At 59.6% G+C, this 55,503-nt stretch carries 58 protein-coding genes and 1 pseudogene (2 of these 59 cut by a window edge); 23 read left to right on the plus strand and 36 right to left on the minus strand.

What is annotated here, in order from left to right; translation table 11 throughout:
- Positions 1-190, minus strand: the 5' portion of a protein-coding gene (locus tag AC1965_RS10385) for a response regulator transcription factor (RefSeq protein ID WP_483883799.1). It extends 179 nt beyond the left edge of the window; 190 of the gene's 369 nt are visible here — the first part of the coding sequence; its start codon is at positions 188-190; its stop codon lies off the left edge, out of view.
- A 103-nt stretch (positions 191-293) separates the two neighbouring features.
- The gene (locus AC1965_RS10390) at positions 294-1,589 is read right to left on the minus strand and encodes a helix-turn-helix domain-containing protein (protein WP_483883800.1); all 1,296 of its coding nucleotides are present in this window, start codon (positions 1,587-1,589) and stop codon (positions 294-296) included.
- Between the two features lie 232 nt (positions 1,590-1,821).
- Between AC1965_RS10390 and AC1965_RS10395 the strand changes: the two genes are divergently transcribed.
- The 5 genes from AC1965_RS10395 (at position 1,822) to AC1965_RS10415 (ending at position 7,098) form a co-directional block, all read left to right on the plus strand.
- Positions 1,822-3,168: a substrate-binding protein gene (locus tag AC1965_RS10395; protein ID WP_483883801.1), complete on the plus strand. Its 1,347-nt coding sequence runs from the start codon at positions 1,822-1,824 to the stop codon at positions 3,166-3,168.
- 107 nt (positions 3,169-3,275) lie between these two features.
- Positions 3,276-4,304: a branched-chain amino acid ABC transporter permease gene (locus tag AC1965_RS10400; protein WP_483883802.1), complete on the plus strand. Its 1,029-nt coding sequence runs from the start codon at positions 3,276-3,278 to the stop codon at positions 4,302-4,304.
- A 3-nt stretch (positions 4,305-4,307) separates the two neighbouring features.
- Positions 4,308-5,507 carry a branched-chain amino acid ABC transporter permease gene (locus AC1965_RS10405; RefSeq protein WP_483883803.1) on the plus strand — a complete coding sequence of 400 codons (1,200 nt, stop codon included), beginning with the start codon at positions 4,308-4,310 and terminating at the stop codon, positions 5,505-5,507.
- Positions 5,508-5,518: 11 nt separating this feature from the next.
- Positions 5,519-6,283, plus strand: coding sequence for an ABC transporter ATP-binding protein (locus tag AC1965_RS10410; RefSeq protein ID WP_483883804.1), 765 nt, complete (start codon positions 5,519-5,521; stop codon positions 6,281-6,283).
- A 62-nt stretch (positions 6,284-6,345) separates the two neighbouring features.
- Entirely contained in the window at positions 6,346-7,098 is a 753-nt protein-coding gene (locus AC1965_RS10415) for an ABC transporter ATP-binding protein (protein ID WP_483887027.1), read from the plus strand.
- Between the two features lie 52 nt (positions 7,099-7,150).
- Here AC1965_RS10415 and AC1965_RS10420 read toward each other — a convergent pair whose 3' ends face one another.
- Together AC1965_RS10420 and AC1965_RS10425 are read right to left on the minus strand one after the other, a co-directional pair.
- Positions 7,151-8,101 (minus strand): LysR family transcriptional regulator, encoded by a 951-nt coding sequence (locus AC1965_RS10420; protein WP_483883805.1) that lies wholly within the window; start codon positions 8,099-8,101, stop codon positions 7,151-7,153.
- Positions 8,102-8,432: 331 nt separating this feature from the next.
- Positions 8,433-9,941, minus strand: a complete 1,509-nt coding sequence (locus AC1965_RS10425; RefSeq protein ID WP_483883806.1) for an AMP-binding protein — start codon at positions 9,939-9,941, stop codon at positions 8,433-8,435.
- Between the two features lie 148 nt (positions 9,942-10,089).
- On the opposite strand from AC1965_RS10425, the gene accB reads away from it, so the two are divergent.
- From accB to aat, 3 genes are read left to right on the plus strand one after another with little or no spacing between them, the layout of a single operon-like run.
- On the plus strand, positions 10,090-10,587 hold the full coding sequence (accB, locus tag AC1965_RS10430) for an acetyl-CoA carboxylase biotin carboxyl carrier protein (RefSeq protein ID WP_483883807.1): 498 nt from the start codon (positions 10,090-10,092) through the stop codon (positions 10,585-10,587).
- Positions 10,588-10,597: 10 nt separating this feature from the next.
- On the plus strand, positions 10,598-11,950 hold the full coding sequence (gene accC, locus AC1965_RS10435; protein WP_483883808.1) for an acetyl-CoA carboxylase biotin carboxylase subunit: 1,353 nt from the start codon (positions 10,598-10,600) through the stop codon (positions 11,948-11,950).
- 9 nt (positions 11,951-11,959) lie between these two features.
- Positions 11,960-12,595 carry a leucyl/phenylalanyl-tRNA--protein transferase gene (aat, locus tag AC1965_RS10440; protein WP_483883809.1) on the plus strand — a complete coding sequence of 212 codons (636 nt, stop codon included), beginning with the start codon at positions 11,960-11,962 and terminating at the stop codon, positions 12,593-12,595.
- Here the strand turns inward: aat and AC1965_RS10445 are convergent.
- Together AC1965_RS10445 and AC1965_RS10450 are read right to left on the minus strand one after the other, a co-directional pair.
- Positions 12,559-12,912, minus strand: coding sequence for a DUF2155 domain-containing protein (locus AC1965_RS10445; RefSeq protein WP_483883810.1), 354 nt, complete (start codon positions 12,910-12,912; stop codon positions 12,559-12,561). The two genes, aat and AC1965_RS10445, sit on opposite strands and share 37 nt — an antisense overlap.
- A 61-nt stretch (positions 12,913-12,973) precedes the next feature.
- Entirely contained in the window at positions 12,974-13,357 is a 384-nt protein-coding gene (locus tag AC1965_RS10450) for an NADH:ubiquinone oxidoreductase subunit NDUFA12 (protein WP_483883811.1), read from the minus strand.
- A 163-nt stretch (positions 13,358-13,520) separates the two neighbouring features.
- On the opposite strand from AC1965_RS10450, the gene AC1965_RS10455 reads away from it, so the two are divergent.
- Positions 13,521-15,290, plus strand: coding sequence for an FkbM family methyltransferase (locus AC1965_RS10455; RefSeq protein ID WP_483883812.1), 1,770 nt, complete (start codon positions 13,521-13,523; stop codon positions 15,288-15,290).
- 11 nt (positions 15,291-15,301) lie between these two features.
- On the opposite strand, the gene AC1965_RS10460 is transcribed toward AC1965_RS10455, so the two are convergent.
- The 12 genes from AC1965_RS10460 to AC1965_RS10515 form a co-directional block, all read right to left on the minus strand.
- Positions 15,302-15,676, minus strand: a complete 375-nt coding sequence (locus tag AC1965_RS10460) for a Rid family hydrolase (protein WP_483883813.1) — start codon at positions 15,674-15,676, stop codon at positions 15,302-15,304.
- Between the two features lie 78 nt (positions 15,677-15,754).
- The gene (gene clpX / locus AC1965_RS10465; RefSeq protein WP_483883814.1) at positions 15,755-17,023 is read right to left on the minus strand and encodes an ATP-dependent Clp protease ATP-binding subunit ClpX; all 1,269 of its coding nucleotides are present in this window, start codon (positions 17,021-17,023) and stop codon (positions 15,755-15,757) included.
- A gap of 123 nt (positions 17,024-17,146) precedes the next feature.
- Positions 17,147-17,803, minus strand: a complete 657-nt coding sequence (locus AC1965_RS10470) for an ATP-dependent Clp protease proteolytic subunit (protein WP_483883815.1) — start codon at positions 17,801-17,803, stop codon at positions 17,147-17,149.
- A gap of 122 nt (positions 17,804-17,925) precedes the next feature.
- A complete protein-coding gene (locus tag AC1965_RS10475) occupies positions 17,926-18,984 on the minus strand; it encodes a c-type cytochrome (protein ID WP_483883816.1) in 1,059 nt (352 codons plus the stop codon).
- Entirely contained in the window at positions 18,968-20,221 is a 1,254-nt protein-coding gene (soxC, locus tag AC1965_RS10480; protein WP_483883817.1) for a sulfite dehydrogenase, read from the minus strand. Before soxC ends, AC1965_RS10475 begins: the two co-directional genes overlap by 17 nt.
- Before the next feature lie 73 nt (positions 20,222-20,294).
- Positions 20,295-21,995: a thiosulfohydrolase SoxB gene (gene soxB / locus AC1965_RS10485; RefSeq protein WP_483883818.1), complete on the minus strand. Its 1,701-nt coding sequence runs from the start codon at positions 21,993-21,995 to the stop codon at positions 20,295-20,297.
- An 84-nt stretch (positions 21,996-22,079) separates the two neighbouring features.
- Complete coding sequence (soxA, locus tag AC1965_RS10490) at positions 22,080-22,931, minus strand: sulfur oxidation c-type cytochrome SoxA (RefSeq protein WP_483883819.1); 852 nt, start codon at positions 22,929-22,931, stop codon at positions 22,080-22,082.
- A 45-nt stretch (positions 22,932-22,976) separates the two neighbouring features.
- Positions 22,977-23,306 carry a thiosulfate oxidation carrier complex protein SoxZ gene (soxZ, locus tag AC1965_RS10495; protein ID WP_483883820.1) on the minus strand — a complete coding sequence of 110 codons (330 nt, stop codon included), beginning with the start codon at positions 23,304-23,306 and terminating at the stop codon, positions 22,977-22,979.
- A gap of 33 nt (positions 23,307-23,339) precedes the next feature.
- Positions 23,340-23,759, minus strand: coding sequence for a thiosulfate oxidation carrier protein SoxY (soxY, locus tag AC1965_RS10500; protein WP_483883821.1), 420 nt, complete (start codon positions 23,757-23,759; stop codon positions 23,340-23,342).
- 66 nt (positions 23,760-23,825) lie between these two features.
- On the minus strand, positions 23,826-24,296 hold the full coding sequence (gene soxX, locus AC1965_RS10505; protein WP_483887028.1) for a sulfur oxidation c-type cytochrome SoxX: 471 nt from the start codon (positions 24,294-24,296) through the stop codon (positions 23,826-23,828).
- Between the two features lie 139 nt (positions 24,297-24,435).
- Positions 24,436-25,023 carry a thioredoxin family protein gene (locus AC1965_RS10510; protein ID WP_483883822.1) on the minus strand — a complete coding sequence of 196 codons (588 nt, stop codon included), beginning with the start codon at positions 25,021-25,023 and terminating at the stop codon, positions 24,436-24,438.
- Between the two features lie 17 nt (positions 25,024-25,040).
- A complete protein-coding gene (locus tag AC1965_RS10515) occupies positions 25,041-25,778 on the minus strand; it encodes a cytochrome c biogenesis CcdA family protein (RefSeq protein ID WP_483883823.1) in 738 nt (245 codons plus the stop codon).
- A 92-nt stretch (positions 25,779-25,870) separates the two neighbouring features.
- On the opposite strand from AC1965_RS10515, the gene AC1965_RS10520 reads away from it, so the two are divergent.
- From AC1965_RS10520 to AC1965_RS10540, 5 genes are all read left to right on the plus strand, one after another.
- On the plus strand, positions 25,871-26,233 hold the full coding sequence (locus tag AC1965_RS10520) for a thioredoxin fold domain-containing protein (RefSeq protein ID WP_483883824.1): 363 nt from the start codon (positions 25,871-25,873) through the stop codon (positions 26,231-26,233).
- Positions 26,230-26,724, plus strand: coding sequence for a GlcG/HbpS family heme-binding protein (locus AC1965_RS10525; RefSeq protein WP_483883825.1), 495 nt, complete (start codon positions 26,230-26,232; stop codon positions 26,722-26,724). Before AC1965_RS10520 ends, AC1965_RS10525 begins: the two co-directional genes overlap by 4 nt.
- A gap of 13 nt (positions 26,725-26,737) precedes the next feature.
- A complete protein-coding gene (locus tag AC1965_RS10530) occupies positions 26,738-27,076 on the plus strand; it encodes an ArsR/SmtB family transcription factor (RefSeq protein WP_483883826.1) in 339 nt (112 codons plus the stop codon).
- Positions 27,069-28,127, plus strand: coding sequence for a YeeE/YedE family protein (locus AC1965_RS10535; RefSeq protein ID WP_483883827.1), 1,059 nt, complete (start codon positions 27,069-27,071; stop codon positions 28,125-28,127). Before AC1965_RS10530 ends, AC1965_RS10535 begins: the two co-directional genes overlap by 8 nt.
- Positions 28,128-28,197: 70 nt before the next feature.
- Positions 28,198-30,225 carry a PhoX family protein gene (locus tag AC1965_RS10540; RefSeq protein WP_483883828.1) on the plus strand — a complete coding sequence of 676 codons (2,028 nt, stop codon included), beginning with the start codon at positions 28,198-28,200 and terminating at the stop codon, positions 30,223-30,225.
- A gap of 74 nt (positions 30,226-30,299) precedes the next feature.
- On the opposite strand, the gene AC1965_RS10545 is transcribed toward AC1965_RS10540, so the two are convergent.
- Positions 30,300-31,331: a zinc ABC transporter substrate-binding protein gene (locus AC1965_RS10545; RefSeq protein WP_483883829.1), complete on the minus strand. Its 1,032-nt coding sequence runs from the start codon at positions 31,329-31,331 to the stop codon at positions 30,300-30,302.
- 86 nt (positions 31,332-31,417) lie between these two features.
- Here AC1965_RS10545 and AC1965_RS10550 point away from each other — a divergent pair, with 86 nt between their 5' ends.
- The 6 genes from AC1965_RS10550 (at position 31,418) to pcaG (ending at position 36,125) form a co-directional block, all read left to right on the plus strand.
- A complete protein-coding gene (locus tag AC1965_RS10550; RefSeq protein ID WP_483883830.1) occupies positions 31,418-31,906 on the plus strand; it encodes a Fur family transcriptional regulator in 489 nt (162 codons plus the stop codon).
- On the plus strand, positions 31,903-32,682 hold the full coding sequence (locus AC1965_RS10555) for a metal ABC transporter ATP-binding protein (protein WP_483883831.1): 780 nt from the start codon (positions 31,903-31,905) through the stop codon (positions 32,680-32,682). The genes AC1965_RS10550 and AC1965_RS10555 overlap by 4 nt, the downstream gene beginning before the upstream one ends.
- Positions 32,672-33,466, plus strand: coding sequence for a metal ABC transporter permease (locus tag AC1965_RS10560; protein WP_483887029.1), 795 nt, complete (start codon positions 32,672-32,674; stop codon positions 33,464-33,466). The genes AC1965_RS10555 and AC1965_RS10560 overlap by 11 nt, the downstream gene beginning before the upstream one ends.
- Before the next feature lie 66 nt (positions 33,467-33,532).
- The gene (gene pobA, locus AC1965_RS10565; RefSeq protein WP_483883832.1) at positions 33,533-34,702 is read left to right on the plus strand and encodes a 4-hydroxybenzoate 3-monooxygenase; all 1,170 of its coding nucleotides are present in this window, start codon (positions 33,533-33,535) and stop codon (positions 34,700-34,702) included.
- 89 nt (positions 34,703-34,791) lie between these two features.
- Positions 34,792-35,532: a protocatechuate 3,4-dioxygenase subunit beta gene (gene pcaH / locus AC1965_RS10570; RefSeq protein WP_483887030.1), complete on the plus strand. Its 741-nt coding sequence runs from the start codon at positions 34,792-34,794 to the stop codon at positions 35,530-35,532.
- Entirely contained in the window at positions 35,529-36,125 is a 597-nt protein-coding gene (pcaG, locus tag AC1965_RS10575) for a protocatechuate 3,4-dioxygenase subunit alpha (RefSeq protein ID WP_483883833.1), read from the plus strand. The genes pcaH and pcaG overlap by 4 nt, the downstream gene beginning before the upstream one ends.
- Here pcaG and AC1965_RS10580 read toward each other — a convergent pair.
- From AC1965_RS10580 to AC1965_RS10645, 14 genes and pseudogenes are all read right to left on the minus strand, one after another.
- Positions 36,122-36,526 carry a RidA family protein gene (locus tag AC1965_RS10580; protein WP_483883834.1) on the minus strand — a complete coding sequence of 135 codons (405 nt, stop codon included), beginning with the start codon at positions 36,524-36,526 and terminating at the stop codon, positions 36,122-36,124. The two genes, pcaG and AC1965_RS10580, sit on opposite strands and share 4 nt — an antisense overlap.
- Before the next feature lie 25 nt (positions 36,527-36,551).
- Positions 36,552-37,241, minus strand: a complete 690-nt coding sequence (locus tag AC1965_RS10585; protein ID WP_483883835.1) for an ABC transporter ATP-binding protein — start codon at positions 37,239-37,241, stop codon at positions 36,552-36,554.
- Complete coding sequence (locus AC1965_RS10590) at positions 37,238-37,996, minus strand: ABC transporter ATP-binding protein (protein WP_483883836.1); 759 nt, start codon at positions 37,994-37,996, stop codon at positions 37,238-37,240. Before AC1965_RS10590 ends, AC1965_RS10585 begins: the two co-directional genes overlap by 4 nt.
- Positions 37,989-38,972 (minus strand): branched-chain amino acid ABC transporter permease, encoded by a 984-nt coding sequence (locus tag AC1965_RS10595; protein ID WP_483883837.1) that lies wholly within the window; start codon positions 38,970-38,972, stop codon positions 37,989-37,991. The genes AC1965_RS10590 and AC1965_RS10595 overlap by 8 nt, the downstream gene beginning before the upstream one ends.
- Before the next feature lie 3 nt (positions 38,973-38,975).
- Complete coding sequence (locus AC1965_RS10600; RefSeq protein ID WP_483883838.1) at positions 38,976-39,893, minus strand: branched-chain amino acid ABC transporter permease; 918 nt, start codon at positions 39,891-39,893, stop codon at positions 38,976-38,978.
- Positions 39,894-39,980: 87 nt separating this feature from the next.
- On the minus strand, positions 39,981-41,126 hold the full coding sequence (locus AC1965_RS10605; protein ID WP_483883839.1) for an ABC transporter substrate-binding protein: 1,146 nt from the start codon (positions 41,124-41,126) through the stop codon (positions 39,981-39,983).
- An 89-nt stretch (positions 41,127-41,215) separates the two neighbouring features.
- Positions 41,216-42,405 (minus strand): annotated as a pseudogene (kynU, locus tag AC1965_RS10610) (kynureninase).
- A complete protein-coding gene (locus AC1965_RS10615; RefSeq protein WP_483883840.1) occupies positions 42,406-43,233 on the minus strand; it encodes a tryptophan 2,3-dioxygenase in 828 nt (275 codons plus the stop codon).
- On the minus strand, positions 43,230-44,849 hold the full coding sequence (locus AC1965_RS10620; RefSeq protein WP_483883841.1) for an AMP-binding protein: 1,620 nt from the start codon (positions 44,847-44,849) through the stop codon (positions 43,230-43,232). Before AC1965_RS10620 ends, AC1965_RS10615 begins: the two co-directional genes overlap by 4 nt.
- Positions 44,849-46,000, minus strand: a complete 1,152-nt coding sequence (locus AC1965_RS10625) for an acyl-CoA dehydrogenase family protein (protein ID WP_483883842.1) — start codon at positions 45,998-46,000, stop codon at positions 44,849-44,851. Before AC1965_RS10625 ends, AC1965_RS10620 begins: the two co-directional genes overlap by 1 nt.
- Before the next feature lie 67 nt (positions 46,001-46,067).
- On the minus strand, positions 46,068-46,868 hold the full coding sequence (locus AC1965_RS10630) for an enoyl-CoA hydratase family protein (protein WP_483883843.1): 801 nt from the start codon (positions 46,866-46,868) through the stop codon (positions 46,068-46,070).
- Complete coding sequence (locus AC1965_RS10635; protein WP_483883844.1) at positions 46,858-47,316, minus strand: MarR family winged helix-turn-helix transcriptional regulator; 459 nt, start codon at positions 47,314-47,316, stop codon at positions 46,858-46,860. The genes AC1965_RS10630 and AC1965_RS10635 overlap by 11 nt, the downstream gene beginning before the upstream one ends.
- The gene (locus AC1965_RS10640) at positions 47,313-48,047 is read right to left on the minus strand and encodes an SDR family NAD(P)-dependent oxidoreductase (protein ID WP_483883845.1); all 735 of its coding nucleotides are present in this window, start codon (positions 48,045-48,047) and stop codon (positions 47,313-47,315) included. Before AC1965_RS10640 ends, AC1965_RS10635 begins: the two co-directional genes overlap by 4 nt.
- Complete coding sequence (locus AC1965_RS10645) at positions 48,044-50,335, minus strand: bifunctional salicylyl-CoA 5-hydroxylase/oxidoreductase (protein ID WP_483883846.1); 2,292 nt, start codon at positions 50,333-50,335, stop codon at positions 48,044-48,046. The genes AC1965_RS10640 and AC1965_RS10645 overlap by 4 nt, the downstream gene beginning before the upstream one ends.
- Positions 50,336-50,488: 153 nt before the next feature.
- Here AC1965_RS10645 and AC1965_RS10650 point away from each other — a divergent pair, with 153 nt between their 5' ends.
- Positions 50,489-50,629 carry a hypothetical protein gene (locus AC1965_RS10650; protein WP_483883847.1) on the plus strand — a complete coding sequence of 47 codons (141 nt, stop codon included), beginning with the start codon at positions 50,489-50,491 and terminating at the stop codon, positions 50,627-50,629.
- A complete protein-coding gene (locus AC1965_RS10655) occupies positions 50,622-51,524 on the plus strand; it encodes a 2-dehydro-3-deoxygalactonokinase (RefSeq protein WP_483883848.1) in 903 nt (300 codons plus the stop codon). Before AC1965_RS10650 ends, AC1965_RS10655 begins: the two co-directional genes overlap by 8 nt.
- Before the next feature lie 48 nt (positions 51,525-51,572).
- On the opposite strand, the gene AC1965_RS10660 is transcribed toward AC1965_RS10655, so the two are convergent.
- On the minus strand, positions 51,573-53,030 hold the full coding sequence (locus AC1965_RS10660) for a glutamine synthetase family protein (protein ID WP_483883849.1): 1,458 nt from the start codon (positions 53,028-53,030) through the stop codon (positions 51,573-51,575).
- Positions 53,027-54,361, minus strand: a complete 1,335-nt coding sequence (locus AC1965_RS10665; RefSeq protein ID WP_483883850.1) for a Rieske 2Fe-2S domain-containing protein — start codon at positions 54,359-54,361, stop codon at positions 53,027-53,029. The genes AC1965_RS10660 and AC1965_RS10665 overlap by 4 nt, the downstream gene beginning before the upstream one ends.
- A 166-nt stretch (positions 54,362-54,527) precedes the next feature.
- On the opposite strand from AC1965_RS10665, the gene AC1965_RS10670 reads away from it, so the two are divergent.
- Positions 54,528-55,226: an IclR family transcriptional regulator gene (locus tag AC1965_RS10670; RefSeq protein WP_483883851.1), complete on the plus strand. Its 699-nt coding sequence runs from the start codon at positions 54,528-54,530 to the stop codon at positions 55,224-55,226.
- 88 nt (positions 55,227-55,314) lie between these two features.
- Here the strand turns inward: AC1965_RS10670 and hpaR are convergent, their stop codons facing one another.
- Positions 55,315-55,503 carry the 3' portion of a homoprotocatechuate degradation operon regulator HpaR gene (hpaR, locus tag AC1965_RS10675; protein WP_483883852.1) on the minus strand. 252 nt of this gene lie beyond the right edge of the window, so only the last 189 of its 441 coding nucleotides appear in the window; its start codon lies off the right edge, out of view; it ends in the stop codon at positions 55,315-55,317.

The raw sequence follows: 55,503 nt of genomic DNA on the forward strand, positions 1-55,503 counted from the left end.
TCTCAAACCCACTGCGTCCGGGCAGCATCACGTCTAGCATCACCAGATCGGGTGCTGCCTTGCGGATCAGCTCGACCGCGGTGGCGCCATTGGCCAGTGTTTCCACCCGCCAGCCTTCTTGTGACAATAGAAACCGTATGGCCTCGGCGATGTTCACCTCATCCTCGACCAGCACAACATGTTTGCCCATCGGCAATCGTCCTCCCCCTCAGGGTGCGCACCGCCCTGTCTTGGTGCAGGGTCGTACGTACCGCCGTGCAGGATGCATCGGATTGGGGCGTCTGTCAAAAGGCTCAGATTCCTTCGCTGACGATGGAGGGTTCGCGCCGCGCCCGGCAGTTGGTCTGCGGGCAAATGCGGCAGGTCGAGCCGACAGGCTCCGCCGGTCCCTGCCCGGCAGGGGCGGGCAGCAACAGCATCACGGCCTGGCTGAGCGGTGGGGTGTTATAGGCAGGTGCCGCTTGAACCTCGCAGATGGCGAAACTGTCAAACTGCGCCTGCCCCCGCCCCAGTTGCCCCAGACGCTGTGCCACGACAAGACCGGGCTGGCCCAGCACGGCAAACAGCGGCCACAGCGGGCAACAGGCGCCAAAGCGCGGCACCGTAAAACCGTCGACGGATTTGCGAAAGGTGACAGTGCCCGACCGGTCGCAAACGACCAGCCCCGCCCCGAGGTCAGGCATCGCCGCCAACCGCCGCAGCACGCGGCCCATCGGTTGCTCAAGAACCCGTGCCAGCCGGGCGGGGTCAACACCTTCGCCCTCGATCGCCTTTGCCAGCCGCACCAGCGGCAGCATGGCCGCGTCGCGTGCCATCTGTTGCAGCACCCCGGTGGCGATGTGGCGCGCCGAGGGGGATTTTAGCGTCTCCGCCCCGGCCACCAGGGCCGCGATCTCTGTCGCCGTGTCGGCTTTGCGCTCAAAGGTCTCAAAATGATAGTCGTGCTCGGTCAAAAAGGCTTCGACCTCGTCTTGTGGCGAGCTGACGGCCTGTGGGGTTTCCGCGTCCGCGTCGAGATAGGCCACCAGGGCCTGCGCACTGTCGGACAAGCGGCGACTGTCCTGATGGATATTGGCGTGGAACCGGTCGCGCCATTCGGGTTGTAGCGTTTCGGTTTCCGCGAGAATCGCAGCGGTGGAGCGGATGGCAGCGGCGGTGCTGAGCAGTTCATGCATCGAGGCCGCGAGATGCGGATCATGCGCCAGCCGATCGGTCAGCGCCTCGACCGTTTGCTCCAACATGGCGATGCGGCGCTGGGTGCCTGCCAGAACGTCGGCCCATCCCGGAAAGCGACCGGCAAATTCGTCGGCGCGGTCCGCCTCCGGCCCCGCAAGACCCGCGTGAACGGCGGCCTCGCGAAGTGACGCGATCAGCGCCGCTTCGGCGCCTTCGGTAAGGGCCTGAGGTTCGACCCCGAGGGCGGCGGCGATATTAAGCAGCAGTTTGCCGCCGATTCTGCGGCGGTTATGCTCGATCAGATTAAGGTAACTGGCCGATATGCCGATTTGCTGCGCCAGATCGGCCTGCTTTAGCCCTGCCATCACCCGCCGCTCGCGGATGCGACTGCCTGTCAATGCCTCACGTGCCATCGGCAACTCCTTTGGGTTTGTCGTGTATTTTCAACGCGTTTCTGCGCTGCAATATCATGTTCTTTACAATCCAGCTAACTAATTTGCGAAGATATTTACAAATTAATCGTTTTTAACAAGGGACTTATTGCTTGGTTTTCAGTTACCGCGCGATAACTAATTTGCACAATTGTGCGTTGTCCAGCCGGGGAGGAGAAGCCCGCTGTACAATTTCAAAAATTGGGAGGAATTCATGTCATTTACAAAACTGACACGTCGTGGGCTGATCCAAACCGGCGCTATCGCCGGGGCTGGTCTGGCGCTGCCGACGTATCTGCGCGCCGATGCGCATGCAGGCTATCGCAACGCCCCGACGGGTGCCACGGTCACGCTCGGCTTTAACGTGCCCCAAACTGGCCCCTACGCTGATGAAGGTCTCGACGAGCTGCGCGCGCAGGAACTGGCAGTTGCGCACCTTAACGGTGAGGGCGATGGCGGCATGATGAACACCTTCAGCTCCAAAGCGCTGAAAGGGAACGGTATTCTGGGCAAAAAGGTCACTTTTGTGACGGGCGACACCCAGACGAAATCAGACGCCGCACGGGCGTCAGCGAAGTCGATGATCGAAAAAGACGGCGCCATCATGATCAACGGCGGATCGTCCTCGGGTGTCGCCGTGGCGGTTCAGGGCCTGTGCCAGGATGAGGGTATCATCTTTATGGCCGGTCTGACCCATTCCAACGACACCACCGGCAAAGACAAAAAAGCCAATGGTTTCCGCCACTTCTTTAATGCCTATATGTCAGCGGCGGCCCTGGCACCCGTGCTCAAGAACGCCTATGGCGCCGATCGCCGCGCCTATCACCTGACGGCGGATTACACTTGGGGTTGGACGCAGCAGGAATCTATTGCTGCGGCGACCGAAGCGATGGGCTGGGAAACTGTCAACAACGTGCTGACGCCGCTGGCGTCGACAGATTTCAGTTCTTACATCGCGCCGGTGCTGAACTCGGGTGCTGATGTGCTGGTGCTGAACCACTACGGCGGGAACATGGTCAACTCGCTGACCAACGCGGTGCAGTTTGGCCTGCTCGACAAGGAAGTAAACGGCAAGAAGTTCGAGATCGTTGTGCCGCTTTACTCCGAGCTGATGGCGGCGGGTGCCGGTGCCAACGTGCAGGGCGTTATCGGGTCGATGAACTGGAACTGGCAGCTTCAGGATGAGGGCTCCAAGGCGTTTACTAAATCCTTTGGTGAAAAATACGGTCGTCCGCCGTCCAACTCCGCGCACACCTGTTATGTGCAGACCCTGCTCTATGCGGATGCCTGCGAACGTGCGGGTACGTTCAACCCCTGCGGTGTCGGCGAGGCACTGGAAGGGTTCGAGTTTGACGGTATGGGCAACGGTCCCACGCTGTACCGTGCCGAAGATCACCAGTGTTTCAAGGACGTGTTGGTCATGAAGGGGTCGGAAAACCCGACCAACGAATATGACACGCTTGAGATCGTCGAGCAAACGCCACGGGCGCAGGTGGAGTACGCACCGGATCATCCGATGTTTGCCGGCGGCGAGCTGGGTGAATGCAATCCCGGCGCCTGATCACAGGTAAACAACGGGTGCGCGGTGGCATTAACCTGCCGCGCGCCCGACCCACAAGCACGCGCGGATTACTGGCTGCGTGAACACTTTCCTTAACGGTGGGGTCCATGGACGCAATCCTTCTTCAAATTCTCAACGGCCTCGACAAGGGATCGGCCTATGCGCTGATCGCGCTGGGTCTGACGCTGATTTTCGGCACCCTTGGTGTGGTCAATTTCGCCCATGGGGCGCTGTTCATGATTGGGGCGTTCTGCTCTGTCACCCTGCAACGGCTGCTATCGCTCAGTGTTGAGACGCTTAGCGACACGCAGAAGGATTTTCTGGGCAACCCGCTGAAGGTCAAGACACCCTATGTCGAGAACTGGTTTGGCCCTGAGATCGGCAACGCGATCATCGATTGGTCTGTGCCGCTGGCGATCCTGTTTGCCATACCCGTGATGCTGCTGATCGGTTTTGTGATGGAACGCGGGCTGATCAAGCATTTCTACAAACGCCCCCACGCAGACCAGATTCTCGTGACCTTTGGCCTGGCCATCGTGTTGCAGGAAGTGATCAAATACTTCTACGGGGCCAACCCGATCCCCACCCCCGCGCCCGAAGTGTTCAAAGGCAGCTTTGATTTCGCGCCGCTGCTGGGGCTTGATACGTCGCTTGCCTATCCGTACTGGCGACTGGTTTATTTCGGCTTTTCGACCATCATCATCGGCGCCGTCTTTGCCTTTCTGCAATTCACGACCTTTGGCATGGTGGTGCGCGCCGGTATGGCGGACCGCGAGACCGTGGGCCTGCTGGGCATCGACATCGACAAACGCTTTACCATCATGTTCGGCATTGCCGCTGCCGTGGCAGGTCTGGCAGGTGTGATGTACGCGCCAATCAATTCGCCCAATTACCACATGGGCATGGACTTTCTGGTGCTGAGTTTCGTGGTCGTCGTGGTCGGGGGCATGGGGTCACTCCCCGGTGCGGTGCTGGCCGGGTACCTGCTTGGTATCCTCGAAAGCCTCGCTTCGATGAACGAAATAAAAGACATCATCTACGGTATCGACCAGATCATCATTTACGTCGTTGCCATTGTCGTGCTGCTGACCCGCCCGCGCGGGCTGCTGGGCCGCCGCGGCGTGATGGAGGAATAAGACATGCTTGGACTAGAAAAACGCGACACCCTGCTGCTGATCGTGGTGATCATGCTGACGCTGTTCGCCCCTTTTATCCTGAACCCGTTTCCGGCGAATTCTGCGATGGCGCAGTTTAACGCGGGCTATCCGGACCTGATGCAACGCTTTGTGATCTTTGGCATTTTTGCCATCGGGTTCAACATCCTGTTTGGTCTGACTGGATACCTGTCCTTTGGCCATGCCGCATTTCTGGGGGTCGGTTCCTACTCTGCCGTGTGGATGTTCAAACTTCTGAGCTATAACGTGGTGCCCGCGCTGATCCTCAGCGTGATCATGGCGGGGCTGTTTTCGGCGCTCATCGGGTTTATCAGTCTGCGGCGGTCGGGCATCTACTTTTCCATCCTGACGCTGGCCTTTGCACAGATGTCGTTCAACCTGGCCTATTCGGTGCTAACGCCAATCACCAACGGCGAGACGGGGTTGCAGATTTACACCTCTGATCCGCAGTACCTGCAATCGGCCAGCGCGCCCAACTTTCCCAACCTGTTTGGTGCGGCGATGAACGACTCGACAACGCTGTTCTTCGGGCCGTGGTCGTTCACTTTTTCCGTCGGCTACTACTTTTCGGCGGCGTTTCTGGTGCTGGCCTTCTACATCGCGATACGCATCTTTCGATCGCCCTTTGGCATGATGCTGCGGGCGGTGAAATCGAACCAGCAGCGGATGAATTACACCGGCTTGAACACGCGGCCCTACACGCTGGCGGCCTTTGTCATCTCGGGCATGTACGCCGGGCTGGCCGGTGGCCTGCTGGCCGCGATGGACCCGCTGGCAGGCGCGGAACGGATGCAATGGACCGCCTCTGGCGAGGTGGTACTGATGACCATTCTGGGCGGTGCGGGCACCTTGATCGGGCCGGTTCTGGGCGCGGGGTTCATCAAATATTTCGAAAACATCTTTGCCAAGATCAACGACAATGTGCTGCACAGCTGGTTTTCCTTCATGCCCGATGGCATGGAAAATTTCATGGTCACGATCGTGCATCCGTTTGTCGGCAAGGGCTGGCACCTGACGCTGGGCCTGATGTTCATGCTGGTGGTCATTTTCCTGCCCGGTGGTCTGGTCGAAGGCGGGCAGCGTATTGCCCGGCTGTTCCGCCGCAAGCCTGCACAGTCGGCATCGGAAAAATCTGCCGAAACCCATAACACACCTGCCGAATAAGGACGTACATCATGGCCATTCTCGAAGTCAAAAATGTCGGCAAACGCTTTGGCGGGTTGCAGGCGCTGAACGATGTGAACCTACAGGTTGCCGAAAACACGGTACATGCGATCATCGGCCCCAATGGGGCGGGGAAATCGACGCTGCTGAACTGTCTGGTCGGCAAGCTGATCCCGGATACGGGGTCGGTCATGTTTGACGGACAATCTGTGCTGGGCCGAAAACCATATGAAATCAACCAGATGGGCATCAGCCGCGTTTTTCAGACACCCGAAATCTTTGGTGATCTGACGGTGATGGAAAACATGCTGATCCCCTGTTTTGCCAAACGTGACGGCGCGTTCGAGCTGAGCGCCTGGTCGCGGGTGATCAGCCAGCAGGATGTCATCGACAAGGCCGAGGAGATGCTGCACGACATGAAGATGATCGACAAGCGCCACATGCACGCCGCAGCCCTGTCGCGCGGTGACAAACGGCGGTTGGAGATTGCGATGTGTCTGGCACAAGACCCCCGGCTGCTGCTGCTGGATGAACCCACGGCGGGCATGGCACGCGCTGACACCAACAACACCATCGACCTTCTGAAACAGATCAAGGATGAGCGTGACATCACCATCGCCATCATCGAACACGACATGCATGTTGTATTTTCATTGGCCGAACGCATCACCGTGCTGGCCCAGGGCACCCCGCTGGTCGAGGACACGCCGGACAAGATCAAGGGCCATCCCAAGGTCCGCGAAGCCTATCTGGGCGAAAGCCAAGACGCCGCATGAACCGGGGCCGCCCCCTGCCCCTGCAAATCCGCAGGCCACCTGCCCGCCGCGAGGAATAAATGATGACCACTCAGACGCTGAACAAAAACGCCAACCACGCCGCCACCGCGCCCGCCTTTCTGTCGGTCCATGATGTGCATGCCTACTACGGCGAAAGTTATATCGTGCAGGGCGTCAGCTTTAACGTACATGAGGGTGAAATCCTCGCGCTGCTCGGGCGAAACGGGGCCGGAAAGACATCGACCTTGCGGACAATTGCGCGTGTGGCTGACCCCGAATTGCGCAAAGGCGAAATCTGGCTGGATCATCAACCGCTGCACCGGATGGCCAGCCATCAGGCGGCGGCTGCGGGCCTTGCTCTGGTGCCAGAGGACCGCCGGATCATTGCCGGGCTAACCGTCGAGGAAAACCTGAAGCTGGCGCAGATTGCCCCACCGATCGGCTGGTCACTGGACCGGCTTTACGACCTGTTTCCACGGCTGGGCGAGCGCAAAAATCAGGAAGGCACCACATTGTCGGGCGGCGAACAGCAAATGCTGGCCATCGCCCGCGCGCTGGCGCGGGACATCAAGGTGTTGCTGCTGGATGAACCCTACGAAGGGCTGGCCCCGGTCATTGTGGATGAGATTGAAAAGACACTGGCGCTGATCAAATCGCAGGGCATTACCACGATTCTGGTAGAGCAAAACGCCGTGCGCGCGCTGAAACTGGCCGACCGCGCCGTGATCCTTGATACCGGTGGCATCGTATTCGACGGGACCGCCGCAGAGGTGTTGGACAACGCCGAACTGCGGGCGGAGTATCTGGCGATCTGAGCGGTATCGCACGAAGCGCAGCTTGGAGCCCAAAGCGGTACTGCCGATCTGCTTACTTGAAGGTTGCGGCGTAGCGGGGCGCAAAGAACTTGGTGAATGCCTTGATCTCTGGGCGCCTATACGCGTCTGGTGCGATCAGCATCAGGTGCGATCGTGACAGCTCGTCGATGTCGCCAAAGCAACGGACGAGAGCAGTATCAAACTGAGCCTGTCTCAGGTTGACGAGGCCCAAACCATGGCCAGCTCTGATCGCTGCCTGCATCAGATCTACGTCTCTAAATGACATGATGATCTGGTCCGGTGATACGCGTTCTGACAACCAACCATGAAGATAATCGGGCACGTCAGCATGCTCAAAAGTTACGAAACGGTGACCCCGCAGATCGTCAGGGGATTTCGGCAAGCCGAACTTGTCAGCATATCTTTGACTTCCAAACAGCGCCCATTTCGCAGTGCGGATGGTACGGCAGATGAGGCGTTCATCCGGTTCGTTCGCTGTGACCCTTATTGCGATGTCCGCCTCGCCTTCTGAAAGGTCCAAGATCTTCACACTGGCAATGAAGTCAAAAGCAATATCTGGGTTCGCAGCAGAAAAGTCGCTGAATATATCCATCACAGCATTCGAGAAGAAACCCGGCGATGTGATGCGGATCGTGCTTGGTTCCTTAAATTCCTGTGACTTTTTCGCAAACTTGTCAGCGGCTTCTTCCATATCTTCTGCCAAATGAAGCAGGCTGCGCGCTGCATTCGTTGGCGTGAAGCCTCTTGTGTCGCGCTCGAACAAGACAAGACCCGTCGCGGCCTCCAGTGCTTCGATGCGCCGCGCGACAGTGGGTTGAGACATGCCCAGCATGCGGGATGCCGCTAAGGTCGAGCCCGCCCGAACAACCGCAAGAAACACTCGAACGTCTGACCAGTTCCTGAATTCGCTCTTCATTTTTGAATAACAGCACGAAATCTGACTCGATACCAGAACCGCATGAGGACGGGTAATATCATTCATAGAATTGAACCCGAGAGGATTGCCAGATGAATTCCGTTGCATCCCAAGCGCCCGCAAGCTGGAAACCGTTCAGGTTTCTAAAATCCATTGCGTCAATCACAAGGAAGAAACCTGTGAACACGGCCAGTGCCCAAGCAGAAAACCGGATGCGACGCGCGTTTATTCTTGAGATGATGGAGGCACATCCGGAAGCATTCCAGCACGAATTGGACGTTCAAAACATGATGCACTTCTACCCGTCGAGATTCTGACCGATCGTATCGACGAAACCGATTTGACGCGCGCTGTTAGAACGGCAGCATTGTCCGCATATCGGAACTCTAGCCAGCACCTACCGCCCCTCCTTCAGCATCCCTCGCAGTTCCGTCTTCAACACCTTTCCGTAGTTGTTCTTTGGCAACTCCCCGATCCGCAGGTAGGTCTTGGGCCGCTTGAAACGGGCGATGTTCTCCAGACAAAGCGCGTCCAACTCGGCATCAGACGCCTCCCCCACGACGAAGGCGACCACATCCTCACCCCATTCCGGGTGCGGCCTGCCCACCACCGACACCTCGCGCACGCCGGGGTGTTGCAACAGCACCTCTTCTACCTCGCGCGGATAGACGTTGGACCCGCCGGTGATGATCAGATCCTTGCTGCGGTCCTGCATCGTGACATAGCCGTCCGCGTCGAGAAACCCCATGTCGCCGGTCAACAGCCAGCCGTCTTTCAGTGTCTTGGCTGTGGCGTCAGGGTTGTTCCAGTAGCCGGGCATCACCGTCTGCCCGCGCACCATGATTTCGCCGTGTTCGCCCGGCGGCAGTGGCGCACCGCTGGCGTCGCCGATCCGCACCTCGACCGCCGATTGCGCATGGCCGACCGAGGCCAGCCGCGCACGCCAACGCGGGTGGTCGCGGTCCGCCACATCGCCCCGCGGCAGCACGGTAATACCCATCGGGCATTCGCCCTGCCCGTAAATCTGGACGAAGATCGGGCCAAAATGGTCAACCGCTGCGATGATATCCGCAGTGTACATAGGGCCACCGGCATAGACCACGGTCCGCAATCCGGTGCCGCGCAGGTCCGCCGCGCGGGCGCTTTCGGTCAGGCGTTTGACCATCGTGGGGGCGGCAAACATATGCACGTCGCCAAAATAGGCGGCGAGGTCAAAGATTTCGGCCTCATCAAACCCACCCGAGGGCGGAAACACATGTCGCGCACCAACGCGTACATGCATCAGGTTATAGATACCCGCCCCATGGCTGAGTGGTGCGGCATAGAGCGCGGCGTCCGACGCATGTACCTGATCTGCATCCGCCTCGTAACACAGCGCCATCGCCATAAGCATACCATGGGTCATCATCACGCCCTTCGGTTTGCCGGTGGTGCCGGATGTATAAAACAACCACGCCAGATCGTCCGGCCCCCGGTGGGCGATCTGCGTCACCGGCGGCCCCGCCAGAACCGCGTCGAACGCCTGCCCCGGCGCCACAGTTATCTGACACGTCACCCCTGCCTCAGTCAGCGCCTCTGCCAGGTCTTGCGTGGCAAAAACGTGGTCCGTCCCGGAATCAACCAAGATGAACGCCGCTTCGCGACCGTGAAGTTTGGCATTGATCGGCACCACGGCTGCACCCGCATACCAGATGCCGTAAAAGACAATCAGATACTCCGGCACGTTCTTCATGAATATCGCAACCCGGTCGCCGGGCATTACGCCCCGCGCGTGCAGCCAACCCGCAACCGCCCGCGCGCGCGCATCAAAATCGCCATAATCCGCAACCGCCTCACGGCCTTCAAACAACGCCGGGCGGCCTGTATCCAATGCCGCACGACGCGCCAGCCAATGTGCCAAATTCATCTGCATCCCCCTGGTTTTTGAAAACATGCCAAGCGGCGCGGCGCAACACAACAGGTGGCTTTCCATGCTCGGGCCCATGGCCTATAAGCGGGAACAATCATACGCGCAGCGATAACGCTGCCAGCCTATCGAAATCTTCGAGGACACAATGACAAAAAACACCCATGATGCAGATGTCGCCTTTATCAAGGCGCTGGCCGAATTGCTGAATGAAAACGATCTGACGGAATTGCAGGTCAAACGCGACTATGCCGAAGACGACAGCCTGAATGTGCGGGTCAGCCGCAAACCGCCGCAACAGATCATGGCGCCCCAACAGCAGTATCAGCAAGCGGCCCCGATGACCGCAGCAGCACCTGCCGCCGCTGCCGCATCAGCCCCTGCGCCAAGTGACGCAGACCCAGCCGATCACCCCGGTGCCGTTGCATCGCCGATGGTCGGCACTGTCTATATGCAGGCCGAACCAGGTGCACCTGCGTTCATTTCGGTCGGCGCTTCTGTTGCCGAGGGCGACACGTTGCTGATCGTCGAAGCGATGAAGACAATGAACCACATCCCCGCCCCGCGGGCCGGTACGATCAAGCGCATTCTGGTGGGTGACGGCGACGCGGTAGAATTCGGTGCGCCGCTTGTGATCCTGGAATAAGGATCGAAACATGTTCAAGAAAATCCTGATTGCCAACCGTGGAGAGATTGCCCTGCGCGTCATCCGCGCGGCCCGCGAAATGGGCATCCAATCGGTCGCGGTGCATTCCACCGCCGACAGTGACGCGATGCATGTGCGTATGGCAGACGAATCTGTCTGCATCGGACCACCGTCAAGCCAGCAGTCCTATCTGTCGATCCCCGCGATCATCGCCGCATGCGAAATCACCGGCGCCGAGGCGATCCACCCCGGCTATGGCTTTCTGTCCGAAAACGCGGGTTTTGTACAAATCGTCGAAGACCACGGTCTGACCTTCATCGGCCCCACCGCTGAACACATCCGCATCATGGGTGACAAGATCACCGCCAAGGACACAATGAAGGCACTTGGCGTGCCTTGTGTGCCCGGCAGTGAAGGCGGTGTTGCCACGCTCGAAGATGCCAAGCGCATCGGCGAGGAAGTTGGCTATCCGGTGATCATCAAAGCCACGGCAGGTGGTGGCGGCAAGGGCATGAAAGTGGCCCAAACCGCCAAGGACATGGAACGTGCGTTCCAGACCGCGCGGGCCGAAGGCAAATCAAACTTTGGCAATGACGAAGTTTACATCGAGAAATATCTGACCACGCCACGCCACATCGAAATTCAGGTGTTTGGCGATGGTAAAGGCCGCGCCGTGCATCTGGGTGAACGCGATTGTTCGCTACAGCGACGCCACCAAAAGGTGTTCGAGGAGGCCCCCGGCCCCGCGATCACCCCTGAAGAACGCGCGCGCATCGGCAAGGTCTGTGCCGACGCCGTGGCCAACATCAACTACATCGGTGCGGGTACGATCGAGTTCCTGTATGAAAACGGCGAGTTTTATTTCATCGAGATGAACACCCGTCTGCAAGTGGAACACCCGGTGACCGAAGCTATCTTTGGTGTGGATCTGGTGCGCGAACAGATCCGTGTCGCATCGGGCATGGATATGTCATGGGAACAGGATGACCTGAAGATCAACGGCCATGCCATCGAGGTGCGGATCAACGCGGAAAAACTGCCGAATTTCTCGCCCTGTCCGGGGCGGATCACGCAGTATCACGCGCCCGGCGGCTTGGGTGTGCGGATGGACAGCGCGCTATACGATGGCTATTCGATCCCGCCCTATTACGACAGCCTGATCGGGAAACTGATTGTGCATGGGCGTGACCGCCCCGAAGCGCTGGCGCGTCTGGGCCGGGCCTTGGGCGAATTGATCGTGGATGGGGTGGACACCACCGTGCCGCTGTTCCATGCGCTGCTGGCCGAGGCCGATGTGCAATCCGGTGGCTACAACATCCACTGGCTGGAGCATTGGCTGGAAACCAACCTTGGCAATTCCTGACCGTCCGGCATGTCGGATTTAACGCCGGAAATCCTGCTGCATGGCTATTCCATCGGAATTTTCCCGATGGCCGAACACCGCGACGACCCGGACATCTTCTGGGTCGATCCGCGCCGCCGAGGGGTTTTGCCGCTTGATGGGTTTCACATCTCGCGGTCCCTGGCGCGCGCCATGCGGCGCAGCCCGCTAGAGCCGTCTATCAACCAGGATTTCGGCGGGGTTGTCGCCGCATGTGCCGACCGCGCTGATACTTGGATCAACGCGGAAATCACCAGCCTTTACAGCGCCCTGCACGATCGCGGGCAAGCGCATTCCATTGAAATATGGGAACAGGGCGTGCTGGTGGGCGGTGTTTACGGCGTCACGCTGGGCGCCGCCTTTTTTGGCGAGAGCATGTTTTCGCGCCGCACCGATGCGTCGAAAATGGCGCTGGCAGTGCTGGTCGATCGACTGCGGCGCGGTGGCTTTACCCTGTTCGACACGCAGTTTCTGACAGATCATCTGGCATCACTTGGTGCGCAAGAGATCACCCGCGCCGCCTATCATGCTCAGTTGGATGTGGCCAAGGCGGGGCATGGTGATTTCACCGGCCCACCCCAAACATCGCTTTACGATGTGGTGCAGCGCATGACCCACAAATCATAGCGCTGATGCTCAAGCCCATTCAGCGCAGGGGCAGAGCCGATCATCCAGCCGGAAAATATCGTGCCCGCGCTGCCGACTTCTGACACTTCGAGCGCCGCATAGGCATTTGCCGCAGGATCGGCCACCGGATAGCGGCAATCAATCATGACAATCGACAGATTGCCAAGGCTGACGGACTGCCCCTTAATGATGTCGATGTCGATCGTGTTGCCAGACGTCTTATCCAACGCACGCAACACACCACCGGGGCCACTGGCGACCTCTTGGGCCTGTAGCGGCGCGGCCATCAGCAGCGCGGCAATCAAAAGTTTTTTCATCGTATCACCCTTGGCAAAGACCCGCGGCCCTCGCGTGTTACATCAGGCCAACGGCCCATGATCACTCAGGCGACCAAGCCTCGTAGTCGCTGCGATCGGCAGGGTTTTCACGGCGGATCGACCCGGCAGGCGCATAGGCAAGCGCAGTCCCTGTCAGGTTTTCAATATGCGCCTTCTCCCATGGCTTGTGCACCAGTGGTTTGTCTGTCGGTGGTTCATCCCAAGTGTGGTGCAGCCAGCCATGCCAGTCTGGGCTGACGCGGCTTGCCTCCATTTCACCGTTGAAAATGACCCAGCGTTTGCTGTCATCGACATTGCGGTAATAGATATTACCCTGCGCGTCCTCGCCCACCTTGCTGCCCTTGCGCCAAGTGAAAAGCTGCGTGTTCAGCGTTTGACCGTTCCACCACGTAAGGCTGCGCAGAAGTGTGTTGAGAATGCCCATAAAGGTCTCCGTTCTTGTTGACCGATATATGCACCATGGCGGTCGTGGCGTCCAGCCTATGCCGCGGGTGTTGCAGCAAAGACCTCGTCCGGCAGGTCGGGGTGCAAACAGGCTTGGCGCAGGCAAGCGGCGCCGATACTCTCGCGCAAAACGGAGAGGCAGGATGACACACGCGCAGACGACCCCCATGGTGGTGGCAGAGTGCCACGGCGTGAAGGTGCCACATTCGCCGCTCGTGACGCCCACGCGGATCGAACGGATCAACGCGGCGCGCTATGAAGGGCAGGAAATTGCCGGCGCACTGGCCGTGGTGCAACCCGGCGACAACGTGCTGGAGATGGGCGCGGGCATGGGGCTGGTGGGTGCAATCACCGCGAAGAACACGGCCCCTGCTGCGGTTTTGTCGTTCGAAGCCAACCCTGCCCTGATCCCGCACATTCAGGCGCTTTATGATTTGAACGGGCTGAGCGATATCATCTCCGTTCGAAATCAGGTGGTTATCAGCGCCCCTACCGTGCCGAAAACCATGCCGTTTCATGTGCGCGGTTCCTTTCTGGGGTCGTCGCTGATTGACAGCGATACACGCAACACCACGCAAGTTGATGTGCCGACGGCGCGCTATGAGGACATTCGCAAGGCCTTTAAACCCGACGTGCTGTTGATGGACATCGAAGGCGGTGAACTGGAGTTTCTGCGGCACGCCAATCTTGACGGTCTGCGCGCCGTGGTGATGGAATTTCACCCCGATGCCTATGGCAGAGAGGGGATGCGAGAGTGCAAATCCATTCTGCAACGTGCGGGCTTTAGCAAGGTACAGGCCCACAGCACCCGCGTCGTCTGGACCTGTACGTTTGACGCAGACCAACATGCGCCCAAACCCGTTGATGGCTGGTCGACACGGATCACCCCGCTGCACGACGCGGTGGTGGTGCCGCCTGCGGGATCAAAGCTGGTGCAGGCGGCGGGTGTGTTGCAGGCGGACGGCAGCCACTTTGCGCAGGGAGCGTTGTGGCGCAATGGCCGCGCGCTGACCACCGCGCCGGATATGCCCCAGGGCGACATCCCGCGCCGCGAAGGTACGTGGCTGTGGGGTGGCGTGCTTTGGATGCACTTTGGCCATTTCCTGGTCGAAAGCAGTTCGCGCCTTTGGGCGCTGGATCAGATCAAAGAGAACATAGACGGCATTCTGTTTGTCCCGAAACGTCCGCGCAATGGCAGCGACGTTTTTGACTTCCAACGGGACTTCGTCGCCTTGTTGGGAACTGATGCACCCGTTGTCTGCCTTGATGCGCCCTGCCGGGTGGATCGCTTGCTGGTGCCGGGGCAAGGGTTCGGGTTGGGCCCCATGGCAAAAGGTACCGCAGATTTCCGCGCTGCCATAGCCACCCGTTTCGCCAAGGACGTAAAGGCGGACGGGCCTAAAAAGCTGTACATCAGCCGCAGCAAACTGCCCGCCGGACGGGGAAACCTGATTGGCGAAGACGCGCTAGAACAGGAATTGGCCAACGCGGGCTATACCGTATTTCACCCCGAAAAACATGACTTGCGCAGCCAGATTGCCACCTACAAGGCAGCACGGCAGATCATCGCCGCAGAAGGATCATCGCTGCATTTGCTGGCCATGGTGGCCGATGCCAAACAAAAGGTCGCGATCGTGGTGCGCCGTCCCTCATCGGCCACGCGAGGATTAGAAGATCACCTGCGCGCCTTTGCTGGCATCGAACCTGTGACCCTGTGCCGGCTGACCCGGTCGTGGAAGCCCTTGGGCGATGCCAAATCACGCCTTTGGATGGGCGAGTTGGACATGCCCGCGCTGCAAAACGATCTGGCCGATGCCGGGTTCATCGCCAAAAACAAACGCATCTGGTCATCGCTTGATGACGCCGAAGTGCGCGCGCGGCTGGGCGACGGGTTTGAGGTTGTAGAGAACTAAGTCGGCCTAGCCTAACCAACAGGCAAGACTGCCGTCACCTCAATCTCGATCCGGTCGGCCGGGTCGATCAGCTTTGCCTCGATCACGGTTGCGGCGGGTGGGTTTTCGCCGAATGTTTCGCGCAAATTGGGCCAACACGCCTCGAATTCGCGAATATCGGCCATGTAATAGACCACGCGCACCACATGGGCCATGTCTGTCCCCGCTTCAGCGAGCGCCCTCCTGATCACACCAAGGGCCGATGCACATTGCCCTACCGTGTCACAGGGCATGTCGTCGGCATGGGCGCAGCACCCCGCCACATGAACAAATCCCCCCGCCACGACGGCACGGCAATAGCCGACCTTTTCTTCAAACGGGCCGCCGGAATGTATGCGTTTGATCACGTTGATCCCTTTCGCTGGGCATAAAAAAGGCGGGCCGCGCTGGCCCGCCTGATATCATTTCGCATCGCACATTGGATGTCAGCCCGCGCTGGCGGGTTCTTTTTTGTCGGTGTCGGCATGGATCATCAAAGGCGCGGCGTCAGACATCACCGCCTCTTCATTCACCACAACCTCGGTCACCGTATCCAGCCCCGGCAGTTCAAACATCGTATTCAACAAGATGTCTTCAAGGATCGACCGCAACCCACGCGCACCAGTCTTACGTTCGATGGCGCGTTTGGCAATCGCTGCCAGCGCATCTTCGGTAAAGGTCAGCACAGTGTCTTCAATCTCGAACAGGCGCTGGTATTGCTTGACCAACGCGTTCTTCGGCTGGGTCAGAATCGTGACCAGCGCGTCCTCGTCCAGATCTTCAAGCGTCGCCAAAACCGGCAGACGACCGACAAATTCAGGGATCAACCCGAACTTCAACAGGTCTTCCGGTTCCAGATCGGTGAAAATCTCGCCGATACCGCGGGCGTCCTTGTCACGCACATCGGCACCAAAGCCCATGGCAGAGCCTTTACCACGTGCTGCGATGATCCGGTCAAGCCCGGCAAAGGCGCCACCGCAGATGAACAGGATATTCGTGGTATCCACTTGCAGGAACTCCTGCTGAGGATGCTTGCGCCCGCCCTGTGGCGGCACCGATGCCACGGTACCTTCCATCAGCTTGAGCAGCGCCTGCTGCACGCCCTCACCCGATACGTCACGGGTGATCGAAGGATTTTCGGACTTGCGGGTGATCTTGTCGACTTCATCAATGTAGACAATGCCGCGCTGTGCCCGCTCAACATTGTATTCAGAGCTTTGCAGCAGTTTGAGGATGATGTTTTCCACGTCCTCACCCACATAACCGGCCTCGGTCAAGGTGGTGGCATCGGCCATGGTAAACGGCACATCCAGAATCCGCGCCAGTGTCTGCGCCAGCAACGTCTTGCCACAGCCGGTCGGGCCAATCAGCAGAATGTTGGATTTGGCCAGTTCGATATCGCCGCCCTTCTGGGCGTGATTCAGGCGCTTGTAGTGGTTGTGTACCGCAACAGACAGCACACGTTTCGCCATCGCTTGTCCGATCACGTAATCGTCCAATACGTCGCAGATATCCTTGGGCGTGGGCACGCCGTCTGTCGCCTTCAGCCCGCTGGCCTTTGTTTCCTCGCGGATGATGTCCATGCACAGTTCAACACATTCATCGCAGATGAACACGGTCGGCCCCGCAATCAGCTTGCGCACCTCGTGCTGGCTCTTGCCGCAAAAGCTGCAGTAAAGCGTATTTTTGCTGTCGTTGCCGGAATTATTCGCCATCTCAACCCTTTCAGGTCTGTCGTGTGTGTCACGTCCCCGGATCGGAACGATAAAATTGGCCCCAAGCTTAGGCCAGCGGCCCCGGCGCTACAATCGCAAAATCGCGCGCGCCGGGATCACAATTTACTTGTCTTTCTTGCCCTTGCCGTCGGCTTTGGCATCGTCGTCCTTGCTGCGGCTTTCGACGATTTCGTCGATATGGCCCCATTCCTTTGCTTCCTCAGGCGTCATCCAAAGATCGCGGTCCAGCGCCTTTTGGACGGTCTTGAGCGGCTGACCGGAGTGTTTGACGTAAAGCTGATACATCCGCTCGCGGGTGCGTTCGATGTGGCGCGCCGAGATCAGGATATCTTCGGCCTTGCCCTGAGAGCCGCCGGAAGGCTGGTGGATCATCACTTCGGCGTTGGGCAGTGCAAAACGCATGCCCTTTTCACCGCCAATGGCGATGACAGACCCCATGGACGCCGCCATGCCGCAGACCAGGGTCGAAACCTTGGGCTTGATGTATTGCATCGTGTCATAGATCGACAGGCCTGCCGTCACTTCGCCACCGGGCGAATTGATGTACATGCTGATTTCCTTGGAGGGGTTTTCGGCCTCAAGATGCAGCAGCTGCGCGACGATCAGATGGCTCATCCCACTGTGAATCGGGCCGTTTACGAAAACGATCCGTTCCTTCAGCAGGCGCGAAAAAATGTCGTAGGCCCGTTCACCCCGGCTGGTCTGTTCGACCACCATCGGAACAAGGGTATTCATATAGGTGTCGATAGGATCGTTCATTGCTGCCTGCCTTGAGTACCTGTTCGCGGGACCATACCCACAAAACTCTTACCCAGAGATTAGTCGCCACGGTATGGGGGTTCAAGGGGGGGCCGAGACGCAAGTGGGCTGTTGAGCGGCAATCAGTCGGCAGCGCTGCGCAAATAGGCGATCAAGGCATTGATATCGCTTTCATCTTTCAAACCGGGAAAAGACATTTTTGTGCCCTTGAGATATGATTTTGGCTTTGCCAAAAATGCTGACAATTCCTCGGTGTTCCAGACCAATCCATCGTCAGCGGCACCTTGCAGCGCCTTGGAATAGCGGAAATCCGCGACCGCCGCCGCCGGGGCGTCGACAATGCCCGTCAGCACAGGACCTACGCGATTTTTCGCGCCTGAACCGATCTGATGACAGGATTTGCACTTGCGAAACACCTTTTCGCCCGCCGCCACCAGCGCCGGATCTACGCTGTCAGCCGCTGGTGCCTCGGCCACGGCAACAGGCGCATCATCCGTCGCTGCGGCGTCCACCTCGGCCGTGGTGTTTGTTTCAGATGCGGCCACTGCCTTGGCTGCTGTTTCTTCTGGCGTGACGTCCAGAACGGCGGCACGCATGGTGATTTCGACGCCGTTCTTGCAGTCGCTCATGCAGGGCTCTTGGGTGAACTGTGGCAGCTCCACCTCCGCCCTGTTATCGGGGATAAACGCGTCTTCGTTCGGCAACGCGGTTTCGGCAAAGTTCTCGGAGGAGAGCACGAAATCGTCGTCTACTTCGTCATTCAGATAGAGCAGATAGGCGGTAATTGCATAAACCTCATCCGGCTCAAGAGACTGCGCGTCGCCAAAGGGCATGGCGCGATTAACATAGTCGTAAACTGTTGAAAGATAAGGCCAGTAACTGCCGATGGTTTTTACCGGGCGGGCATTGCTCAGGCTGCCCTGCCCGCCGGTAAGCACCGGCCAGCGGCCCGTGCCTTCGCCAAATACGCCGTGGCACGATGAACATTTCGCGGTGAATATCTTGTCCCCCGTTGCGACGTCACCGCGCCCCTCGGGCAGGCCCAGTCCATCGGGGCGTACGTCGATATCCCATGCGGCGATTTCGCCCGGCGTTGCCGCCCGGCCAAGACCTAAAGGATCGGCGCCCGCTGGTGCAGCGAGACAGGCCGCCATCAGTGCAAGTTTAGGAAATTTCAACATTTTCCGCCTTTCCCTGCGCGTCAACCGCCCATGTCTGGATGCCATTGTTGTGGTAGATTGAATTGACGCCCCGCACCGCGCGCAGGGCATCTTTTGTCGGTTGGACATAGCCGGTGCTGTCATGCGCGCGGCTTTGCAGCAGCAACGGCGCGCCATCCCAGTCAAATTCGAAATAAAAGCGGTGCAGCGATTTCGGCAGGCTTGGCCCATCCATCCGCGCCGCGTGCCAGTTCACGCCACCGTCCAGCGTCACATCGACGCGCGGAATGGTGCCACGGCCCGACCACGCCAGCCCGGTCAGCACGGTTGGCCCCGCCCCATGGGTGATGGGGGCCTGCGGACTTGGATTGGTGATGACCGATTTTGCGTCCATTTCCCAGGTAAACCGCCGCGCGGTGCCATCGGCCAAAAGATCGGTGTATTTGCTGGTTTCCTCGCGGTGGTGCCAAGGTTGATCGCCCACTTCAAGGCGGCGCAACCATTTAATCCACATGTTGCCTTCCCAGCCTGGCACGACCAGCCGCAGCGGATAGCCTTGCTCGGGGCGCAGCGCCTCGCCATTCATCTTGAACGCCACCAGACAATCGTCTAGCGCCTTTTCCATCGGGATGGAGCGCGTCATCGCGGCGGCATCGGCACCTTCGGCTAAAAGCCATTTACCAGAGGGGTTTATGCCCGCTTCTTCAAGTATCAGTTTAAGTGGGACACCGGTGTACATCACGTTGTGAATCATGCCGTGGGTAAACTGGCACCCGTTCAGCTGCGCACCGCGCCACTCCATGCCAGAGTTGGCGGCACATTCCAAAAAGTAGACGTGATTTTCGCGCGGAAAACGCATCAGGTCTTGCATCGTCAGAACCAGCGGACGGTCCACAAGACCGTGAATCATCAACCGGTGCTGTGCGGGATCGACCCGCGCCACCCCGGCGTGATGACGTTCAAAGCACAGACCATTGGGAGTGATGATCCCGTCAAGATCGTGGATCGGCGTAAAGTTGATCGAGCTGACCGGATCGGCCGTCAGCCATTCCACGTTGCGGCGTTTGACATCAGCCTCAAACGACGACGGAACACCGTAGGGCGCAACGTCAACACCATCGCCCAGCTCTTGCATCCAAGGTTGGACGCTGATTGCCGGATCATCGCCGGCCCGCGCAGGGGCCGCCAATGTTCCTGCGGCAGCCGCCCCCGCCAGAAAGGCACGGCGCGATGGTCCTTTTGGGGTTTTATCTGTCATGGCTTGGCCCTCACATTTTCAAATTCAGTTTATTGAATTTGTTTGCCTGTGAGAACCCCTATTCTGACAATAATTACTCAGGCAGAACGATTTTCACCGGGGTCTCGGCCCCTTGGGACACACTGCCCAGTTTCGCGATATGGTTCTCTAGCACGTCCCAGATTGGCGGCCCCTCGGTGCCCTCGTTAACCGATGCCCACCCCGCCACGACATAGTTGCGCGACGCATCAATCGGTTCACCCGAACTCAACAGGGTCATCTCGCTGATACGTTCGCCCTGCGGTTTGGCAATGTCGATCTTGAACCCCATGCCGCCGACACGAACCATGTCGCCGCCCTGCTGGTAATAGGGGTCAGGGTTGAACAGGTTATCGCCCACGTCTTCCAAAACGACCTTAAGGAATTCGCCGGTCATTTCCGTACGGTAGACGTTGGGATAGGTCATGGCCGTGACGTTGAAAATATCTTCGCGGGTAATGTCCTGACCGGGCAGGATCGACGGGCCCCAGCGCACACCGGGGCTAAGCGCGATCTCCGCGTCACGCTCGCTTAGCATCGCGTCACAGATCACGTTGTCCCACGTCCCGTTCACATTGCCACGCCGGTAAAGAAGCGCGTCGGATTTGCCAACCACATGGGTCAATTCATCCAGATAGGGCGCGCGCTGTGCGTCGATCAGCTTGGTGATTTCGGGGTCCGGTGTGATCAGGTCGCTGAAGATCGGGATCAGCTTGTGGCGGATGCCCATCATCTGACCGTCGCGCACATCCAGATCAACGCGGCTGACAAATTTGCCGTTGGAACCGGACGCGATGATGTGGGTCTGCCCCACCAGCACCGGTTCAGGCAATGCGTCGTGGGTATGGCCCGACAGGATAACGTCGATGCCCTTGACGATGCCTGCCATTTTCTTGTCCACGTCAAAGCCATTGTGGCTCAGGCAGACCACCAGTTCCGCCCCTTTTGAGCGCACCTCGTCGACCATCTCCTGCATGTGTTCATCGCGGATACCGAATGAGTATTCGGGGAACATCCAGCCCGGATTGGCGATCGGCATATAGGGAAACGCTTGTCCGATTACAGCAATTTTTACGCCGCCACGCTCAAAAAATTCATAGGGCTTGAACAATTCCGATGGTTCGTCCCATTCGGCATCAAATATGTTCTGGCCCAGTGCCGCAAAAGGCAGACCGTTTACGATCTCTGCCACGCGCTCTGATCCCAGGGTGAATTCCCAGTGGAATGTCATCGCGTCGGGCTTGAGGGCGTTCATCACATTGACCATGTCCTGCCCTTCGGTCTTGAGACAGGTCATGGAGCCGTGCCATGTGTCGCCCCCGTCGAGCAGCAACGCATCGGGGCGATCCGAACGGATGGCGTTCAGAACAGTTGCAACACGGTCAAGCCCGCCGACCTTGCCGTAAGCCTTTGCGTGGGTCACAAAGTCGTCATAGGTCAGCGCGTAATCCAAGGGAGTGCCGCCGCCGATGCCATAGCGGACGCGAAACGCCTCGCCAGTCAGGTGCGGCACTTCGCCTTGATTGTTGCCAACGCCGATGTTCACCTCGGGTTCGCGGAAATAGATCGGCTTCAGTTGGGCGTGAATGTCGGTGACATGCATCAGGGTGACATTACCGAAGGTTTCAAACTCCAGCAGCGTGTCCTGATCAAAGCGGTCCTGCGCTGCGAGGCGCGCCCAGTTGCCAAAGCCGGACCCCCCATAGATGGAGGCCGCAGCCATAGACATTTGCAAAAAATCACGGCGGGACAGCATGGCAAGCTCCATCGGTAAACGTAGGGAAACATCCTGCCCCGGACGGGGGCAGGATCAAGATCTTTCAGACAGTCTCAAGTCGGTTTAGTTGCGCACCGAAGGTGCTTCGACAGACAGGCCATTGCCGCGGCTGGCGACGTAGAGCTCCAGCGCGATAAATTCAGGGCTGCCGGGGCTAAAGGTTTCGGCCCGCGTATCGCGGATACAGCCTTTGAAGCGCGAATGGCTGCCGTTCAGCTTGCTGTTTTTCAGACGATACACCGGAAAGCCGTTGATCTGGCCTTGGCTCAGGTGGTCGGCGCGGATCATGTTGCCAAAATTGTCTTCGTGGCAGTTCGCACAAGACAGCTCGAGCTGGCCATAGCGGGTGTAGTACATTTCCTTGCCCTGTTCCCAGACGCTCTGGGCCGGGCCGTCGATAGCCACATTTACCGGCATGCCACGCGACTGCACCGAGATCAGCGCCTCCATCGAAACGATGTCGGTCTTGTCATACTTCCAGGTGTCGGCGCCCATCTGGTTTTCGCGGCAATCGTTGATCTGCATCGCCAGAGTGCGGACTTCGCCCGCCTCTTCGTTCCACTTGGGATAGGTGGCGCGGACGCCTTTCATGCTTTCGGCCACGTCTTCGTGACAGGAGGCACAGGATTTACCCTCGGACCCTTCAACGGTATTCCAAGCCTCGATCGCCTGATCGACAAAGATCATGCCCGGGTTGTCAAAATCATCCATTTGCAGGGCCTGAGTCTCATCCGACCGGAACCGCCAACCTGACATGATTTCAGGCAACACACCGTCGAGATGTGCCGGTGCTTCGGTTTTGGTCACCATCTCGATCTCGCCGTTGATCACCAGTTCTGCGTCCTCGTCCGCAAAACCCATCATCGGGGCCGAGACCAGCAGCGCCGCCAGCGCCGTCATTGCCTTGAATTTCATGTCGTTTCCTCCCTGTTCCGGTCGCAGCTTTGGGCCAAATGCGGGTCAGCCCACAGCGATGGACTTTACCTCTTCGTAGACAGAACCATCGTCGTCGTACCAAGTGAATTTGAAATCTCCGGCCTCTGGCACGGTGGCGTCAAATTCAAAATATGGGTTGGTCGACATCGCCGGTTCCATGGTGATGTCGATGACGTTCTGACCATTGAATTCGCAGGTAAAGCGGTTGATGATCGAGCGCGGGATCACATTGCCGTCGTCATCCTTCCGCTGGCCGGATTCCATCGGGTGGCTGATCAAGGTCTTGATCGTGATTACCTCACCGGCTTCCGCTTTCTTTGGGACTTTGACGCGGGGTGTTACACCGTCTGCCATGTTCTAAAACTCCTGATAAAGAGGCGCGCGGACTTAACCGCCGCAGCCCCCGATTGTGACTTTGATCTCGGCACTGGTGCGCGCAAACGTGCCGTCTTCCAGCTTGGCGATGGCGACCACTTCTTGCGTCTTGGCCAGGCGGATACGGGTCGACGCGGTGCGTGAGCCGGCCATCGGGCCAAAGCTGAAGGTGCCGACGGGCGGCGTTGGGTTGCCGGTGGCCAGAACCATGATGGCCGAAGCGCCCGGTGCATCGACAGTGATCGGAACGGTATTACCGTTTTCCGCGATTTCTGGCGCGGTCAGGGTCACACCGGTGTCGGCCATATCGGCCCCGCCAGTGAATTCCGCGATCATTTCGTCCACCGTTGCGGCAGAGGCGCCGACGGGCAGCAAGGTCAGCGCCATGGCGCCCAGGCCCAGCCCTAGTGTTTCACGTCTTGAGAAGTTCATCTCAGTCTCCTTGTTCGACTTCGGCGCGGTGCGCCGGATAAATCTGCGAGCGAGGCCAGTGGCCGGTTACTCTTTCAACGTAGCCAGAAAGGCCACGACGTCTTCGATCTGTTGGGCCTCCAGCAAGGGTGCCAAGGGCTCACTCGCCGCGTCGCCTGTGTAGGCGTCGCCGGGACGGATGTAGCCGGTTGACTTGAAGTAGGAAGGCATCATCGACCCTTCAAAGGTCTTTTTGCTGTTGGCAACGATGCCGCGCAATTCAGCTTCGGTCCAGCGGTCACCGGCCCCGTCAAGCATCGGGCCAACCTCACCTTGAAACGGCACATCTTGCAGCGCGCTGATCTGGTGGCAGGCCACACAGTTGCCCTGTTTCTTGTCGCCCATGATGGCCGCACCATTGGCAGCATCACCCGGCGTACCGGACAGCGAGGTTTCAACCGCGCCGTAGTCATCAAAGGTCACATCGGCTGGGGCCACACCATCGGCGGCAACCAGAACCGGGGCGCCGATCAGGGCGGCGGTGACGATCCATTTCATCATAGAAGTTCCTCCCACTGCGGATCACGCATCCCTCGTGATCCCGTTATCACTGACCCTAAGGCAGTCGGGCCACAGCACGCAACAACAAATTCATAAATTTGAATAGCTATTGTGCGTGCTGCCCCAAAACGCCGGATCAATCGGTCTTACCGTCGTCCCTTTCCACGATGCGGCGCGCATGGTAGCGCTGAAAATCTTCTTCTGTATCAAGATCATAGCGCTCTTCCTTCACCCAAGTCAGAAGATCCAATGTCGTGCCAAAACTAAATGCCCCCGGCATCGCCGCTACGGCGGCCTGCGGGGCAGTAACCCCGTCTGGCACCTCTTGTGGCAAGAACATAAGCGTGGGCGTGAACAGAATCCCCCATTTGCGTGCCATTTTCTTTTCCGACAAAGTCTCGCCGTCGAAATCTGTCACCTCGACATCGCCATGCAGGTTCAGTTGCACCACAAAATAATTCTCTGTGATAAAGTCTTCGATCTCTGGGCGCGGATAAACTTCGGCGTGCATCTTGGTACAGTAGACGCAGCCGCGCTGCTCAAACATGAGCAGCAAGCGTTTGTCTTCGGCGTTGGCCTCGGCCAGATCCTCGCGCAGGTCCTTGAATGTATCGCGCATCCACGGGGCCTTGTGCAGCCCGTCATCGCCCAGTTCCGCCGCCCCAGCAGGCAGTGCGACCATAAGCGCCACAAAGGTGGATGTGATCAGTGATTTCAGTGTCATGTCAGGCTCCTTCCAGATTACCCAAATGTCGTAAATGCTGGGAACCAGCGGATCATCGCATCTGCGATCAACCGCACGCCCCCGGTGACTATCAGCACGGCAAAGAGAATCAACATCAGCCCCATCGCCTTTTCGACTTTCTGCACCAGCGCCATGTTACGCGCGGCCCAGTTCAAGAACGGCTTGGCAAACATCGCCGCCACCACGAAGGGCGCGGTCATCCCTGCCCCGTATGCGGCCAGCAGCAGCCCACCGCGCGAAATGTCCCCCATGCCCGAGGCGATCATCAGAATCGACGCCAGTGCCGGGCCGACGCAGGGCGTCCATCCAAAACCAAAGGCGAGCCCCATCACATAGGCGCCCCAGATCGACGTCGGCGCGCCGCCGCCATCAAGCCGCGCCTCACGGTAGAGCAGCGGCACCTTTACGACGCCCAGAAAATGCAGGCCAAACACCAGTAGTATCGCCGCCGCGACCCAACTAAGCGGTTCTAGGTATTGTGTAAAAACCTGCCCCAACGCCGTCGCGCCCATGCCGAGCAGTACAAAGATCGTCGTGACGCCGAGGGCAAACAGGACCGACGACAGCACCAGCCGACGCTGCGCGCCGGGCGCGATTGCCCCATCGCCGCGCAGCTCGGTCACGCTGAGACCGGCCATGTAGCTCAGGTAAAACGGCACCATCGGCAGGATGCAGGGAGTGAAAAAGCTGAGCAGTCCGGCCAGCAGCGCCCCCGCATAGGTAATGTCGAACATGGCCCCTCCCGGTCTGCGCTGGTGTGGCGCTTGATCAATTCACATATTCAAATTACGTTGAGTGTTATCCAAACGTCAATCAGGCATGCACCATGATCCGCGCAACGACTACCCTTTGCCTTGCGGCACTGACCGCCCTGCCTGCATGGGCGGTCGAATTGGTGATGGTCGAACAACCCGGCTGTATCTATTGCGAACGCTGGGATGATGAAATCGCACCGATTTACCCAAAAACCGCAGAGGGCAAATTTGCCCCGCTACAGCGCGTCAATATCCGCGCCGTCGACGATTTGCTCGCCACGTCGCGCGCTGTTGTCTTTACGCCCACGTTCATCGTGGTCGACGACGGGCGCGAACTGGCACGTCTCGAAGGGTATCCCGGCCGCGATTTCTTTTGGCCGCTGCTTGATCAGATCCTACAGGAATTCACTGAATTTGAGGGAGTACCCGAATGAAAATGCCCGTTCTTGCCCTATGCCTTGCCGCATCTTCCGCCGCGGCCGGCCCCGATGACGCCTTTGTCGAGTTTCGCAGCCTGAAACCTGAGTATGCGTTGAGAATGGCGCAAGCTGCGCTGCAATCCTGCCAAGATGCGGGATATCAGGTGGGTGTCACCGTCGTCGACCGGATGGGCGTAAGCCAGGTTTTCCTGCGCGACCGCTATGCCGGGGCACATGTGGTCGAAACCGCCCACCGCAAAGCCTGGACGGCGGTGAGCTTCCGCACCAACACCAGCGAATTGTCTGAACAGACACAGCCCGGCACCGTCTCCTTTGGCATCCGCGCAATCAGTGACGCCCTACCCTTGGGCGGCGGCATGGTCGTGCAGGATGGCGATGGGGCCACAGTGGCTGGCATTGGCGTGTCCGGCGCGCCGGGGCCGGATGCCGATGATGCCTGCGCCCAGGCAGGCATTGATGCCATCGCTGACGATATCCAATTCTAAGCTAGGATCACCCATGTCAGCCCTGCCTATTATTTCGCCCGACATGTCCGACGAGGACATGGACCGCATGTTGACCAACGCCGTGACCGCCTCGAATTTTCTCAAGGCGATCAGTCACGAGGGGCGGTTGATGATTCTGTGTCATCTCGTATCGGGTGAAAAATCGGTGACCGAATTGGAAGGCCTGCTGTCGACCCGTCAGGCGGCGGTGTCGCAGCAGTTGTCGCGGCTTCGGCTCGAAGGGCTGGTGATCCCGCGGCGCGAAGGCAAGACGATCTTTTACCGATTGGCTGACGACCGTCCGCGCAAGATGCTGGAAACGGTTTACGAACTGTTTTGCAAAGATGATTGACCTGCTGGGCCAGCCACTGACCATCGCGCTGCTGGGCGGGTTCGGCGGCGTGCTGCTTGGTTTGGCCGCGCGGCTGGGTCGGTTCTGCACGCTGGGTGCCATCGAAGACGCAGTTTATGGTGGCTCCGACATACGCTTGCGGATGTGGGGGCTGGCGATTGGCGTTGCCACATTGGGTTGTTTTGCTTTGGCGGGGCTGGGCTGGGTTGATATCGACCGGGCGTTTTACCTGCAGGTCGCCTTTTCATGGCCCGCCGCCATCGCGGGCGGCTTGATGTTTGGCTACGGTATGGCGCTGGCGGGCAACTGCGGTTTTGGCGCTTTGGCCCGTTTGGGTGGCGGCGACCTGCGCGCCTTTGTCATCGTTTTAGTCATGGGTTTGGCGGCCTATGCCGTGCTAAGCGGGCCGTTCGCGCCGCTGCGCGTATGGCTGTTCCCCCGCGCAACCGTCGTTGGCACGCCGCATGGGATAGCACATGTTCTGGCGGGATTCACCGGGGTTGGCGTGCCGCTGGCCGGCATGATCATCGGCGCTGCGATCTGTCTGGTGATGCTGGCCGGGCACCAGTTTCGCCGCGATCCCAAGGCGGTGATATGGGGCACGGTTGTTGGGCTTGCCATCGTCTCGGGCTGGGCCGCCACCGCCTGGATTGCGCGCCATGGGTTTGCGCCGCAAGTGTTGATTTCGCACACGTTTTCTGCCCCCGTCGGCGAGGCGCTGCTTTATGCCATGCAAGGCTCAGTGCGCCCGCTCAGCTTTGGCATCGGGTCGGTCGCGGGGGTCTGGGTCGGGGCCTTTCTCGGCTCGCTCTGGCTCGGTCATTTCCGCTGGGAAGCCTGCGAAGATCCGCGCGAACTGCGCCGCCAGATCTTTGGTGCGGGGCTGATGGGTGCGGGCGCGGTAATCGCCATGGGCTGTACCATCGGCCAAGGCATCTCGGCCATTTCCTCCCTCGCCTTCAGCGGGCCGATGACCCTACTGGCGATCTTTGCCGGTGCGGCCTTTGGCCTGCGGCAACTGATCGTCGGATTTAGCCGCAGCCCGGTCTGATCCGTCATAAAACCGTGACAGACGGGCGGTAAGTGGGGCGCATAAAATATGCCACCGACAAGGAAGCCCCATGACCCGTCGCGACATTCTCAAAGACCCCGCCATTGGCAATAAGGCCGAAGCCTACGAAGCCTTCGACGACATCCCCACAAACCCCAACCTGACGCGCACCATCGGCGATGTGATCAATGCGCGCTATGGCCGCCGCGACGTCCTGCGCGGAATGCTGGGGGTGTCTGCCACCACCGCGCTCTTTGGCACCGCCGCCGCGATCGCCCCGAACAAGGCCGCCGCGGCTGCGGTCGCCAGCCGCTATGCCTTTGACGAACTTGCATGGGGCAACGATGAAACCCACCACGTCGCCGATGGCTACGATGCGCAGGTACTCTTGCGCTGGGGTGATCCGATCACCGCGAATGCGCCCGATTTCGACGTGATGAACCAGACCGCCGCCGCCCAGTTGCAGCAGTTTGGCTATAATAACGACTACGTCGGCTTTGTGCCGCTGAACGAGGATGGCAGCCGTGGCTTGTTGTGTGTGAACCACGAATACACCAACGAAGAAGTGATGTTCCCCGGTCTTGGCCGTCAGGACAAGGCGGATTTTGCCGGCATGACGCCCGAGCTGATCGACATCGAAATGGCCGCGCACGGTGGGTCGGTGGTTGAGATTGCCCGCGATGCGGATGGCGTTTGGCAGGTCGTGCGCGACGGCGAGATGAACCGTCGAATTACACCGCTCGACACCGCAATGACGCTTGATGGTCCTGCGGCGGGCCATGCGCGTCTGCAAACCAACGATGACCCATCGGGCGTGAATGTGATCGGCACGCTGAACAACTGCGCAGGTGGGCTGACGCCTTGGGGCACATGGTTGATGGCCGAGGAAAACTTTCACGGCTATTTCTGGACCGACAAACTGGATGCCGAGGGCAAGCCAGACATCACGGGCGCCGCGGAAGAAAAATCATGGGACCGCTACGGCGTGCCGGGCATGTGGTACGCATGGGGCAAGCACCACGCGCGGTTCAACGTCGATGCCGAACCAAATATGCCCAACAAATTTGGCTGGGTGGTCGAAGTTGATCCAAAAGACCCCGGCGCGATACCCGTCAAACACACCGCCCTTGGCCGTTTCCGCCATGAAGGGGCCGAAACAACGGTCAGCACCGAAGGAAAGCTCGTGGTCTATATGGGCGACGACAACCGGTTTGATTACCAGTATAAATATGTCTCTGCCGACAGTGTGTCTGATGACCGCGCGGCGAACTCCGCCCTGCTAAGCGATGGCACACTCTATGTCGCGCGCTTTGAAGAGGACGGCATAATCAACTGGTTGCCCCTGGTGCATGGCACCGGACCGCTGACAGCAGAAAACGGGTTCAACGACCAAGGCGATGTGCTGATTGATACCCGTCTGGCCGCAGACCTGCTGGGCGCCACCCCGATGGACCGCCCCGAGGACGCGCAGCCGCGAGGCGATGGGACGGCCTACATCATGTTGACCAACAACAATAAGCGCAAACAAGGCGATACAAACGCCGCCAATCCACGCGCCGACAGCAACTTTGGGCATATCATCGAAATCAAAGAAGACGGCGGCGATCACGCGGCAACGTCGGGCACCTGGTCGATCCTGGTCAAATGCGGCGATCCGGCGATTGCCGATGTCGGCGCACAATGGAATCCCGAAACCTCTGAAAACGGCTGGTTCGGCAGCCCCGACAACGCCGCGATGGATGCGGATGGGCGGCTGTGGATCAGTACCGATCAGGGCAGCAAATGGGGCAAGACCGGCAAATCCGACGGGCTTTATGCGCTTGAAACCGAAGGCGCGGCGCGCGGCACGTCCAAGCTGTTCTTCCGCTGTCCCGTGGGCGGCGAGATGTGCGGCCCCTATTTCACTGATAACGGCGAAACACTGTTTGTTGCCGTGCAACACCCCGGCACAGACGGGACCAAGGATCTGGCCGGGTTCGAGCGCGAAAGCACTTTTGAGGACCCCGCCACGCGTTGGCCCGATTTCGATGACAACATGCCACCGCGCCCGGCCGTGGTAGTGATCACCAAACAGGGCGGCGGTAAAATCGCGGTCTGACGTCTATTTTATAAAGTCCTTTTTAGCACCAATGACAGGTGGCGCAGCCCAAAAGGCCGCGCCACCTTTTTTCATCAGTCAGACAGGCAGGCCGCCATACTGTCGGCCATGCCGCGCAGCAAATCGCCGTATAGGGATGCACCAGGTGTCAACGCCGCGCCCAGCGGATCAAGCGTGCCGGCCTTTACCGCCTGCCCGTCTGCAATGGCCGCCACAAGGCCGGGGTTAAACTGTGGTTCGGCAAACACGCAAGTGGCACCTGTGTCGCTCACAACGACGCGCAGTTCGGCCAGACGGGCCGCCCCTGGGGTGCGCGCGTCATTCTCGCTGATCGCGCCGGCGGCTTCGATATCAAATCGGGCCTCGAAATAGTGGTAGGCATCATGAAACACGATGAACGGGCGGCCACGCAGAGGGGCAAGTTGGGCGGTGATTTCGGTCTCCAGCTTTGCCAACTCTTCCTGCGCCGCCAGGGCGTTGTCCAGGTAGGTCTTGGCGTTGTCAGGATCGCGCTCTGCCAGAGCCTCGGCAATCTGGCCGAGCCAAAGCTGGCCGTTGCGTGGGTCCAGCCAGACGTGCGGATCGTTGCCGCCGTGGGCGTGGCCGTCGTGCGTGTCATGGTCTGCGTGGTCATCGGCGCCGTGATCGTGGCCTGCGTGGTCTTCCTCATGATCATCGTGATTCTCGCCATGGTCCTCGTCACCATGGTGTTCGGCTGCATTGCCCTCTTCGCCATGGTCGTGCGCCTCAAACTTCGCCCCCTCCCGAAACGGCAGGATGTGGGTGCCGGGTTGGTCCATCAATGTCAGATGTGTGGCCGATCCGGCCAATGTTTCAATCGGCTCAGCCAGCCACGGTGTCAGGGACGGCCCGACCCAGACGACCAGATCGGCAGCATTAAGGGCGCGGGCCTCGGACGGGCGCATGGCATAGCCGTGGGGCGACGCACGGGGCGGGATGATCAGTTCTGGCATGCCCACCCCTGCCATCACTTGGGTCACCAGCGCATGAACTGGGGCAATGTCGGTTGCGACAACCGGCACATCGGCCAAAGCTGGCACCGAAAAAGACGCCACAACGGCGGCAGGCAAACAATAGCGAAACATGGCGGACCCTTTTTGTTATACTATCACAGTTGCTACACTGGATGTTATAACATATCAATAGCCGAACTCATAAAAGGCCGCGCCCCATGCCCTCTGTCCCCGCCATCGGATTTGAACGCCACGATCACAGCGCCTGTGTCCGCACGACCCTGTCTCAGGCCGAAGCCCAATGTGCTGCCAAGGGGTTGCGCCTGACGCCGGTCCGACGTCGCACCCTGGAAATCCTGCTGGCCGAACACCGCGCGCTGGGGGCCTATGATCTGCTGGCGCATCTCGCCGAAGAAGGGCTTGGTGCGCAGCCGCCCGTCGCCTACCGGGCGCTGGATTTTCTGGTCAAGGCTGGTCTGGCCCATAAGGTCGAGGCGCTGAACGCCTATATCGGATGCGCCCATCCCGGCGCCGATCACGCGCCCGCCTTTCTGATCTGCCGGGGCTGTCGATCGGTGGCCGAAGCCGAAACCCAACCGATGCAGGGCCGTTTGGGTGACGCCGCCCGCGCCGCCGGTTTCAAAATTGAACGCACGGTAGTTGAGGCCGAAGGCCTTTGCCCGGCCTGTCAGGACAGCGGCGCATGATACTGCTCGAAACCAAAGGACTGACCCTGCGCCATGGCCGCCAGATCGTGCTGCGCGGGGTCGACTTTTCTATTAAGCGCGGAGAGATCGTTACCATCGTCGGGCCGAATGGATCGGGTAAATCAAGCCTGCTTCGCGCGTTGATCGGCGCGTTGAAACCCAGTGCAGGGGATATCATACGAACGCCAGGGCTGCGGATCGGCTATGTGCCGCAAAAATTGCAGATTGATGCAACACTGCCGCTGACCGTACAGCGTTTCCTGAACCTGCCGCGCCGCCAATCAAGCACCGTCATCCGCGATGCGCTGGAACAGGCGGGCGTGACCGACCTGGCCAGCCGCCAGATGGTCGATCTGTCCGGCGGGCAGTTTCAGCGCGTGCTTCTGGCGCGCGCCCTGCTTGGCAAGCCTGATCTTCTGATACTTGACGAGGCGACACAGGGGCTGGACCAGCCCGGCGCCGCCGCTTTTTACCGCCAGATCGAAACTGTGCGCCGCGAGATGGGCTGCGCGGTATTGATGGTTAGCCATGATTTGCATGTGGTTATGGCCGCCAGCGACCGGGTGCTGTGCCTAAACGGTCATGTCTGTTGTGAAGGCACCCCAGAAAGCGTCGCCGACGCGCCCGAATATCGCGCGCTGTTCGGCACCGGCACGCAGGGCGCGCTGGCGCTCTACCGCCATCACCACGACCATGATCACGACCACCATGACCATCACCACCACGGCGATGACCACCACCACGATAACACCCATGGGGGCCAGAATGCTGGATGATTTTCTTGTGCGCAGCGCGCTGGCAGGCTTGGGCGTGGCGCTGGCCGCTGCACCCTTGGGCTGTTTCGTGATCTGGCGGCGCATGGCCTATTTCGGCGATGCCACCAGCCACGCCGCCTTGTTGGGTGTGGCGCTGGCATTGGCCACCGATCTGCCGGTCACCGGCGGGGTGCTGCTGGTGGCGCTGGTGATGGCGCTGATCATCAGCACCCTGTCCGGCCGTACTGTCAGCGCCGATGCGTTGCTGGGTGTCATGGCTCATGCCGCACTGGCGCTGGGACTGGTGGCGGTGTCGTTGCTGCCCGGCCAGCGGGTAGACCTGCAAGCCTATCTTTTTGGCGAGATTCTGGCGGTGACGCCCACTGATCTGGCGGTGATCTGGGGCGGCGCACTGGCCGTCGCCCTGCTGCTGATCTGGCGCTGGTCGGCCTTGCTCGCTGCAACGGTGAACCCCGATTTGTCTCAGGCCAGCGGCGGCAATCCAAGGCGCGAACAGCTGATATTGACCTTTGCACTGGCGATCATGGTCGCCGTCGCCATCAAGGTCGTGGGTGCGCTGTTGATTGCGGCAATGCTGATCATTCCAGCAGCCACCGCCCGTCCCTTTGCCCGCACACCTGAAACGATGGCAATTTGGGCCATGGCCCTGGGGGCGATTGCCGCGTTGGGCGGTCTTGGGGCCTCTTTGCAATTCGATACGCCGGCCGGGCCGAGCATCGTCAGCCTAGCTGCTGTGCTCTTTGCCATCTCCGCCGCAGTCTCCCCCCTGCTTCGGCGCTCCTAAGTCTGCCAATGTACTGGATTTTGTCAAATAACTCTCTAGTCTGACGCATAGACATGGGGAGGAACTATGCGCACACAGGTTTTAATCATCGGCGGCGGTCCATCGGGGCTGCTGCTGGGGCAGTTGCTGCATCGGGCGGGGATCGACAATATCGTGCTCGAGCGTAAGACACGCGATTACGTGCTGAGCCGTATCCGCGCGGGTGTGTTGGAGCAGGGCATGGTTAACCTGCTGACCGAGGCGGGGGTCGACAAACGCCTGCGCGCCGAAGGGCTGGCCCACGACGGCGCCGTGATTGCCCATGTCGGCGGCACGTTCCGCATTGATTTTGCTAAACATACTGGCCAGCCGGTGATGGTATATGGCCAGACCGAAGTGACCCGCGATCTGTACGATGCCCGCGATGCCTGTGGCGCAAAGACGATTTTCAACGTCGAAGACGTTAGCATCGACGACGCCGACACCGACAGCCCGTCGGTGTCCTTCACCGTGAACGGCAAACACAAACAGATCGCCTGTGACTATGTGGCCGGGTGTGACGGGTTTCACGGCGTCAGCCGCCGAACCATACCAGAAGACCAACGCCGCGAATTTGAAAAGGTTTACCCCTTTGGTTGGCTTGGTATCCTGTCGCAGACACCTCCCGTCAGCGAAGAACTGATCTATGCCAATTCGCAGCGCGGCTTTGCCCTATGTTCAATGCGCAATGCCAATCTCAGCCGTTATTACCTGCAATGTTCCATGGCCGACCGGGTGGAAAACTGGTCCGACGCCGATTTCTGGGAAGAGCTGAGACGCCGCCTGCCCGAAGAAGTGGCCGACCGGCTGGTCATTGGTCGTTCGATCGAAAAATCCATCGCCCCGCTGCGGTCTTTCGTGACCGAACCGATGCAATGGGGGCGCTTGTTCCTATGTGGTGACGCGGCGCATATCGTGCCGCCAACCGGTGCCAAAGGGTTGAACACCGCCGCCTCTGACGTGCACTATCTGTATAATGGGCTAAAGGCGTTTTATGCCGATGGCGATGACAGCGGTTTGCAACAATATTCCACAAAGGCGCTCGCGCGCGTCTGGAAAGCCGAGCGTTTTTCATGGTGGTTCTCGCAGTTGATGCACCGTTTTCCAGAACAGACCGAATTTGACCTGCGCATGCAACAGGCTGAACTAGATTTCCTGCGTAGCAACGATGCCGCGCAGCTGGCGATGGCACAGAACTATGTGGGGCTGCCTTACTGATGACCAATCACGACACCTCGAAAAGCGTGATGAACAATCACGACACCTCGAAAAGCGTGATGAACAATCACGACACCCCGAAAAGCGTGATGAACGATCACGACACCCCCAAGGGCGGATATCTGGCGCGCGACATGGCGCAGCATCCCGCCCCGCTTTATCCGCCTTACCGCACATCGGTGAAACGCAGCCCGCAGGCCGCGCCCCTATCCTTTCCCTCGACGCTGAGCGAAGAAAGCGGTCCGGTCTTTGCTGCCGACATGCTCGGTCCGCTGGACGGCGATTTATTGCACAATTTTGCTGCGGACGGACAATCCGCCATTGGGCCCCGCATTATAGTGCACGGCCGCGTGCAAGATCAGTTCGGCCGCCCTGTGCCGGGCGCGCTGCTCGAAGTTTGGCAGGCCAATGCGGGTGGGCGGTATCGGCACGCCAAAGAAGGCTATATCGCGCCACTTGACCCGAATTTCGGCGGTTGCGGCCGGGTGATCACGGATGCGCAGGGGTGCTACAGCCTGCGCACGGTGATGCCCGGCCCCTACCCTTGGCCCAACGGTCCGAATGACTGGCGACCCGCCCACATCCATTTTTCGGTCTTTGGCGCAGGATTTGCCCAGCGGTTAATCACACAGATGTATTTCGAAGGCGATCCGCTGATCTGGCGCTGCCCCATTGTCGGGTCGATTAATGACAAGGCCGCGGTGGAACGGCTGATTGCGCCGCTGGACATGGGCCAAACGGTGCCGATGGATGCGCTGGCCTACCGGTTTGACATCACCCTGCGCGGGCGGCGTCAGACGATGTTTGAAAACCGAATGGAGGGGCTATGATGGCGGATTATCCCGAAAGCGCAAGCCAGACGGCAGGCCCCTATGTACACATCGGGTGCACACCGAATTTTGCTGGTTTGACCGGCGTCTACGACCAAGACCTTGGCGCGCGCATGATCACAGGCGAGGCCGCAGGCACCCGGATTATACTGACCGGGCGGATATTTGACGGCACCGGCACACCGCTGCGGGACGCCATGGTCGAAGCCTGGCAGGCCGACGCCGCGGGCCACCACACAGGCACCGCCATGGCAGACCCGCATTTTACCGGGTTCGGGCGCTGTCCCTGCGACGCAGATACGGGAGAGTTTCGGTTTGAGACGCTAAAGCCTGGCCCGGTCGCGTGGCCGCGCGGCGGAATGCAGGCGCCACATATCACGCTTTGGATCGTGGCGCGTGGCATCAACCTCGGGCTGCACACCCGCGCCTACTTTGCCGACGAAGACACCGCCAATGGCGCCGACCCGGTGCTGTCCCGGATCGAACACAAAAACCGCCTGCCGACCTTACTGGCCACCCCGGCAGCCGCAGGTGAATACCACTTCAATATCCACCTGCAAGGCCCTGATGAGACGATATTTTTCGACGTTTAGCCTTTGGGCTGAATCACCGCAGTTGCTTCGATCTCGACCTTGGCCTCATCTTCTACCAGGGCCGCAACCACGACCATCGCCATGGCTGGAAAATGCTTGCCCAATATCTCGCGGTAGGCGCGACCAACGTCTTTTTGTGCGGCGACATATTCCTTCTTGTCGGTCACATACCACGTCAGGCGCACGATATCTTCGGGGGAGCCGCCTGCCGCCTCGACCACATCGCGGATGTTTTGCAGTGCCTGTTTCATCTGACCGATAAAGTCATGCGCCTCAAACTTCTGATCAGCGGTCCAGCCGATCTGGCCGCCGACAAACAGATGCCCATCCGCGCTGAGCATGCCATTTGCATACCCTTTGGCGGGGGCCCAACCTTTGGGTTGAATAATCTGATGTGACATAGTGCTTTCCTTATAATGTGCTGGGTCAGACGCCCAGATACTGATCGGCCACCTGTGCATCCAGCGCCGTCATGGCCCCGGACCAGACAGATCGGCCTCGTTCAAGAATGACCGCGTGGTCCGCAATGCGGCGCAGTTCAGCGAGCGATTTATCGACCACCAGCAACGCCAACCCGCTGTCGCGTTTGAGCGTGGCCACAGCGGCCCATATTTCTTGGCGCACGACCGGGGCCAACCCTTCGGTCGCCTCGTCGAGCAGCAGTAATTTCGGGTTGGTCATCAGCGCACGGCCAATGGCCAGCATCTGTTGCTCTCCGCCTGAAAGCGATCCGGCCAGTTGATCACGCCGTTCCCCCAACCGCGGGAACAGATTTGTCACGCGGTCCTCGTCCCAGGGGCCGGGGCGTGCAGCGGCAATCAGGTTTTCATGCACGGTCAGCGGCCCAAAACAGCGCCGTCCCTCGGGCACCAGCCCCAACCCGGCCTGTGCTGCGCGAAAACTCGGCAAGCCACCGATGTCTTGCCCGTCAAAAGTGACCGTGCCACCCGAATGTTTCAGCATCCGGCAGATCACCTTGATGGTAGACGACTTGCCCATGCCGTTGCGGCCCATCAACGCGCAGACCTCGCCCGCGCGCAGGCTCAGGTCGACGCCAAACAGCGCCTGCGTGGGCCCATAGGCGGCGGTGATATCCTTGAGTTCCAGCAGGCTCATGCCGCGTCCTCCGCACCCAGATAGGCTTCACGCACCTGCGGGTCCGCCTTGATCTCATCCGCGCTGCCAGTGGCGATGATCTTGCCATAGACCAGCACGCTGATCCGGTCCGCGAGGGCAAAAACCGCGTCCATGTCATGTTCGACCAAAAGGATCGGTGCCTTGTGCCGCAGCCCGTCGAGGAACCCGGTCAGGGTCTTGGAGCCGCTGGCCCCCAGCCCGGCCATCGGTTCATCCATCAAGAACACTTTAGGCCGTAGGGTCAGCGCCACGGCCACCTCCAATTGACGCCGCTGGCCGTGCGACAGGTCGGCCGTCCGTTTGTTGGCGTTCTGCACCAGCCCTACCTGCTCCAGCGCATCTATGGCGCGTGCGCGCAGATCGGCATCCGCCATCACCGGGCGGAAAAACCGCATCACGCGGCCCGATTGCCCCAGCGCGCCCAGAACGACATTTTGCAGCACAGTATATTCCATGGCGAGCGACGAGATTTGAAAGGTGCGGCCCAGCCCTGCCCGCGCGCGTGCCACGGTGGAAAGCGCTGTCACATCCTGCCCAGCAAAATGCACGCTGCCCGCATCGGATTTCAACCCGCCTGCGATCTGCTTGATTAACGTCGATTTGCCCGCCCCATTAGGCCCGATCAACGCGTGGATTTCACCCGCGTTCAAGGTCAGAGACACATCATCCGTCGCCTTGAGCGCGCCGAACTGTTTATGCAGGCCCCGAATGTCCAAAAGCGGTGCATCAGTCATGGGCCACCTCCCGTCCCGCGATCAGCCCGATCATGCCGCCACGGGCGAACAGCACCACAAGCAACAAGAGCAACCCAAGATAGATGTGCCAGAACTCGCTAAGACCGCCCAGGACGTGTTCCAGCAAGATAAACAGTGCCGCCCCGGCGACCGGGCCAAACAGCCGCCCGACCCCGCCCAGAATGACAAAGACCATGATTTCGCCGCTGGTTTGCCAACTGAACATGGTCGGGCTGACAAATCGGTTGAGGTCGGCAAAGAGCGCGCCTGCCAGCCCGGTCACCGCCCCGGACAGAACGAATGCCACCAGCCGCAGGCGAAAGGGAGCGAGGCCCACTGCCTCGACGCGCTCAGAGTTTTGCCGCGCGGCGGACAGCGCCAACCCGAAGGGCGCGCGCGCCAGACGGCCGGCGAAAAACAAAACCAACGCAAGGATGCAAAAGGCGATGGCAAAGAAGGTGATGGGGTTAAGCGTATTTAGCCCCGGAAAGCCATTGCGCACATAGATCGACAGGCCATCTTCGCCGCCGTAGGCGGGCCAGGAGATGGCAAAGTAGAACAGCATCTGTCCAAAGGCGAGTGTCACCATGATGAAGTAGACGCCCGAGGTGCGCAACGACAGTGCGCCGATCAGCAGCGCCGCGAGGGCCGAGACCACGATCGCCACCAGCCAGATGACTGGCATGGAATTGGTCCCCTCTATCAAGAAAGGCACCTCCATCAGCGGCGTATAACTTTGTGCGTGGGCGGCGAGGATACCCATGCTATAACCGCCAAGGCCAAAGAATGCCGCATGTCCAAAGCTGACCAATCCTCCAAGACCAAGCGCGATGTTCAGGCCCACACCGGCCAGTGCGAGGATCGCGGCCTTGGTCACCAGCGTGATGATAAAGGGTTCATCCAGCGCGAGGGCAACCAGCGCCGTTGCGGGCAGCATCAGGAATAGAAAAGTATTGAGGATCGTTTCGCGGTGCATGGCTTACGCCTCCCCAAAGAGGCCGGTGGGTTTGAACAACAACACCCCCGCCATCAAAATGTAGATCGACATGGAAGCCAGCGACGAACCCACGGATGTGGCAGCAGACGTCTCCATGAAATTTGCAAACAGCAGTGGCAACAGGACCGAGCCGAGCGTATCCGTCAGCCCCACCAGCAGCGCACCGACCAGCGCGCCCTTGATCGACCCGATGCCGCCGATCACGATCACGACAAAGGCGAGGATCAGCACGGGTTCACCCATGCCGACCTGTACTGATTGGATTGCCCCCACCAGTGCGCCTGCCAGCCCGGCCAAGGCGGCACCAAGGGCGAAGATCAGTGTATAAAGCCGGGCGATATCGACGCCAAGCGCCGCGATCATCTCGCGGTCGGCCTCTCCTGCCCGGATCTGGATACCGATGCGGGTGCGGGCGATCAATAGGAATAGCCCGGCGGCGATGGCCAGCCCTACGGCAATGATCATCAAACGGTACAGCGGATACTGAATGCCCCCCGGCAAGGTGACAGGCCCGGAAAGTGCTGCGGGAATTTCAAGAAACAGCGGGAATGAGCCAAACAGATACCGCGTGCCTTCTGAAAAGATCAGGATCAACGCAAAGGTCGCCAGCACTTGATCCAGATGGTCACGGTCATAAAGGCGGCGGATCACTGTCATTTCAATCACCGTGCCTGCCGCCGCCGCAGCAGCAAGTGCTGCCACCAAGGCCAGTAGGAACGAGCCCGTCGCCGCCGCCACGGCCGCCGCAGCAAACGCACCAACCATGTAAAGCGAGCCATGGGCGAGGTTGATCAACCCCATGACACCAAAAATCAACGTCAGCCCGGCGGCCATCAAGAACAGCATGACCCCGGACTGAAGCCCGTTCAAAATCTGCTCAATCAGCAGGATTACAGTCATCTGGCAAAGCTCCCCGGCGCGCCGAGGCTCTGCCCCCGCGTCATATCATATACGATGGCCCCGGCGCGAAACCGGGGCCGTTCGACATTACATCGCGCAGTCTGCCGCGTAGGCATCCACGTGATCTGTCAGGGACGGGCCAACCAGTTTGTTGGTATAGACGTCACCCTCTTTGACGACCTCACGCACGTAGTAGTCCTGGATCGGGTGGTGGTTGTTGCCGAACTTGAACTTGCCGCGCACACTGTCGAAATCCGCTTCTTCCAATGCTTTCTGGAACGCATCGGCATCTGTGACCTCGGCTTTGCCCATCGCGCTCAGCAGCAGGTTGGCGGTATCATACCCCTGGCTGGCATATAGCGATGGCAGGCGGTCATACTCGGCCTGAAACGCCTCGACAAAGGCTGCGTTGGCGGGGTTGTCCAGATCCTTGTTCCACTGGCTTGTGTTCTTGATGCCAAGCGCTGCATCGCCCACGGCCTGCAAGATACCCTGATCAAAGCTGAACGCCGGGCCAACAACGGGCAGGTCTACGCCAGAGTTGGCGTATTGCTTGAGAAAGGAAATCCCCATGCCGCCGGGCAGGAAGAAAAACACGCTATCAGCACCAGAAGCGCGGATCTGCGCGATCTCGGCGGCATAGTCGGTCTGGCCAAGCTCAGTATAAAGCTCACCCGCCAGTTCGCCTGTGTACATCCGTTTGTAGCCGGTCAGCGCGTCCTTGCCCGCAGGATAGTTAGGCGCGAGGATGAAGCTGTTCTTGTGTCCAGCGTCATTGGCATAGGCGCCTGCCGCTTCGTGCAGGTTGTCGTTCTGCCATGCGACGTTGAAGTAGAGCGGGCTACAGCCCTTGCCCGCCAGTGCAGATGGGCCAGCGTTTGGCGATAGGTAGAATTTGCCCTGCGCCGTGGCCGACGGCACAACCGCCATAGCCAGGTTTGACCAGATGATCCCGGTCAGCACATCGACCTTTTCCGACTGGATCATTTTGTCGGCCAGTTGCACAGCGATATCCGGCTTTCGCTGATCATCTTCGATCACCACTTCCAGATTGTCGTTGCCTGCCATCTTGGCCGCCAGCATGAAACCATCGCGCACGTCGATGCCAAGGCCCGCACCACCGCCCGAAAGCGTGGTGATCATGCCGACCTTGACCTTGCCGCCCTCGGCCCAGGCGCCACCGGCTGCCAGTGCAGCCATCGAGGCCGCCATAAAGACTGATTTAAACTTCATACTTTTCTCCCTTGGTGTTTTGGGCCTCATTGAGTGGACCCGTTGGTAATTTCGTGGTGCGGCCAGCCTACCCCTGGCAGCGGTGCCTGTCAGGTCACCCGCGCGCGCGTTTTGTACTTTTCATCGTCCCAGAGCCGGTTCTCCATCACGTCACGAATGATCGCGACCGCCTTGGTTACATCGCTGGCGTCAAGATACATCGGCGTAAAGCCAAAGCGCATGATGTCCGGCGCACGGAAATCGCCAATCACGCCGCGGTCAATAACCGCCTGCATCGCGGCATAGCCATTATCGAACTGGAACGACACCTGAGATCCCGCACCTGCGCATCGCGGGGGCTTGCCAATGTAAGTTGTGGCACGTCGCGCTCAATCTCTTTGATAAATTGTTCTTGCAGAGCGATGGACTCGCGGCGCAATTCGTCCATATCTACATCTGCCCAGAGATCCATCGCGACCTCAAGTGCGGTCAGTTGGATCACCGGCGGCGTGCCAACCCGCATCCGCTCTATGCCGCGGCCCGGCTTGTAGTTGATATCAAATTCAAAGGGTTGCCGATGCCCAAGCCAACCACTCAGCGCCGGTTGCACCTCATCCGCAAGATCGGGACGCACGTAGATGAACGCCGGGGCGCCGGGGCCACCATTGAGATATTTGTAGGTGCAGCCGATCGCGAATTCACAGTTGCTGCCCGCCAGATCAACCGGCAAGGCACCCGCCGAATGCGCCAGATCCCAGATCATCACCGCGCCCGCGTCTTGGGCCAATTTGGTGATCGCTTTCATGTCGTGTTTGCGACCCGACCGGTAATCTACCTCGGTCAGCATCACGGCGGCGATGTCATTGCCGATCGCGTTCGCAACATCTTCGGGCGCCACGGTGCGCAGCTCATAGCCCTGCTCCAACAGCCCCACCAGCCCCTCGGCCATATAGAGATCAGACGGAAAGTTGCCGCTGTCCGACAAGATCACCCGCCGGTCAGAGCGCAGCTTCACCGCAGAGGCCAGCGCCTGAAAAACCTTCACCGACAGCGTGTCACCCATGACGACCGACCCGTCCGGTGCGCCCACAACCTTGGCCACCATATTGCCAACGCGCGTAGGTTGCTCCATCCAGCCGGCCTTGTTCCAGCCGCGGATCAACATTTCACCCCATTCATCCGTCAGCATCTGCTGAACCCGCGCGGCCACCGCCTTGGGCATCGGACCAAGCGAGTTGCCATCCAGATAGATTACCCCCTCGGGGAGGATAAAGGCTTCTTTCTTCAATACGTTAGACACTTATAATGCTCCTCTGACATGCCACAGCTCGGGGAAAAGTTCGACCTCGAGCATTTTGCGCAGATAGGTCACACCCGACGTGCCGCCCGTGCCGCGTTTGAAACCGATAATGCGTTCTACTGTCGTTACATGGTTGAAACGCCAGCGGCGGAAGTAATCCTCAAGGTCCACCAACTTTTCCGCCAATTCGTATAGGTCCCAGTGGGTTGCGGGGTCTTCATAAACCTTCTGCCATAGGTCCTGGACTGTCTGTTTGGCCTCCCAGGCCTTTGGTTCTGGCTGACCTGCAAGGGGGGCAACGCCCATCCGGTCACACAAGACGTCGATGGCCACCTGATAAAGACTGGGTTTCGCCATCTCGGCCACCAGCGCGGCATGGGGGGCTGGCGTGTGAACATGCAATTTGGTCAGCGCTGCGATCCTGTTCCCCAGCAGGTATTCCACCAACCGGTATTGATAGGATTGAAACCCCGACGAGGCACCCAGATAGGGGCGAAAAGCGGTGTATTCGCTCGGCGTCATGGTGCGCAGCACGTCCCATGCGGAATTGAGCTGTTCGAAGATTCGCGCCACCCGCGTCAGCATCTTGAAGGACGATTGCAGATCACCCTGCTGCATCGCGGTTCGGCAGGCCGTCAATTCGTGAATGGCCAGTTTCATCCACAATTCAGAGGTCTGGTGCTGAATAATGAAAAGCAGACCGTCATGCGCCATATCCAGAGGGTTTTCGACCGTCAAAATTTTGTCGAGACCTAGGTAGTCGCCATAGGATTTATCCTTGGCAAAATCCATCTTTGCGCCTTTTGACGCCTCGTCGAAATCGCTCATGTCTTTTCTCGCAATGCAAAACGTTGAATTTTACCCGTCGCCGTTTTCGGCAGGCTTTTGATGAACCGCACGTCGCGAGGATATTTAAACGGTGCAATCGTCGCTTTAACATGATCCTGCAACAGTTTGATTGTGCTCGTATCTTCGGGTGTTCCCGGAACCAGAACAACATGTGCTTGCACGATAGACCCGCGCGCCTCGTCCGGGGTGCCCACAACAGCACATTCGCTGACAAACGGATGGCTCAACAGCGCGGCCTCAACCTCTGGACCCGCGATGTTGTAGCCGGAAGAAATGATCATATCGTCATTCCGCGCAGCAAAATGCAGATAGCCATCTTCGTCCATCGTGAAACTGTCACCGGTGATATTCCAGCCATCTTTGACGTAGTCAGCTTGGCGCTCATCGCCCAGATAGCGGCATCCCGTCGGCCCGCGAACGGCAAGACGCCCCACGGTGCCGCGCGGCACCTCCTTGCCCTGCCCATCAATAATCCGCGCCTCATAGCCGGTGACCGGCTTGCCCGTACAGGCCGCGCGGTGATCGTCAAATCGGTTGGAGATGAAAATATGCAGCATTTCCGTGGCCCCGATACCATCCAACATCGGCTTGCCAGTCTTTTCTTTCCAATCGTGATAGACGGGTGCGGGCAATGTCTCGCCCGCCGACACCGCCGCGCGCAGGCTGGACAGGTCCGCGCCTTCCTCCATCGCCTGCAACATCGCTCTGTAGGCCGTAGGTGCGGTAAAACAGACCGTTGCTTTGTACTTTTCGATAATTTCGATCATATTTGGCGGGCTGGCGGTTTCTAGCAAGGTCGCCGCCGCGCCAAAGCGAAGGGGGAACACCGCCAACCCACCCAAGCCAAAGGTGAAGGCCAGAGGCGGCGATCCAACAAATACATCCTGAGGCGTCACGGCCAAGATTTCGCGCGCATACCCGTCGGCGATGATCAAAAGATCGCGGTGAAAATGCATTGTTGCCTTTGGGTTACCGGTCGTTCCTGATGTAAACCCCAGCAGTGCCACGTCATCCTGCGCGGTGTCCGCCGCGTCGAACTGCACCGGTTTTTCCAGCGCCAGCCGGTCCAATTCCGCATCGTGGTTGCTGGTGCCGTCAAAGCCCACCACCGTCTTGAGAAATTTCGAATTCTTGGCGCAGATCGCCATTTCATCCATCAGCCGCGTATCGCACAGCGCGTGGCTGATCTCGGCCTTGTCGACGATCGCGGTCAATTCGCCCGCGCGCAGCATCGGCATGGTGTTGACGACCACCGCCCCAGCCTTGGTCGCAGCAAGCCAGCAGGCCACCATCGCGGGGTTGTTGGCCGAGCGGATCAACACCCGGTTGCCTGGCTTCAGCCCCAGATTTTCAACCATCGCACTGGCCAGGCGGTTCGTCCAATCCGCCAGTTCCTTATAGGTACGGCGGCGGCCATTCCCGATCAGTGCGGTGTGGTCCCCAAACCCTTTTTCTACCATTGCATCAGTCAGTTCCACACCGATATTCAACCGCTCAGGATAGTCGAACCCATCGAGCAAGAACCCCGGCCATTGGCTTTGATCCGGCAGGTTATCGCGTGAAAATGTGTCTTCATGTCCCGATCGGTTCAGCATTATTTGACCCCTCCCAAGGTCTGACGTGCAATAACCACCCGCTGCACATCCGACGCGCCCTCGTATATCCGCAACGCTCTGATCTCTCGGTAGAGCCGTTCTACCGTTTCGCCACTGCGCACCCCGTCGCCGCCATGCAGCTGCACGGCCGTGTCGATCACCTTTTGTGCATGATCAGTGGCAAAAAGCTTGGCCATCGCCGCCTCGCGGGTGACACGCGGCGCGCCGCTGTCTTTGGCCCAAGCGGCACGATAAACTAGCAGTGCAGAAGCATCGACATCGACCGCCATGTCCGCGATGTGCCCCTGCACCATCTGCAACTCGCTCAGTGGCGCACCCTGCACATGCCGCGCCGTAACCCGCGCCAGCGCCTCGTCCAGCGCGCGGCGGGCAAAGCCCAGGGCTGCAGCAGCCACGGTGGACCGGAACACATCCAGCACCGACATCGCGATACCAAAGCCACGCCCCGCCTCGCCCAGCAGTGCAGACCCGGGCAGTTTGACCCCGTCGAAATGCAGCGTCGCCAGCGGGTGCGGTGCCATGACCTCAAGCCGTTCTTCTATCTTGAGCCCTGGCGTATCTGCGGGCACGATAAAGGCCGACAACCCCTTGGCCCCCGGTGCCTCGCCCGTGCGGGCAAAAACGGTGTACACATCCGCAATGCCGCCATTGGAGATCCAGGTTTTGCGGCCGTCTAACACATAGCCATTACCATCGACCTTGGCCGTCATGGTTGAATTGGCAACGTCAGAGCCCGACTGCGGCTCGGTCAACGCAAAGGCCGATATTGCCGCACCGCTGCGTGTCTTGGGCAGCCATTCGGCCTGCTGGTCAGCGGTGCCAAAAAGCGATATCGCCCCGGTCCCAAGCCCCTGCATAGCAAAGGAAAAATCGGCCAAGCCGTCATAGCGCGCCAGCGTTTCCCGGATCAGGCAGAGACTGCGCACATCCAGCACTTCATTGCCTTCGGCCCCGGTATGGCGCAGCCAGCCGCCGTCGCCCAGCATCGCCACCAGCGCCCGGCAGGCGGCATCGGTGTCGCTGTGATCAACACCGGGCAACTTGCGCCCGGCCCATTCATCTAGCGCCAGCGCCAATTCCTTGTGGCGCGGCTCAAAAAACGGCCAGTCCAGAAAACTACGATCTGCCACTATGCGCCCCCTCCCTCTTCATTTCGCTCAATAAACCTCCGCCCGGAGGGTCCAACCGATACCGCATTTAATCCCCTTCAAAGACGGGGCGCTGCTTGGCGACAAAAGCGTTGTAGGCCCGCTCAAAATCGCCGGTCTGCATGCAGATTGCCTGAGCCTGTGCCTCGGCCTCGATTGCCTGTTCGATGGACATCGACCATTCCTGCGCCAGCATCGTCTTGGTCATCATATGGGCAAAGTTTGGCCCCGCCTGAATCTGCTGCGCCAGTTTTAGCGCTTCGGCCTCGAGCGCGTCGCCATCGACCAGACGGTTGAAAAAGCCCCAGCGCTCGCCTTCGTCCGCCGACATCGACCGCCCGGTATATAGCAACTCTGCCGCCCGGGTCTGCCCGATGATCCGCGGCAGGATCGCACACGCACCCATATCGCAGCCCGCCAGCCCGACACGGGTGAACAGGAATGCGGTCTTGGCTTGCGGTGTGGCCAGACGCAGGTCAGACGCCATTGCGATGATCGCCCCTGCGCCGACACAAATGCCATCCACGGCTGCAATCACCGGCTTGCCGCAGTTCACAATCGCCTTGACCAGATCGCCGGTCATACGCGTGAAACGCAGCAGCTCCTTCATGTTCATTCGGGTCAGAGGCCCAATGATATCGTGCACATCGCCGCCAGAGCTAAAGTTGCCGCCGTTGGAGCCAAAGATGACAACATCGACATCATCGGCATAGACGAGATCGCGGAACCAGTCGCGCAATTCGGCATAACTGTCAAAGGTCAGCGGATTTTTGCGGTCGGGCCGATCCAGCCGCACGGTCGCAATCCCGTTCTCGATCTCGCAAAGAAAGTGTTTTACGTCACTGCGCATCGCTGCGTTCCTTTTTATCTGTTGCCACCGCATAGGCCTGTAAACGCAGCGCCATCGCGCGGGCATCTTCGGCACTGACACCGGCCAGCATTTCGTCAATCCAACCTTCGTGGGCGTCTGCCTGACGGGCAAACTCGGCGCGCCCTGCCTCGGTTAGCCGCAGGGTCATGGCGCGGCGATCACCGGGGACGGGCACGCGTTCAACGAAACCCTCTTCGCCCAATCGGTCCGCGATACCCGTGACATTGCCATTGGAAACCCGCAGCACACCTGAAAGCTGGCTCATCTTTAGCCCTTGCGGGTGGCGCGACAATGCCGCCATCAAATCAAAGCGCGGCAGCGTGGTGCCAAATTCACCGCGCAGCTTGTCCCGCAAATTCGCTTCGACGCCGCGCACCACTTTCAGCAGACGCAACCAGAGGCGCAGGCGGTCTTTGGCACTTGTCATACTTCCCCCCCAGAAAGGCTCAGCGTATGGCCGTTCACACTGGCTGCGCCATCTGACAGCAGATAAAGCGCTGCCGCCGCAACCTCTTGGGTGCTGACAAATCGGTTCTGCGGGCTGGCGCGTTTCAGGATCGCACGCGCTTCCTCGGCGGTTTTGCCCGTGCTGGCGGTGATGTTGTCGACCGAGCGTTCAAGAAGTGGCGTGTCAATAAAGCCGGGGCAGATGGCGTTCACAGTGATCCCGCTGCGCGCCAGTTCGAGCGCCAAGGCGCGGGTCAGCCCCACCACCCCATGTTTCGCCGCGACATACCCCGCGACATAAGGATACCCCTTGAGCCCGGCGGTGGAGGCGACAGCAATCAGCCGCCCCTTGCCTGCCGCTTTCATCTCGGCCAAAGCGGCCTGCCAAACGTTGAACACGCCCGTCACATTGACGGCGAACATGTCGGTCATATCCTGCGCCGTGATCTTGTCGAATGGCGCGGAATGGGCCGCACCGGCATTGGCGATAACACCCGTGATTGCACCATTTTCCGCGCGTGCGGCGGCAAAGGCGGCCTGCACCGCATCGGGATCGGTTACGTCACAGGTTTGGTATGGCAACCCCTGCTCGCGTAACGGTTCCTCGCGTCGGCCCATGATCGTGACCTTGGCACCGTTGGCGGCGACGGCGCGGGCAATTTCAGCCCCCACCCCGGTCCCGCCGCCAGTGATGATCACGTGGGGGTTCATACCTTTTCCATCTCCGCCGCGCGGTCGGCCAGTCGCCACGCTTGATCGCGCCCAGGCCCATAAGGCAACGGCCATGTCGCGTGTCGGTCGCCAATGCCAGAGGCGGCGTGCAGCGTCCAATAGGGATCGGCCAAATGCGGCCGCGCAAGACAGACAAGATCGGCGCGTCCCGCCATCAGGATCGAGTTGACGTGATCGGCCTCGTAGATATTGCCCACCGCCATTGTCTTGATCCCGCCATCGTTGCGGATGCGGTCGCTGAACGGCGTCTGGAACATGCGGCCATAGACCGGCTGCGCCTGTTTTGAGGTCTGCCCGGCAGACACGTCGATGATATCTGCACCCGCATCGTTAAACATACGTGCGATTTCAACCGCTTCTTCAGGGGTCACGCCGTCTCGTTCAACCCAGTCGTTTGCCGAAATTCGTACCGCCATTGGCTTTTCGGACGGCCAAACCGCGCGCATGGCGGCAAAGACTTCCAGCGGGTAACGCATGCGGTTTTCAAGGCTGCCACCGTATTCATCGTCGCGGTTGTTGGATAGTGGCGAGATGAAGGACGAGATCAGGTAGCCGTGCGCAGCGTGCAGTTCGACCATATCGAAATTTGCGCGGTCGGCCATTTCCGTAGCGCTGACAAATTCATCGCGGATTTGGTCCATATCGGCACGGGTCGCGGCCTTTGGCACCGGGTTTTGATCGGACCACGCAATCGCAGAGGCCGAAATGGTCTCCCAATTGCCAGCCTTAAGCGGGGCGTCCATTTCCTCCCACCCCAATTGGGTCGAGCCTTTGCGCCCGGAATGGCCAATCTGACAGCAGATTTTCGCCTCGGTTTCCGCATGCACAAAGTCGCTCAAACGCTGCCACGCCGCCTCGTGCTCTGGCGCATAAAGACCCGGACAGCCCGGTGTGATCCGACCCTCGGGGGACACACAGGTCATCTCGGTATAGACGAGGCCCGCCCCGCCCTTGGCGCGTTCGGCGTAATGCACGAAATGCCAATCGGTCGGACAGCCGTCGACGGCCTTGTATTGCGCCATAGGCGATACGACGATGCGGTTGCCAAGCTCCATATCACGTAGCTTGAATGGCGCGAACATGGGCGCGCGGATCGGGCCATTGGTGTCGGCACCTGCCTGATCAAGGAACCATTTTTCGGCACCCGACAGCCACTTGGCATCGCGTTCGCGCAGGTTTTCATGGCTGATGCGCTGGCTGCGGGTCAGCATTGAGTAATTAAGCTGCACCGGGTCGAGATCCAGATAGCGTTCCACGTCCTCGAACCATTCCACCGAATTGCGCGCCGCAGATTGCAGGCGCAGCACCTCAAGGCGGCGGGCGTCTTCGTATTTTTCAAAGGCGGTTTTCAGATCTTTGTCGTCGGTGACATGTTTGGCCAATGAAATAGCCGATTCCAGCGCCAGTTTGGTCCCCGACCCGATCGAGAAATGCGCCGTCGCCGAGGCATCGCCAAGCAGAACGACATTTTCGTGGCTCCATTTTTCGCAAAGCACGCGTGGGAATTTGATCCAGGCCGATCCACGGATATGGCCCGCGTTGGTCATCAGCTTGTGACCACCCAGATGATCCTTGAAGATGTCTTCGCAGATCGCGATGGTCTCTTCCTGCGTTTTCTCGCCAAAACCATAGGCATCGAACGTCTTTTGCGAACATTCGACGATGAAGGTCGCGGTGTCTTTGTCGAATTGATAGGCGTGGACCCAGATCCACCCCTTGTCGGTTTTTTCAAAGATAAAGGTAAAGGCGTTGTCGAATTTCTGATGTGTGCCCAGCCAGACAAAAGGGCAGCGGCGCACGTCAATATCGGGTTTGAATGTGTCTTCAAACTCCATCCGGGTTTTGGAATTCAACCCGTCACAGGCGACCACCAGATCGTAGTCCGCCATGTAATCAGAGGCCGCTTTCACCTCGGTTTCGAACCGCAGGTTCACACCCAACTCACGTGCGCGCTCTTGCAGGATCAGCAGCAGACGTTTGCGCCCAATGCCGCAGAAACCGTGGCCGGAACTGAGGATCGTCTCGCCCTTGTGGTGCAGGGCGATGTCGTCCCAATAGGCAAAATGGCTGCGAATTTCCTTGGCCGAGACCGGATCATTGACCTCAAGATTATCAAGCGTTTCATCCGACAGAACGACCCCCCAACCAAAGGTATCATCAGCGCGATTGCGTTCCATCACCGTGACATCAGCATCGGGTTGGCGCAGCTTTAGAGAGATCGCAAAGTAGAGCCCAGCAGGCCCGCCTCCAAGACAGATTGCACGCATCGTCATCCCCCTTTTGGTACGTTGAGGGGAGCCTATGGTGAGTCGCGTTTTCGTTCAAGGGTAAATATTTTAAGTTTAAAATATCTAGCGCGGTGGCACGTAACCGATGGTGATCGTGGATATCCGATAGGCGTACCTCTAGGTGTTGGGCGCATGGGGACTGGCCGTCGCAAGGGGCGCGTCGTACATAGATCACGGCGCAACCGGGCCGCACTACAGGAGGACGAACATGATCCAGACGGCGACATTGAACGGACGTCAGAGCAGCAGCATGGTGACCGGCTAGATGATTGATCAGATCAAACCAGAATGGCTGGCAGTCGATTGGGGTACCAGCACCCTGCGCGTCTGGGCGATGCAGGGTGCAACCGTGCTGGATCAGGCGCAATCGGTCGATGGTTTGACCGGGCGGCGCCCCGAGGGGTTCGAACCGACCTTGCAGGCAGTCACTGCACATTGGCATCTGCCCCGGGCCGTGATGGTCATTGCCGCCGGAATGGTTGGCGCGCGTCAGGGCTGGGCCGAGGCCCCCTACCGGACCCTACCCTGCACCCCGATCGCACCTGGCTTTGCCCATCTGCGCAGTGACGTCTTTGATCTGCATGTGATTTCAGGTCTTTGCCAGCGAAAGCCAAATGACGTGATGCGCGGCGAAGAAACCCAGATCGCAGGGTTTCTGGCATTGAACCCAAATTGGGACGGCGTGATCTGCTTGCCCGGCACCCATACAAAATGGGCACAGGTCAGCGCGGGCGAGGTGATCAGTTTCCAGACCTACATGACCGGCGAGATGTTTGGCCTGCTGGCCGGACAATCGGTGCTGCGCCATTCGGTCCAGACCGAAGGCTGGGAGGATGCGGCGTTTGACATGGCCGTGAGCGAGGCCTTGTCGCGGCCCGAGAAACTGGCCGCGCGGCTGTTTGCCATCCACGCAGATGACCGTATGGATGGAACAGCACCGGAAGCGGCAAAGGCACGGCTCTCCGGGTTGTTGATTGGGGCCGAGCTGGCCGCGGCACGCCCCTATTGGCTGGGTCAGAACCTTGCCATCATCGGGGCCGATCCCCAGGCGGCGCTTTATGCCCGCGCGCTCGACAAACAAGGTGCACCTGCCACGCTGGCCGATGCCCCGCGCATGATGCTTGCGGGTCTCTGCGCCGCCTTCCGACTGCTAAAGGGAATCGCATAATCCTGCCGCTGATCGCGATCCTGCGCGTCACGGCGTTGCGAACCAAGGTTAATAGAGGCTGAAATATTCGTCCTGTTCCCAGGCTGATAACGTATCGAGATAGCGCCGCCATTCGGCACGTTTTAAGCGCAGCAGATAATCCACCACCTCGTCCCCCCAGGCGGTCCGATACAGCGTTGACCCCTCGAACGCCGCCAGTGCGGCCCCCAGATCGGCTGGCAGTTTTTGCAAGCCGCCAGCATAGGGCGTTTCACAGGCGTCGGGCGCCACCAGGCTGCGGGTAATGCCATCCAGCCCGCAGATGATCTGGCTGGCGAAAAACAGATAGGGGTTTGCCGTGGGCTCCGCCACGCGGTTTTCGATACGGCTGGCGCTGTCCCCCGGCGTCATCAGCGCGCGGATCATCGTGCCCCGGTTGTCGCGACCCCAGGCGATGGCATCAGGGGCCAACTGGTGCGGCTGATACCGTTTGTAGCCGTTTACGGTGGGCGTCGTCAGAAGGCATGTAGCGGCGGCGTGTTCCAGCAATCCGGCGATCCATCCACTGGCCTTCGCCGTGAGGGCGCCATCGGTTTCCGGTATGAAAAGAGCCTTACCAGTGCTGGTGTCTTGCAAGGATTGGTGCAGGTGCCAGCCACTGGCGGCGCAATTGTCGACCACCGGGCGGCACATGAAGGTGGCGTGGAGCCCGCGCAGGGCACAGACCTCTTTCACCATCGTGCGGAAAATCACCATATTGTCGGCATGGGTCATGGGATCGGCCGGGTCAAAGGTAAATTCGAACTGGCTTGGCCCCATTTCCACCTCGGTTGATCGTACCGGCAGGCCAAGGGCCGCGCAGTTGCGGCGCAGTTCGTCCATGATCGGCTCTAACCGCGAATAATGGCCGTCGGTCAAAAACTGCCAGCCTTGCGACAGGTTTCGCGTCACAGGCGCGCGGGGCGGCATGGTGGCGTCGATGTGATCCAAAGCGGGATCAGTGACCTCGAACACGTGAAATTCGACCTCAAGCCCCACCAGCATCGACAGGCCCGCGTCCTTGAGCTGTGCAATGGCTTGGCGCAGCAGGTGGCGCGGTGCGAAGGGAATGTTTGTGCCGTCTTTCATCACCGGATCACAGAGCAGCCAAGCGGAATGTGGCGACCACGGCAATTCGTAAAAATCCGTCGGGCGCGGCACCATCAATATATCGCCAGCCCCCTGCATCGGGCTGTCGCTGCCCCCATCCCAAACGGGAAACACCGTGCGATTTGCCGTGTCTTTCAACAGCAGCGTCGAAGGTGCGGCAAGGCCGCGCATGAAAACGCTTTCCAATGCGCTGGCGACAAGCGTTTTACCCCGAAGAATCCCGTGCTGGTCGGCAAAGAGCACGCGGATGGTTTCCAGCCCGCTCTTCTCCACCCGGCCAATCAGGTCAGCCGCCGCCCTGCAGGCCGCGTCATCAAGCAGGCCCATCCGGGCGAGCGGTCCGGCCGCCAAACGTTTGCCAAGGCTCTGATCGTTCATTTGATCGCAGCGTCCCAATCGGTACAGCCGGCGCGACGTGCGGCATCGCTGCGGGCGAAGGCGTCGTGCCAATCGGCGGTGTCTGCGATGGTGTCATTACTGATCGGGCCGCGCACGTCAGCAGGTGCCACATCACCGTGCATCGGCAACTCAGCACAGTTGCCATCCGCAAGCGAAGCGATTGCTGCGCGCATCATGCGGCGGTACTTGATGATTGCCACGTCAGTCTTGCCCAGATGTTCGCGGGTGCGGTCAAAGATCGGTCCGGGGCTTTCGACCGCCCATTGGTCGTGCACATTGATATCTAGACCCATACCGGTATAGGTTTCGGCCGCCTGTTCAGCGGGGTCATAGCCGTAGTTGTTGCGCTTGTTCTTGATCGGCGCGTAGTCAGGCAACCGATGTTCGGCCAAGCGCTGATCGCGCATCTTTTTCTTGTCCACGGGGGCGCCAAAGCTGGTAAACATCGAATACCAATAGCAGGTTTCATCGTCGATGGGCACATGCCACTGGGTGATGATCATCTCGCGGCTCATCGGGATAGAAATCGCCTGCGGGAATATCTGGTTGGTGACGCGCACATGGGTGCGGCCATCGTCAAGATGGCGCAACGCGATCAGGCGCATCCCATAGTCCGTTTCCTCGACCGTGATCTCAGGGCGCGGGTAATCGCGCAGCAGTTTCGTCATCGGTATTTCCGCGCGCCCTGCCCCGTCCTTGATGCTGTCGCGGAACTGCTTGCCGTAACTGTCAGCCGGGTCTTCGTCTTGCAGGAAACGGTGCAAGAAAGAGGCATGCGCGGGGTCAATCCCGACCTCCATCGCTTGCAGCCAATTACATTCCCACAGGCCCTTGAACGCAAAGACATGGCTGTCGGGGGCGGTAAAACAGTCAAAACCCGGCAGTGGTGGCGGATCACCGGGACCCATATAGGCAAAGACGATGCCGTTGCGTTCGATCACCGGATACGAGGTGTTCTTGATCTTGTTGTGCATGGTTGAGCCTGCTGGCTCTCCGGGTTGTTCGACGCATTGACCGGTACGGTCAAAATGCCAGCCGTGAAAGGGGCAGCGCAGCCCGTTGTCCTCTAGCCGCCCATAACACAAGTCCGCACCGCGGTGCGGACAGGCGCGCGCGATCAGGCCCAGCTCCCCGTCATCGTTGCGAAAAAGCACAAGCTTTTCACCCAGCAATGTGACCGGCACCACCGGGCGCGGGCTGTTCAACTCATCCGACAGCGCTGCCGGTTGCCAGTAGCGCCGCATAACCTCGCCCGCCGGCGTGTCGGGGCCGGATTGAGTGAGGGTCCGGTTAAGTTCGGCTGAGATCATGGGCTGGCTCCGGTCTGGTGGTTTGGGCTTGCGTTTTGGCCGAATAGCGAACATTATATCATATATACGACCATTCTGGCGGCATCCGCTGCCAAGTCAAGTTGGAATCGCGATGCGCCCTCCTACGAAAGACCTATCGAGCACATTCATCAAAGGATTGCATGTGATGCGCGTGTTCGATCAGGGCGGCGCGCTGTCGCTGGCTGAGATTGCTCGCGCCGCCGGGATAGACCGTGCAGCCGCGCGGCGCCTGGTACTGTCGCTGGTGGAAGAAGGTTATGTGCATCAATCAGGGCGTCGGTTCGCCCTTGCGCCCCGGTGCTTGACCTTTGGCGCCGGCTATCTGCGCGGCGCAGCGGTGGGGACGCAGATCCAGCCGGTGTTAAACCGGTTTGCCGCAGAACTGGATGGGGCAATCACACTGGCGGTGCCGGATGGGATGCAGGCCATCTATATCGCCCAATCGGCCCTGCCCGATAGCGCCGTGAGTTTCGGATTTACCATTGGCAGTCACCTGCCCCTGCTGCACACCGCAGCCGGGCGGATGATGCTGGCCTATGGCGCGCCAGACTGGGCGGAAACTGCCCTGCGCGACGCGCCACTCACGGCGCATACACCCGCCAGCCTGACCACGCGCGACGCAATTGGCGCGGATGTGGCCCGGGCGCGGGCGTTGGGCGCCGCGGTGGTGGTGGGAGAGTTCGAGCCGGGGGTTACGGGCTTTGCCGTGCCTTTGGGCAATCCCGGCGCGTTGCGCGCAGTGTTGGGCACGTCACGCATGACCAGTGAGGCGGATGACGGGATAGTAGACGGGTTGCAACGCGCGGCGCTGACGCTGGACCGAATGGGTGCTTTGCAGCGTTAGACGGGATGGAGTTTGAAAAATGGGGGGGGCCAGCCCGCCAGACCCCCGAGGGTATTTCAGGTCCAAAAAAGAAAGTAGTGTCGGGTCGCTAGTCCTTGAGGTTGTTCAGCTCTTCGAGCAGGTCAAGAAGTTGCTCCATCCGTTCAGCGCCAAACCTCTTTTCGAGATCGGCAAACAGGGCGGCGGCCTCGACTGCGTGGTTTTGCAGCATGTCGCGGCCTGTGGTGGTGACGCTGACGATAGACTTGCGCCCATCGTCGGGATCGGTACGCCGTGT

Source organism: Sulfitobacter sp. KMM 9851 (assembly GCF_057178245.1).

Bases quoted from the DNA above. Each gene is read 5' to 3' on its own strand.
- AC1965_RS10390 (WP_483883800.1), bottom strand. From the start codon at position 1,589: ATGGCACGTGAGGCATTGACAGGCAGTCGCATCCGCGAGCGGCGGGTG.
- AC1965_RS10395 (WP_483883801.1), top strand. From the start codon at position 1,822: ATGTCATTTACAAAACTGACACGTCGTGGGCTGATCCAAACCGGCGCT.
- AC1965_RS10400 (WP_483883802.1), top strand. From the start codon at position 3,276: ATGGACGCAATCCTTCTTCAAATTCTCAACGGCCTCGACAAGGGATCG.
- AC1965_RS10405 (WP_483883803.1), top strand. From the start codon at position 4,308: ATGCTTGGACTAGAAAAACGCGACACCCTGCTGCTGATCGTGGTGATC.
- AC1965_RS10410 (WP_483883804.1), top strand. From the start codon at position 5,519: ATGGCCATTCTCGAAGTCAAAAATGTCGGCAAACGCTTTGGCGGGTTG.
- AC1965_RS10415 (WP_483887027.1), top strand. From the start codon at position 6,346: ATGACCACTCAGACGCTGAACAAAAACGCCAACCACGCCGCCACCGCG.
- AC1965_RS10420 (WP_483883805.1), bottom strand. From the start codon at position 8,101: ATGAATGATATTACCCGTCCTCATGCGGTTCTGGTATCGAGTCAGATT.
- AC1965_RS10425 (WP_483883806.1), bottom strand. From the start codon at position 9,941: ATGAATTTGGCACATTGGCTGGCGCGTCGTGCGGCATTGGATACAGGC.
- accB (WP_483883807.1), top strand. From the start codon at position 10,090: ATGACAAAAAACACCCATGATGCAGATGTCGCCTTTATCAAGGCGCTG.
- accC (WP_483883808.1), top strand. From the start codon at position 10,598: ATGTTCAAGAAAATCCTGATTGCCAACCGTGGAGAGATTGCCCTGCGC.
- aat (WP_483883809.1), top strand. From the start codon at position 11,960: ATGTCGGATTTAACGCCGGAAATCCTGCTGCATGGCTATTCCATCGGA.
- AC1965_RS10445 (WP_483883810.1), bottom strand. From the start codon at position 12,912: ATGAAAAAACTTTTGATTGCCGCGCTGCTGATGGCCGCGCCGCTACAG.
- AC1965_RS10450 (WP_483883811.1), bottom strand. From the start codon at position 13,357: ATGGGCATTCTCAACACACTTCTGCGCAGCCTTACGTGGTGGAACGGT.
- AC1965_RS10455 (WP_483883812.1), top strand. From the start codon at position 13,521: ATGACACACGCGCAGACGACCCCCATGGTGGTGGCAGAGTGCCACGGC.
- clpX (WP_483883814.1), bottom strand. From the start codon at position 17,023: ATGGCGAATAATTCCGGCAACGACAGCAAAAATACGCTTTACTGCAGC.
- AC1965_RS10470 (WP_483883815.1), bottom strand. From the start codon at position 17,803: ATGAACGATCCTATCGACACCTATATGAATACCCTTGTTCCGATGGTG.
- AC1965_RS10475 (WP_483883816.1), bottom strand. From the start codon at position 18,984: ATGTTGAAATTTCCTAAACTTGCACTGATGGCGGCCTGTCTCGCTGCA.
- soxC (WP_483883817.1), bottom strand. From the start codon at position 20,221: ATGACAGATAAAACCCCAAAAGGACCATCGCGCCGTGCCTTTCTGGCG.
- soxB (WP_483883818.1), bottom strand. From the start codon at position 21,995: ATGCTGTCCCGCCGTGATTTTTTGCAAATGTCTATGGCTGCGGCCTCC.
- soxA (WP_483883819.1), bottom strand. From the start codon at position 22,931: ATGAAATTCAAGGCAATGACGGCGCTGGCGGCGCTGCTGGTCTCGGCC.
- soxZ (WP_483883820.1), bottom strand. From the start codon at position 23,306: ATGGCAGACGGTGTAACACCCCGCGTCAAAGTCCCAAAGAAAGCGGAA.
- soxY (WP_483883821.1), bottom strand. From the start codon at position 23,759: ATGAACTTCTCAAGACGTGAAACACTAGGGCTGGGCCTGGGCGCCATG.
- soxX (WP_483887028.1), bottom strand. From the start codon at position 24,296: ATGAAATGGATCGTCACCGCCGCCCTGATCGGCGCCCCGGTTCTGGTT.
- AC1965_RS10510 (WP_483883822.1), bottom strand. From the start codon at position 25,023: ATGACACTGAAATCACTGATCACATCCACCTTTGTGGCGCTTATGGTC.
- AC1965_RS10515 (WP_483883823.1), bottom strand. From the start codon at position 25,778: ATGTTCGACATTACCTATGCGGGGGCGCTGCTGGCCGGACTGCTCAGC.
- AC1965_RS10520 (WP_483883824.1), top strand. From the start codon at position 25,871: ATGATCCGCGCAACGACTACCCTTTGCCTTGCGGCACTGACCGCCCTG.
- AC1965_RS10525 (WP_483883825.1), top strand. From the start codon at position 26,230: ATGAAAATGCCCGTTCTTGCCCTATGCCTTGCCGCATCTTCCGCCGCG.
- AC1965_RS10530 (WP_483883826.1), top strand. From the start codon at position 26,738: ATGTCAGCCCTGCCTATTATTTCGCCCGACATGTCCGACGAGGACATG.
- AC1965_RS10535 (WP_483883827.1), top strand. From the start codon at position 27,069: ATGATTGACCTGCTGGGCCAGCCACTGACCATCGCGCTGCTGGGCGGG.
- AC1965_RS10540 (WP_483883828.1), top strand. From the start codon at position 28,198: ATGACCCGTCGCGACATTCTCAAAGACCCCGCCATTGGCAATAAGGCC.
- AC1965_RS10545 (WP_483883829.1), bottom strand. From the start codon at position 31,331: ATGTTTCGCTATTGTTTGCCTGCCGCCGTTGTGGCGTCTTTTTCGGTG.
- AC1965_RS10550 (WP_483883830.1), top strand. From the start codon at position 31,418: ATGCCCTCTGTCCCCGCCATCGGATTTGAACGCCACGATCACAGCGCC.
- AC1965_RS10555 (WP_483883831.1), top strand. From the start codon at position 31,903: ATGATACTGCTCGAAACCAAAGGACTGACCCTGCGCCATGGCCGCCAG.
- AC1965_RS10560 (WP_483887029.1), top strand. From the start codon at position 32,672: ATGCTGGATGATTTTCTTGTGCGCAGCGCGCTGGCAGGCTTGGGCGTG.
- pobA (WP_483883832.1), top strand. From the start codon at position 33,533: ATGCGCACACAGGTTTTAATCATCGGCGGCGGTCCATCGGGGCTGCTG.
- pcaH (WP_483887030.1), top strand. From the start codon at position 34,792: ATGAACGATCACGACACCCCCAAGGGCGGATATCTGGCGCGCGACATG.
- pcaG (WP_483883833.1), top strand. From the start codon at position 35,529: ATGATGGCGGATTATCCCGAAAGCGCAAGCCAGACGGCAGGCCCCTAT.
- AC1965_RS10580 (WP_483883834.1), bottom strand. From the start codon at position 36,526: ATGTCACATCAGATTATTCAACCCAAAGGTTGGGCCCCCGCCAAAGGG.
- AC1965_RS10585 (WP_483883835.1), bottom strand. From the start codon at position 37,241: ATGAGCCTGCTGGAACTCAAGGATATCACCGCCGCCTATGGGCCCACG.
- AC1965_RS10590 (WP_483883836.1), bottom strand. From the start codon at position 37,996: ATGACTGATGCACCGCTTTTGGACATTCGGGGCCTGCATAAACAGTTC.
- AC1965_RS10595 (WP_483883837.1), bottom strand. From the start codon at position 38,972: ATGCACCGCGAAACGATCCTCAATACTTTTCTATTCCTGATGCTGCCC.
- AC1965_RS10600 (WP_483883838.1), bottom strand. From the start codon at position 39,893: ATGACTGTAATCCTGCTGATTGAGCAGATTTTGAACGGGCTTCAGTCC.
- AC1965_RS10605 (WP_483883839.1), bottom strand. From the start codon at position 41,126: ATGAAGTTTAAATCAGTCTTTATGGCGGCCTCGATGGCTGCACTGGCA.
- AC1965_RS10615 (WP_483883840.1), bottom strand. From the start codon at position 43,233: ATGAGCGATTTCGACGAGGCGTCAAAAGGCGCAAAGATGGATTTTGCC.
- AC1965_RS10620 (WP_483883841.1), bottom strand. From the start codon at position 44,849: ATGCTGAACCGATCGGGACATGAAGACACATTTTCACGCGATAACCTG.
- AC1965_RS10630 (WP_483883843.1), bottom strand. From the start codon at position 46,868: ATGCGCAGTGACGTAAAACACTTTCTTTGCGAGATCGAGAACGGGATT.
- AC1965_RS10635 (WP_483883844.1), bottom strand. From the start codon at position 47,316: ATGACAAGTGCCAAAGACCGCCTGCGCCTCTGGTTGCGTCTGCTGAAA.
- AC1965_RS10640 (WP_483883845.1), bottom strand. From the start codon at position 48,047: ATGAACCCCCACGTGATCATCACTGGCGGCGGGACCGGGGTGGGGGCT.
- AC1965_RS10645 (WP_483883846.1), bottom strand. From the start codon at position 50,335: ATGCGTGCAATCTGTCTTGGAGGCGGGCCTGCTGGGCTCTACTTTGCG.
- AC1965_RS10650 (WP_483883847.1), top strand. From the start codon at position 50,489: ATGGGGACTGGCCGTCGCAAGGGGCGCGTCGTACATAGATCACGGCGC.
- AC1965_RS10655 (WP_483883848.1), top strand. From the start codon at position 50,622: ATGATTGATCAGATCAAACCAGAATGGCTGGCAGTCGATTGGGGTACC.
- AC1965_RS10660 (WP_483883849.1), bottom strand. From the start codon at position 53,030: ATGAACGATCAGAGCCTTGGCAAACGTTTGGCGGCCGGACCGCTCGCC.
- AC1965_RS10665 (WP_483883850.1), bottom strand. From the start codon at position 54,361: ATGATCTCAGCCGAACTTAACCGGACCCTCACTCAATCCGGCCCCGAC.
- AC1965_RS10670 (WP_483883851.1), top strand. From the start codon at position 54,528: ATGCGCGTGTTCGATCAGGGCGGCGCGCTGTCGCTGGCTGAGATTGCT.